Source organism: Actinophytocola gossypii (assembly GCF_025165815.1).
Lineage (GTDB): Bacteria > Actinomycetota > Actinomycetes > Mycobacteriales > Pseudonocardiaceae > Actinophytocola > Actinophytocola gossypii.
In genome coordinates this window covers 1-57671 of the sequence record NZ_JAFFZE010000023.1, presented here as the reverse complement: position 1 = coordinate 57671, position 57671 = coordinate 1, and the positions used below count along the sequence as shown (strand labels likewise).

At 71.6% G+C, this 57671-nt stretch carries 58 protein-coding genes (1 of these 58 running past the window's edge); 47 read left to right on the top strand and 11 right to left on the bottom strand.

What is annotated here, in order from left to right:
- Window positions 1–58, bottom strand: partial view of a LacI family DNA-binding transcriptional regulator gene (locus JT362_RS28460; protein WP_260194915.1) — the 5' portion only. Its footprint begins 947 nt before the window's first position; only the first 58 of its 1005 coding nucleotides appear in the window; the start codon lies at window positions 56–58; its stop codon lies beyond the left edge, outside the window.
- Window positions 59–260: 202 nt separating this feature from the next.
- On the opposite strand from JT362_RS28460, the gene JT362_RS28455 reads away from it, so the two are divergent.
- The 4 genes from JT362_RS28455 (at window position 261) to JT362_RS28440 (ending at window position 4106) form a co-directional block, all read left to right on the top strand.
- Entirely contained in the window at window positions 261–1673 is a 1413-nt protein-coding gene (locus JT362_RS28455; RefSeq protein WP_260194914.1) for an L-fucose/L-arabinose isomerase family protein, read from the top strand.
- A complete protein-coding gene (locus JT362_RS28450; RefSeq protein WP_260194913.1) occupies window positions 1666–3192 on the top strand; it encodes an FGGY-family carbohydrate kinase in 1527 nt (508 codons plus the stop codon). The genes JT362_RS28455 and JT362_RS28450 overlap by 8 nt, the downstream gene beginning before the upstream one ends.
- A gap of 81 nt (window positions 3193–3273) precedes the next feature.
- Window positions 3274–3693, top strand: coding sequence for a peptidase inhibitor family I36 protein (locus JT362_RS28445; protein ID WP_260194912.1), 420 nt, complete (start codon window positions 3274–3276; stop codon window positions 3691–3693).
- A complete protein-coding gene (locus JT362_RS28440) occupies window positions 3693–4106 on the top strand; it encodes a peptidase inhibitor family I36 protein (protein ID WP_260194911.1) in 414 nt (137 codons plus the stop codon). Before JT362_RS28445 ends, JT362_RS28440 begins: the two co-directional genes overlap by 1 nt.
- A 51-nt stretch (window positions 4107–4157) precedes the next feature.
- Here JT362_RS28440 and JT362_RS28435 read toward each other — a convergent pair whose 3' ends face one another.
- Complete coding sequence (locus JT362_RS28435; RefSeq protein ID WP_260194910.1) at window positions 4158–6959, bottom strand: AfsR/SARP family transcriptional regulator; 2802 nt, start codon at window positions 6957–6959, stop codon at window positions 4158–4160.
- Window positions 6960–7017: 58 nt separating this feature from the next.
- On the opposite strand from JT362_RS28435, the gene JT362_RS28430 reads away from it, so the two are divergent.
- The 6 genes from JT362_RS28430 to JT362_RS28405 all read left to right on the top strand — a co-directional run bounded on the left by JT362_RS28430 (window position 7018) and on the right by JT362_RS28405 (window position 12020).
- Entirely contained in the window at window positions 7018–7290 is a 273-nt protein-coding gene (locus JT362_RS28430) for a DUF4342 domain-containing protein (protein WP_260194909.1), read from the top strand.
- A 54-nt stretch (window positions 7291–7344) separates the two neighbouring features.
- Window positions 7345–9291 carry a beta-propeller domain-containing protein gene (locus JT362_RS28425; protein ID WP_260194908.1) on the top strand — a complete coding sequence of 649 codons (1947 nt, stop codon included), beginning with the start codon at window positions 7345–7347 and terminating at the stop codon, window positions 9289–9291.
- A gap of 176 nt (window positions 9292–9467) precedes the next feature.
- Window positions 9468–9689, top strand: coding sequence for a hypothetical protein (locus JT362_RS28420; RefSeq protein WP_260194907.1), 222 nt, complete (start codon window positions 9468–9470; stop codon window positions 9687–9689).
- A complete protein-coding gene (locus JT362_RS28415) occupies window positions 9602–9919 on the top strand; it encodes an FtsX-like permease family protein (protein ID WP_311202763.1) in 318 nt (105 codons plus the stop codon). Before JT362_RS28420 ends, JT362_RS28415 begins: the two co-directional genes overlap by 88 nt.
- A 43-nt stretch (window positions 9920–9962) precedes the next feature.
- Window positions 9963–11444: an MFS transporter gene (locus tag JT362_RS28410; protein WP_260194905.1), complete on the top strand. Its 1482-nt coding sequence runs from the start codon at window positions 9963–9965 to the stop codon at window positions 11442–11444.
- Between the two features lie 57 nt (window positions 11445–11501).
- Window positions 11502–12020 carry a hypothetical protein gene (locus tag JT362_RS28405; RefSeq protein WP_260194904.1) on the top strand — a complete coding sequence of 173 codons (519 nt, stop codon included), beginning with the start codon at window positions 11502–11504 and terminating at the stop codon, window positions 12018–12020.
- A 51-nt stretch (window positions 12021–12071) separates the two neighbouring features.
- On the opposite strand, the gene JT362_RS28400 is transcribed toward JT362_RS28405, so the two are convergent.
- Window positions 12072–12446 (bottom strand): FKBP-type peptidyl-prolyl cis-trans isomerase, encoded by a 375-nt coding sequence (locus tag JT362_RS28400; protein WP_260194903.1) that lies wholly within the window; start codon window positions 12444–12446, stop codon window positions 12072–12074.
- 147 nt (window positions 12447–12593) lie between these two features.
- Here JT362_RS28400 and JT362_RS28395 point away from each other — a divergent pair, with 147 nt between their 5' ends.
- The 8 genes from JT362_RS28395 (at window position 12594) to JT362_RS28360 (ending at window position 20582) form a co-directional block, all read left to right on the top strand.
- Window positions 12594–13748, top strand: a complete 1155-nt coding sequence (locus JT362_RS28395; RefSeq protein WP_260194902.1) for an aminotransferase-like domain-containing protein — start codon at window positions 12594–12596, stop codon at window positions 13746–13748.
- A 121-nt stretch (window positions 13749–13869) separates the two neighbouring features.
- A complete protein-coding gene (locus JT362_RS28390) occupies window positions 13870–14379 on the top strand; it encodes a DUF4365 domain-containing protein (protein ID WP_260194901.1) in 510 nt (169 codons plus the stop codon).
- Complete coding sequence (locus tag JT362_RS28385) at window positions 14376–15437, top strand: hypothetical protein (RefSeq protein WP_260194900.1); 1062 nt, start codon at window positions 14376–14378, stop codon at window positions 15435–15437. The genes JT362_RS28390 and JT362_RS28385 overlap by 4 nt, the downstream gene beginning before the upstream one ends.
- Window positions 15438–15452: 15 nt before the next feature.
- Complete coding sequence (locus JT362_RS28380) at window positions 15453–16079, top strand: hypothetical protein (RefSeq protein WP_260194899.1); 627 nt, start codon at window positions 15453–15455, stop codon at window positions 16077–16079.
- Window positions 16076–19213: a helicase HerA domain-containing protein gene (locus JT362_RS28375; RefSeq protein WP_260194898.1), complete on the top strand. Its 3138-nt coding sequence runs from the start codon at window positions 16076–16078 to the stop codon at window positions 19211–19213. The genes JT362_RS28380 and JT362_RS28375 overlap by 4 nt, the downstream gene beginning before the upstream one ends.
- Before the next feature lie 68 nt (window positions 19214–19281).
- A complete protein-coding gene (locus JT362_RS28370; protein ID WP_260194897.1) occupies window positions 19282–19866 on the top strand; it encodes a DoxX family protein in 585 nt (194 codons plus the stop codon).
- A gap of 43 nt (window positions 19867–19909) precedes the next feature.
- Complete coding sequence (locus tag JT362_RS28365; RefSeq protein WP_260194896.1) at window positions 19910–20185, top strand: type II toxin-antitoxin system Phd/YefM family antitoxin; 276 nt, start codon at window positions 19910–19912, stop codon at window positions 20183–20185.
- The gene (locus JT362_RS28360) at window positions 20178–20582 is read left to right on the top strand and encodes a type II toxin-antitoxin system VapC family toxin (RefSeq protein ID WP_260194895.1); all 405 of its coding nucleotides are present in this window, start codon (window positions 20178–20180) and stop codon (window positions 20580–20582) included. Before JT362_RS28365 ends, JT362_RS28360 begins: the two co-directional genes overlap by 8 nt.
- Before the next feature lie 18 nt (window positions 20583–20600).
- Here JT362_RS28360 and JT362_RS28355 read toward each other — a convergent pair whose 3' ends face one another.
- The gene (locus JT362_RS28355) at window positions 20601–21278 is read right to left on the bottom strand and encodes an MBL fold metallo-hydrolase (protein ID WP_260194894.1); all 678 of its coding nucleotides are present in this window, start codon (window positions 21276–21278) and stop codon (window positions 20601–20603) included.
- A gap of 47 nt (window positions 21279–21325) precedes the next feature.
- Between JT362_RS28355 and JT362_RS28350 the strand changes: the two genes are divergently transcribed.
- The gene (locus JT362_RS28350; RefSeq protein ID WP_260194893.1) at window positions 21326–21877 is read left to right on the top strand and encodes a DUF1349 domain-containing protein; all 552 of its coding nucleotides are present in this window, start codon (window positions 21326–21328) and stop codon (window positions 21875–21877) included.
- On the opposite strand, the gene JT362_RS28345 is transcribed toward JT362_RS28350, so the two are convergent.
- A complete protein-coding gene (locus JT362_RS28345) occupies window positions 21860–22618 on the bottom strand; it encodes a maleylpyruvate isomerase family mycothiol-dependent enzyme (RefSeq protein ID WP_260194892.1) in 759 nt (252 codons plus the stop codon). The genes JT362_RS28350 and JT362_RS28345 overlap by 18 nt on opposite strands.
- A 247-nt stretch (window positions 22619–22865) precedes the next feature.
- Between JT362_RS28345 and uvrA the strand changes: the two genes are divergently transcribed.
- Window positions 22866–25724, top strand: a complete 2859-nt coding sequence (gene uvrA, locus JT362_RS28340; RefSeq protein ID WP_260194891.1) for an excinuclease ABC subunit UvrA — start codon at window positions 22866–22868, stop codon at window positions 25722–25724.
- Here the strand turns inward: uvrA and JT362_RS28335 are convergent.
- Window positions 25721–26593 carry an oxidoreductase gene (locus JT362_RS28335; protein ID WP_260194890.1) on the bottom strand — a complete coding sequence of 291 codons (873 nt, stop codon included), beginning with the start codon at window positions 26591–26593 and terminating at the stop codon, window positions 25721–25723. The genes uvrA and JT362_RS28335 overlap by 4 nt on opposite strands.
- A 34-nt stretch (window positions 26594–26627) precedes the next feature.
- On the opposite strand from JT362_RS28335, the gene JT362_RS28330 reads away from it, so the two are divergent.
- A complete protein-coding gene (locus JT362_RS28330; protein ID WP_260194889.1) occupies window positions 26628–27065 on the top strand; it encodes an SRPBCC family protein in 438 nt (145 codons plus the stop codon).
- 17 nt (window positions 27066–27082) lie between these two features.
- Here the strand turns inward: JT362_RS28330 and JT362_RS28325 are convergent, their stop codons facing one another.
- Window positions 27083–27484: a winged helix-turn-helix transcriptional regulator gene (locus JT362_RS28325; RefSeq protein ID WP_260194888.1), complete on the bottom strand. Its 402-nt coding sequence runs from the start codon at window positions 27482–27484 to the stop codon at window positions 27083–27085.
- Between the two features lie 105 nt (window positions 27485–27589).
- Here JT362_RS28325 and JT362_RS28320 point away from each other — a divergent pair, with 105 nt between their 5' ends.
- Together JT362_RS28320 and JT362_RS28315 are read left to right on the top strand one after the other, a co-directional pair.
- Window positions 27590–27832, top strand: a complete 243-nt coding sequence (locus JT362_RS28320) for a hypothetical protein (protein ID WP_260194887.1) — start codon at window positions 27590–27592, stop codon at window positions 27830–27832.
- 56 nt (window positions 27833–27888) lie between these two features.
- Window positions 27889–28569 (top strand): SDR family NAD(P)-dependent oxidoreductase, encoded by a 681-nt coding sequence (locus JT362_RS28315; protein ID WP_260194886.1) that lies wholly within the window; start codon window positions 27889–27891, stop codon window positions 28567–28569.
- Window positions 28570–28752: 183 nt separating this feature from the next.
- On the opposite strand, the gene JT362_RS28310 is transcribed toward JT362_RS28315, so the two are convergent.
- Complete coding sequence (locus tag JT362_RS28310) at window positions 28753–29319, bottom strand: TetR/AcrR family transcriptional regulator (protein WP_260194885.1); 567 nt, start codon at window positions 29317–29319, stop codon at window positions 28753–28755.
- A 66-nt stretch (window positions 29320–29385) separates the two neighbouring features.
- Between JT362_RS28310 and JT362_RS28305 the strand changes: the two genes are divergently transcribed.
- Window positions 29386–29841: a pyridoxamine 5'-phosphate oxidase family protein gene (locus tag JT362_RS28305; RefSeq protein ID WP_260194884.1), complete on the top strand. Its 456-nt coding sequence runs from the start codon at window positions 29386–29388 to the stop codon at window positions 29839–29841.
- Window positions 29842–30393: 552 nt separating this feature from the next.
- Here the strand turns inward: JT362_RS28305 and JT362_RS28300 are convergent.
- Window positions 30394–31773 carry a cation:dicarboxylate symporter family transporter gene (locus JT362_RS28300; RefSeq protein ID WP_260194883.1) on the bottom strand — a complete coding sequence of 460 codons (1380 nt, stop codon included), beginning with the start codon at window positions 31771–31773 and terminating at the stop codon, window positions 30394–30396.
- 170 nt (window positions 31774–31943) lie between these two features.
- Between JT362_RS28300 and JT362_RS28295 the strand changes: the two genes are divergently transcribed.
- The 10 genes from JT362_RS28295 (at window position 31944) to JT362_RS28250 (ending at window position 43122) form a co-directional block, all read left to right on the top strand.
- Window positions 31944–33605: an ATP-binding protein gene (locus JT362_RS28295; protein ID WP_260194882.1), complete on the top strand. Its 1662-nt coding sequence runs from the start codon at window positions 31944–31946 to the stop codon at window positions 33603–33605.
- Window positions 33606–33680: 75 nt separating this feature from the next.
- Window positions 33681–34355: a response regulator gene (locus JT362_RS28290; protein WP_260194881.1), complete on the top strand. Its 675-nt coding sequence runs from the start codon at window positions 33681–33683 to the stop codon at window positions 34353–34355.
- A 220-nt stretch (window positions 34356–34575) separates the two neighbouring features.
- Window positions 34576–35190: a translation initiation factor IF-3 gene (gene infC, locus JT362_RS28285; protein WP_260195090.1), complete on the top strand. Its 615-nt coding sequence runs from the start codon at window positions 34576–34578 to the stop codon at window positions 35188–35190.
- 82 nt (window positions 35191–35272) lie between these two features.
- The gene (gene rpmI, locus JT362_RS28280) at window positions 35273–35467 is read left to right on the top strand and encodes a 50S ribosomal protein L35 (protein ID WP_260194880.1); all 195 of its coding nucleotides are present in this window, start codon (window positions 35273–35275) and stop codon (window positions 35465–35467) included.
- A gap of 60 nt (window positions 35468–35527) precedes the next feature.
- Entirely contained in the window at window positions 35528–35902 is a 375-nt protein-coding gene (rplT, locus tag JT362_RS28275) for a 50S ribosomal protein L20 (RefSeq protein ID WP_260194879.1), read from the top strand.
- A gap of 8 nt (window positions 35903–35910) precedes the next feature.
- Window positions 35911–36705, top strand: a complete 795-nt coding sequence (locus tag JT362_RS28270; RefSeq protein WP_260194878.1) for a TrmH family RNA methyltransferase — start codon at window positions 35911–35913, stop codon at window positions 36703–36705.
- Window positions 36706–36851: 146 nt separating this feature from the next.
- Entirely contained in the window at window positions 36852–37922 is a 1071-nt protein-coding gene (gene pheS / locus JT362_RS28265) for a phenylalanine--tRNA ligase subunit alpha (RefSeq protein ID WP_260194877.1), read from the top strand.
- Between the two features lie 32 nt (window positions 37923–37954).
- Window positions 37955–40474, top strand: coding sequence for a phenylalanine--tRNA ligase subunit beta (gene pheT / locus JT362_RS28260; RefSeq protein ID WP_260194876.1), 2520 nt, complete (start codon window positions 37955–37957; stop codon window positions 40472–40474).
- A 360-nt stretch (window positions 40475–40834) separates the two neighbouring features.
- Entirely contained in the window at window positions 40835–42433 is a 1599-nt protein-coding gene (locus JT362_RS28255) for an alpha/beta hydrolase (protein ID WP_375546573.1), read from the top strand.
- Between the two features lie 104 nt (window positions 42434–42537).
- A complete protein-coding gene (locus JT362_RS28250; RefSeq protein ID WP_260194874.1) occupies window positions 42538–43122 on the top strand; it encodes a hypothetical protein in 585 nt (194 codons plus the stop codon).
- Window position 43123: 1 nt separating this feature from the next.
- On the opposite strand, the gene JT362_RS28245 is transcribed toward JT362_RS28250, so the two are convergent.
- On the bottom strand, window positions 43124–43864 hold the full coding sequence (locus JT362_RS28245) for an SDR family NAD(P)-dependent oxidoreductase (protein WP_260194873.1): 741 nt from the start codon (window positions 43862–43864) through the stop codon (window positions 43124–43126).
- Window positions 43865–43933: 69 nt separating this feature from the next.
- Here JT362_RS28245 and JT362_RS28240 point away from each other — a divergent pair, with 69 nt between their 5' ends.
- The 12 genes from JT362_RS28240 (at window position 43934) to JT362_RS28185 (ending at window position 55719) form a co-directional block, all read left to right on the top strand.
- Window positions 43934–44515, top strand: a complete 582-nt coding sequence (locus JT362_RS28240; protein WP_260194872.1) for a TetR/AcrR family transcriptional regulator — start codon at window positions 43934–43936, stop codon at window positions 44513–44515.
- Window positions 44516–44547: 32 nt separating this feature from the next.
- On the top strand, window positions 44548–45576 hold the full coding sequence (gene argC, locus JT362_RS28235) for an N-acetyl-gamma-glutamyl-phosphate reductase (RefSeq protein WP_260194870.1): 1029 nt from the start codon (window positions 44548–44550) through the stop codon (window positions 45574–45576).
- On the top strand, window positions 45573–46724 hold the full coding sequence (gene argJ, locus JT362_RS28230; RefSeq protein ID WP_260194868.1) for a bifunctional glutamate N-acetyltransferase/amino-acid acetyltransferase ArgJ: 1152 nt from the start codon (window positions 45573–45575) through the stop codon (window positions 46722–46724). The genes argC and argJ overlap by 4 nt, the downstream gene beginning before the upstream one ends.
- Window positions 46721–47620 (top strand): acetylglutamate kinase, encoded by a 900-nt coding sequence (argB, locus tag JT362_RS28225; protein WP_260194866.1) that lies wholly within the window; start codon window positions 46721–46723, stop codon window positions 47618–47620. Before argJ ends, argB begins: the two co-directional genes overlap by 4 nt.
- Window positions 47617–48810, top strand: a complete 1194-nt coding sequence (locus tag JT362_RS28220; protein ID WP_260194864.1) for an acetylornithine transaminase — start codon at window positions 47617–47619, stop codon at window positions 48808–48810. The genes argB and JT362_RS28220 overlap by 4 nt, the downstream gene beginning before the upstream one ends.
- Entirely contained in the window at window positions 48811–49731 is a 921-nt protein-coding gene (gene argF, locus JT362_RS28215) for an ornithine carbamoyltransferase (protein WP_260194862.1), read from the top strand.
- A gap of 5 nt (window positions 49732–49736) precedes the next feature.
- Complete coding sequence (locus tag JT362_RS28210; protein ID WP_260195089.1) at window positions 49737–50246, top strand: arginine repressor; 510 nt, start codon at window positions 49737–49739, stop codon at window positions 50244–50246.
- Complete coding sequence (locus tag JT362_RS28205; RefSeq protein ID WP_260194861.1) at window positions 50243–51445, top strand: argininosuccinate synthase; 1203 nt, start codon at window positions 50243–50245, stop codon at window positions 51443–51445. Before JT362_RS28210 ends, JT362_RS28205 begins: the two co-directional genes overlap by 4 nt.
- Window positions 51438–52847, top strand: a complete 1410-nt coding sequence (gene argH / locus JT362_RS28200; RefSeq protein WP_260194860.1) for an argininosuccinate lyase — start codon at window positions 51438–51440, stop codon at window positions 52845–52847. Before JT362_RS28205 ends, argH begins: the two co-directional genes overlap by 8 nt.
- 36 nt (window positions 52848–52883) lie before the next feature.
- Window positions 52884–53456 carry a winged helix-turn-helix domain-containing protein gene (locus tag JT362_RS28195; protein ID WP_260194859.1) on the top strand — a complete coding sequence of 191 codons (573 nt, stop codon included), beginning with the start codon at window positions 52884–52886 and terminating at the stop codon, window positions 53454–53456.
- Between the two features lie 358 nt (window positions 53457–53814).
- The gene (locus JT362_RS28190; RefSeq protein ID WP_260194858.1) at window positions 53815–55056 is read left to right on the top strand and encodes an MFS transporter; all 1242 of its coding nucleotides are present in this window, start codon (window positions 53815–53817) and stop codon (window positions 55054–55056) included.
- A 9-nt stretch (window positions 55057–55065) separates the two neighbouring features.
- Window positions 55066–55719 (top strand): DNA-3-methyladenine glycosylase, encoded by a 654-nt coding sequence (locus JT362_RS28185; RefSeq protein WP_260194857.1) that lies wholly within the window; start codon window positions 55066–55068, stop codon window positions 55717–55719.
- Here JT362_RS28185 and JT362_RS28180 read toward each other — a convergent pair.
- Window positions 55716–55985, bottom strand: a complete 270-nt coding sequence (locus JT362_RS28180) for a PASTA domain-containing protein (protein ID WP_260194856.1) — start codon at window positions 55983–55985, stop codon at window positions 55716–55718. The two genes, JT362_RS28185 and JT362_RS28180, sit on opposite strands and share 4 nt — an antisense overlap.
- A gap of 86 nt (window positions 55986–56071) precedes the next feature.
- On the opposite strand from JT362_RS28180, the gene tyrS reads away from it, so the two are divergent.
- The gene (gene tyrS, locus JT362_RS28175) at window positions 56072–57346 is read left to right on the top strand and encodes a tyrosine--tRNA ligase (protein ID WP_260194855.1); all 1275 of its coding nucleotides are present in this window, start codon (window positions 56072–56074) and stop codon (window positions 57344–57346) included.
- The last annotated feature ends 325 nt before the right edge of the window (window positions 57347–57671 follow it).

The following is a 57671-nucleotide window of genomic DNA, read 5'->3' as shown; positions in this document are numbered from 1 at the left end:
TGGACACCGTCGCCGTTGACACCCCGGCGAGGGACGCGACGTCGCTGATCGTTGCCACCTGGCCTCGCTTTCCTGCTGTGGGCTAGAGACCCTACCGGGGCCTATTGACACCGCCCGCAACACAAGAATAGCTTCTGAGAAAACGATTACTCCACCGTGGGAGTGGAACGAAGGAGCGGGCGCCGTCTGGACGCGACGAGGGAAGACGGCGGCTGAGCGGATGAGCGAAGCGACAGGTCGAACACACAGGAGGATGACGCGTGGCTCGCATCGGCGTGATCAACATCTCGGACGGTCGCGACTACGTCCACGGCGGCATCGCCGACTTCATCCGCACCAACGAGGACAAGCTCGTCGCGAGCCTGGAGGCCGCCGGGCACGAGGTGGTCCGGGCGGGCGAGGCCGTCTCGACGAACACCCTCGCCACCTCCCTGGCCAGGCAGGTCCAGGCCGCCGACGTCGACCTCACCGTCCTGCACTACTGCGTCTGGGCGTTCCCGCACTTCACCATGCTCGCCGCCGGGCAGCTCACCGGCCCGCTGCTGCTGCTCGCCAACATCGACCCGGTCCAGCCGGGCATGGTCGGCATGCTCGCCGCCGGCGGCGCCCTCGACCAGATCGGGCGCCGGCACACCCGGCTGTGGGGCGATCCCGAGGACGCCGAGCTGATCGGGAAGATCGGCGTGCGCGCCACCGCGGCCGGCGCGGTCGCCCGCCTGCGTGGCCAGACGTTCGGCCGGATCGGCGGCCGCCCGATGGGCATGAACACCGCCGTCGCCAACACCGACCAGTGGCAGCGGCAGTTCGGCGTCGACGTCGAGGAGATCGACCAGTGGGAGATCGTCCGCCGCGCCGAGGCCGCCGACCGGGGGGAGAAGGCCAAGGCCCGCCAGTGGCTCGAACAGCACGCCACCGTGCACTACGACGGCGACAAGCTCACCGAGGAGCTGCTGGAACGCCAGATCGGCTCCTACCTGGCCATGCGTGAGCTGATCGACGAGTGGAACCTCGACTTCACCGGCATCAAGGGCCAGCCGGAGCTCACCCAGCACTTCGCCACCATGGACGTCGCCGAGGCGTTCCTCAACGACCCCTACGACTGGAACGGCCCCAAGGAGCCGCACGTCTGCGCCACCGAGGCCGACATGGACGGCGCGCTGACCATGCAGCTGCTCAAGCACGTGGCGAACACGCCGGTGCTGTTCGCCGACGTCCGGCACTACCACGGCGACCGCGACATCTGGGACCTGTGCAACTCCGGCCAGCACGCCACCTGGTACGCCGCCCGCAGCGACGACCCGGCCGAGAACCTCGCCAAGGTCCACCTCTACCCGGAGGTGTTCTTCTTCCCCGCCGGCGGCGCCTCCGTACAGCACATCGCGGCCCCCGGTCAGATGACCCTCGCCCGGCTGACCCGCGACGACGGCCGCTACCGGCTCCAGCTGATGCTCGGCGAGTTCGAGAACTACGACGAGGCCACCACCAAGGCACTGACGGACATGTCCACCCCGGAGTGGCCGCACGCATTCGCCCGGCTGGACGCGCCGGCCGAGGTGTTCCTGTCCCGCTTCGGCGCCAACCACATCCACGCGGTGCCCGGCGACCGGCGCGCCGAGCTGCGGGCGGTCTGCGACCTGCTCGACGTCACCCTGGACGAGTTCACCCGTGGCTGACCTGTACCTGGGCGTCGACATCGGCACGTCCAGCTCGAAAGGCGTACTGGTCACCGGATCGGGTGAAATCCTGGCCAGGGCGAGCCGCGAACACCGCACCGCCACCCCGCACCCCGGCTGGGTCGAGCACGACGCCGAGACCGTGTGGTGGGCCGACTTCCTCGCCATCACCCGCGAACTGGTCGCCGCGGCCGACGCCCGGCCGGCCGGGCTCGCGGTCAGCGGGATCGGCCCGTGCCTGCTGCCCGCGGACGGGGCGGGCCGGCCGCTGCGCCCGGCGATCCTGTACGGCGTCGACACCCGCGCCGGCACCGAGATCGCCGAGCTGACCGAGGAGCTGGGTGCCGAGGAGATCCTGCGCCGCGGCGGCACCCCGCTCTCCAGCCAGGCGGTCGGTCCGAAGCTCCGTTGGCTGGCCCGGCACGAGCCGGACGTCTACGCGCGCACCGAGAAGCTGCTCATGGCCAGCTCGTACCTCGTGCACCGGCTCACCGGTCGCTACGTGCTCGACCACCACTCGGCCAGCCAGTGCGACCCGATGTACGACCAGCACCGCCTCGACTGGGCGACCGACTGGGCGCGGACCGTCGCGCCCGGCCTGACCCTGCCCGACCTGGCCTGGCCCACCGAGGTCGCCGGCACCGTCACCGCCGAGGCCGCCGCCGAGACCGGGCTGCCGGCGGGCCTCCCGGTCACCGCCGGCACCGTCGACGCCTGGGCCGAGGCCACCAGCGTCGGCGTGCGCGAACCCGGCGACGTGATGGTCATGTACGGCACCACGATGTTCCTGATCCAGGTCATCGAGGAGCCCCGCCCGCACCCCGGCCTGTGGACCACCAGCGGCGTGTTCCCCGGCACCCGCTCGCTCGCCGCCGGCATGGCCACCTCGGGCGCGGTCACCGACTGGCTGCGCCGGCTCGTCGGCGGCGACTTCACCACCCTGGTCGCGGAGGCGGCGGCGGTGCCGCCCGGCAGCCGGGGCCTGCTGCTCCTGCCCTACTTCGCCGGGGAGCGCACCCCGATCTTCGACCCGGACGCCCGCGGCGTCATCGCCGGACTCACCCTCGAACACGGGCGCGCGGAGCTGTACCGGGCGGCCCTGGAGGGCATCGCGTACGGCGTGCGGCACAACCTCGAGGCGATGCGGGAGGCAGGCGGCCGGGCGCGACGGCTGGTCGCGGTCGGCGGCGGCACCCAGGGCGGACTGTGGACCCGGATCGTCACCGACGTCACCGGCGAGGAACAGCAGGTGCCGACCGAGACCGTCGGCGCCTGTCTTGGCGACGCGCTGCTCGCCGCGGTCGCCACCGGTGCGGACGTCGACATCGACGCCTGGAACCCGCCCGACCACACCGTCGCCCCCGAGTCCGGCGGCTACGACGCGTTCTACCAGCGGTACCGCGAGCTGTACCCGGCGACCGAGGACGTCGCCCACTTCCTCGCCGGCGAGCAGCACGCCGCGGACCGCGCCACCCGACCGGGCCGGGTCGATCAGGACGAGCACCGGCTCCCGGGTTAGGTCGGACTTAGCCCGGATGTAGCCGCCTCGAGCACTCTTCTCCGCAGCGGGACCACAGCCCGCGCGAAAGGGGAGAAGAGAATGCGAATCCGATCCAGGGTCGCCGTCGCGGCGCCGCTGCTCGCGGTGGCCGTGTCGGGGCTCGCGACCGGGACCGCGACGGCCGACGTCCGCGCCGCCTCGAACTACGACGGCGTGTGCCAGGACGGCGAGCTGTGCCTGTACTACAACACCAACCGGGACGGCTCGTCCTACGCCGACTTCTACTACGGCGTGATGGACTTCGCCACGTCGCGGTTCATCGCGCCCGGCCGGGGCGAGGGCCAGCCGGTGAAGAACAACGCCGCGTCGGCCTGCAACAAGGACGACCGGCTGACCGCCAGGATCTACTTCAACTCCGGCTGGGAGGGCGTCTACGACGAGATCCCGCCGAACACCTGCGAGCGCCTGGCCGACACCTACAACGAGAACGCCTCGTTCTCCTGGGTGGGTGAGGTCTGATGGCGAAGCGCCGGATCGTGGCCGTCGCGGCGATGATCGCGACGGCCCTGGTCGGACTGTTCGCGACGCCGGCGGCGGCAGCGCGGCATCCCATGATGGGACCGTACGACGGCATCTGCGACAACTACGAGATCTGCCTGTACTACAACAGCAACTGGCAGGGCTCGGTCGCCGACTTCGCCAGCAGCGTCCCGGACTTCGCCGGGAAGGTGTTCAAGGGTCCCGGCGCGGGCAAGGGCCAGGGGGTGAAGAACAACGCGGCATCGGCCTGCAACTACAACCCGAACTACGTCGCGGTCGTGTACTTCAACTCCTGGTACTCGGGCCGGGCGGACGTCATCCCGCCGGGTGAGTGCGAGAACCTGCTGATCACCTACAACGAGAACGCGTCGGTCAAGTGGGCCCCGCTCTGACTGGCCGGGGGAGGGGAACCCGGCCGGTGGCGTGCCCCGCCACCGGCCGGCTCACCCGGAGCCCGGGCCCGCGACCGAGCGCCACAGCGTCCGCGCCCGGTCCAGGTCGCCCAGTAGTTCCCAGCACCGCGCCTCGTCCATCCGCGACCCGTGCCGGCTGAAGATCTCCGCCGCCTGCTCCAGGTCCGGCACCGCCCGCGCGCGGTCATCCCGCCCGAGGTGGATCTCGCCCGACTTCATCAGGGTGTAGGCCACACAGCGGTCGTCGCCGAGGGAGGCGAAGATGTCCTCGGCCCGCCGCAGGTTGGTGAGCGCGATCCCCGGCTCGTGCAGTGCGCACATCTCCCGCAGCACGACCGCCTCGCGGTGCGCGTCGCCGAGGTGACGGCTCAGCGTCAACGCCTCGGTGAACCAGTGCCGGGCCTGCTCGACCTCGTCCCGGGCCTGGTACATCGCGCCGATCGCGCTCATCAGCTGCGCCTCGGTGTGCCGGTCGCCCGCCGCGGTCACCAGCTCCAGCGCCTGCTTCGCCCGGTCGAGCGCCTGTTCGTGCTGGTCGAGCACCCGGTGGATGGTGCCCAGCCCGGCGGTCGCCAGGCCCTCGCCGAGCTTGTCGCCGACCTCGCGGAACAGCTCGGCCGAACGTTCCATGTTCGCCGTCGCCGGGGTGAAGTCGTCGCGGTAGATCTGCACCTGGGCGAGCCCGCGCAGCAGCACCGCCTCGCCCAGCCGGTCACCCGCCCGGCGGACCGCGGCCAGCGCGGTCTGGTGCCCGTGCTGCCAGTCCTCGTACCGGCTGTGGTGGTCGTAGTACGGCACCGCCACCGTCGCCAGCTCCCACGCCAGCTCGGCCAGCCCCCACTCCGCCGCCAGCCGCACCCCGTCCAGCAACGCGACCCGCTCGGCGGCGAACCAGGTCACCGGGTCCGCCTCGGCCCGGCGCGCCACCCCGGCCGGTGCCGCCCGCCGCGGCGCCGTCCCGGGCGGCGGCCGGAACAGGCTGGGCGGCAACGCGTCCGCGGCCCGCGTGGTCAGGTCCAGCCAGGTGGCCAGCAGCCGGGTGACCGCGTCGCGGCGCTCGGCCAGCGGGATCGCCTCCGCGCCCTCGGCGGCGTACGCGCGCAACAGGTCGTGCAGCCGGTAACGGGGCTGGCCGCTGGCGTCCGTGGTGACCAGGCGGGCGAGGTTGGCGTCGACCAGCGTGTCCAGCAGCTCGTCGGCCGGACGGTCGAGCAGCGGATCGAGCACCCAGCCGGGCACCGTCCACGGGCCGAGCGTGCCGAACAGGCGCAGCGCGCGCAGCGACTCCTCGTCGAGCAGCCGCACGCTCAGGTCGAAGCTGGCGCGCACACCCAGCTCCCCGAGCCGCAGCTCGGACAGCCGCCGCGACTCGTCCTCCAGCCGCTCGCGCAGCACCCGCAGCGACCACGCCGGCCGGCCGAGCAGCTTGCCGGCGGCGATCCGGATAGCCAGCGGCAGGTGTCCGCACGCCCGCAGGATCGCGGCCGCGTCATCCGGCTCCCGCTCGACCCGGCCGGCGCCGACGATCCGGGTGAACAGGTCCAGCGCCTCGCCGTGGTCGAGCACGTCCAGCTCGGTGTGCCGGGCGCCGGGCAGGTCGGTGAGCACGCTCCGGCTGGTGACGATCGCGGCGCAGGACCCGGTCGGCGGCTGGAGCCAGCCGACCTGCTCGGCGCTGGCGGCGTCGTCGAGCACCAGCAGCATCCGCCGGTCGGTGACCAGCGACCGGTACAGCGCGGCCCTGGCGTGCAGGCCGTCCGGCACGGCGGCGCCGGTCACGCCGAGCGCGTGCAGCACCTCGGCCAGCAGCACCGCCGGGGCGCGCGGCTCCGGGGACGTGCCGGTCAGGTCGAGGTAGAGCTGCCCGTCCGGGAAGTCCGGAGCGGCGCGGCGGGCGGCGTGCAGGGCCAGGGTCGACTTGCCGATCCCCGGCCCGCCGGAGATCACCCACACCGGGGGCGGCGCGGTGGGGTAGCGGTCGGCGAGCGCCGCCGCGATGGCGTCCAGCTGGGCCTGACGGCCGGTGAAGTCCGGCACGTCGGCTGGCAGCTGGCAGATCGGCGGGACCACCACGGCCGGCGGCGCCACGTCGAGCGCCAGCGTGGGGTCGTCGGCGAGGATCCGCCGGTGCAGGTCCCGCAGGTCGGCGCCCGGTTCGACGCCCAGCTCGTCGACGAGCACCTGGCGGACGCGCTGGTAGCTGCCGAGCGCCTCGGCCTGCCGGCCGCTGCGGAACTGGGCGAGCATCAGGTGCGCCCACGCCCGCTCGCGCAGCGGGTGCTCCTCGACGTGCCGGCGCAGCTCGCCGATCAGCGTGGTGTGCCGGCCGCGGTCGAGGTCGGCCGCGACCCGGGTGTCGAGCGCGGTCAGCCGCTTCTCGGTCAGCCGCTCCGCCTCCGCGGTGACCGTCGCCGACGCCGGCACGTCGCCGAACGCCGGGCCCCGCCAGAGCGCGAGCGCCTCCGCGAGGTGCTCGGCCGAGGACTCCGGGCGGCTGTCCCGGTGGGCTGCGTGCCCCTGGTCGGCGAGCAGCTCGAACCGTTGAGCGTCGGTGTCCTCCGCGCCGACCACCAGCCGGTAGCCGGGGGCGACCGTGGTCAGCACGTCCTCGCCGAGCAGGCGGCGCAGGCGCAGCACGTAGCCGTGCACCTGGGTGGTGGCGGTCTTCGGCGGCGTCTCGCCCCACAGCTCGTCGACGATGGTCTCGGTGGGTACGGTCTGGTTCGCGCGGACCAGCAGGGTGGCGAGCAGCAGCCGCACCTTGGCCGCCCCGACGGTGACCCACGCGGTGCCGTCGAACACCTGCAGCGGCCCGAGCAGCCGGAATCTCACGGTTCGCCTCCCCGACTCAACGGCCCGTGCCGGCTCATACCGTACTACCGTCGACGGGGTGACCAGGGAAGCTGAGGGCGTCGGCGCCGAGGCGCTGACCGACAAGATCGACCAGCTGATCCGCGAGGGCAACGTGCGCCGCGTCGTCGTCCGCGACGGCAACGGCCGCACGGTGCTGAACCTGCCGGTGGTGGTGGGGCTGGCGGCCGCGGCGATGATGCCGGCGATCGCGCTCGCCGCCGCCGCGATCGGGCTGGTCGGCGGCTGGTCGGTCGACGTGGAGCGCGCCGAGGAACCGGCCGACCCGGCCGAGGGGTCCACACAGGACTGATTATTCCTCGGCCCGCCGCGCAACCGAACCGGCCGGAGCGTCCGTCCTGGGTCCATGAGGACGGACTTACCGAGATGGCCGAGGCTCGCGGTGGCCGCCGCGGCGGTGGTGGGACTTGGTGCCGGTGTCGCCGGCACGGCGGTGGTGATCGGGCTGGGCGACGAGGACGACGACCCGCCGAGCACGCGGACCTACGACGGGCCGGTCGAGCTGATCGCCTACGACGACTGTGACTCCGCGCTCGCCGAACTGAAGGCGGCGGCCCTGCCGCACGTCGGCCCGTACGGGCTGCTCGGCGAGGCGTACCCCGACGGCGCCGTGGTCGCCGAGGACGGGGCGGTGGCCGCCGACGGCCGGGCGGCGGCGGCCGAGGCGGCACCGGGTGCCGCACCGAACGCCGCACCGGGCGCGGCACCGGGCGCGGCGTCGGGCGCGCAGGAGCGTGCCGTGCCGGAGCACTCCGGTACCAACGTGCACGAGTCCGGTGTGGACGAACCGGACCTGGTGAAGACCGACGGCCGCCGCGTCGTCACGGTCACCGGCGACACCCTGACCGTGGTCGACGTCGCCTCCCGGGAGCCGACCGCCAGCCTCACCCTGCCGACCGGTGGTCACGCCGGCCAGCTGCTGCTCGACGGCGACCGGGCCCTGGTGATGACCACCGGGTACCCGCACGCGTTCCCCGCCGAGCCGGCACCCGGCCGGAGCCCCGCCGGCGGCACCCGGCTCGTGCTCGTCGACCTCACCGGCGACGGCGAGGTGCTCGGCGACCTTCAGGTCAGCGGCTCCTACCTCGACGCCCGGCAGGTCGGCCCGGTGGCCCGGGTCGTGGTCCGCTCGATGCCGCGGCTGCCGTTCGACCACTCCGGCCCCGTGCTCGGCGCCGAGGAACGCCACCGCGGCGTGGTCGAGAACTCCTCGATCGACGACTGGCTGCCCCGGTACACCCTGGACACCGGCGACTCGACCAGCTCCGGCCGCCTCGTGGAGTGCGGCGCGGTCAGCCACCCGCACCGCTACACCGGCGCGTCGATGCTGACCATCCTCACCGTCGACCTGCGCGAGGAGCTGACCATCGGCGACCCGGTCTCGATCGCCGCCGACGGGGACACGGTGTACGGCACGGGCACCAGCCTGTACGTCGCCGACGACCACTACGCGGGCGGCATCTCGGAAAAGCACCCGATGCCCGAGGACGCGCAGCGGACCGAGGTGTACCAGTTCGACATCTCGAAGCCCGGCAAGCCGGTGCACGTGGCGTCCGGCGGGGTGGAGGGCTCGCTGCTGAACCAGTACGCGCTGTCCGAGCACGAGGGACACCTGCGGATCGCGACGACCGTCGGGTTCGCGCCGGACACCCGCAGCATGGTCAGCGTGCTGACCCGGCGCGGCGACGAGCTCGCGCTGGTCGGCCGGGTCGACGGCCTCGGCGCGGGGGAGCGGATCTACTCGGTGCGGTACCTGGGCGACGTGGCGTACGTGGTCACCTTCCGGGAGACCGACCCGCTGTACACAGTGGACCTGTCGGATCCCGCGCGGCCCCTGGTCACCGGCGAGCTGAAGATCACCGGGTACTCGGCCTACCTGCATCCCGTGGGGGACAACAGTTTGCTGGGCGTCGGGCAGGAGGCGACCACCGACGGGGCGACCACCGGACTGCAGGTGTCGCTGTTCGACACGTCCTCGCCCGAGGCGGCGCGGGTCGGCACGTTCCACGTCCCCGGCGGGTACTCCGAGGTGGAGCACGACCCGCACGCGTTCCTGTACTGGCCGGCCGAGAATCTGGTGGTGCTGCCGGTCACCGGAACGTCCGACGCCGGCGCCCTGGTGCTGCGGATCTCCGGCGACCGGCTGACGGAGGCCGGCACGGTCGAGCACGGCGACGGCACGTTCCGGCGGGCACTGGTGATCGGCGAGGAGCTGTGGACGGTGAGCGACGGCACCGTCGTGGTCAGCACCCTGGCCGACCTGGACCTGCTGGCCACCGTCCAGCTGGGGTAGGGGCAGCCCCAACCCGCCGGCGGGGGCGCGCACCATGCCGATCTTCCTGCCACGGTCGTAGCGTCGTCGATCAGACGTTGATCACGCGACGGGCACCGTGGAAGGACCGCCATGACCAGCCAGCCGAACGCGACCCGGGGGGCGGCCGACGCCCTCCGGCCACCGGCACCCTCTACATGCAGGCGATCGAGAACTCGGCCACGGCGGCGTCGGGCATCGTGAAGACGGTGGAGCAGCGGAGCGTCGAGACGCTCAACCTCGTCGTCGTCGGCATGATCTCGGTGTTCGCCGCGGTGATGCTGTCAACACGCTGGTCGCGGCGATCACCCACCGCCGGGCCGAGTTCGGCCGGCAGCGGCTCGCCGGGGCGACCCCGGCGCAGGTGTTCCGCCCGGTGAGCGTGGAGGGCGTGCTGCTGGTGCTGGTCGGCATCCTGTTCGGCTCGCTGGCCTCGGTGGCCGCGATCGTGCCGTACAGCTTCGCGAGGACCGGATCCGCGGTGCCGGACGAGAGCGCGCTGATCTACCTGGTCATCGTGTCGATCGCCGCGGTCCTGACCATGGCGACCTGCCTCGGCGCGACCCGCCGGACCATCAGGACCCCCGCGATCCGGGCGGTCGGACCCTGACCAGGAGTGGTACTGGCGTGCCGACATGGGTAGACATCAGGTCGTGGCTGTCCGATCATCGCGCGAGACGTCCGAGGAGTACCCGCCCGGCGAGGATCCCCGCCGCTGGCGCGCGCTGGTGGTGACCCTCGCCGGCGGGTTCATGATGCTGCTGGACGTCAGCATCGTCACGGTCGCGGTGCCGGCCATCCAGGAAGGACTCGGCGCGTCGGCCGCCGGCGTGCAGTGGGTGGTGTCCGGCTACCCGCTGACCTTCGGGCTCGCCCTGGTGGCCGGCGGACGGCTCGGCGACGCGTTCGGGCGGCGGCGGATGTACCTCGTCGCGCTGTCCGGGTTCGTGCTGGCCAGCGTGTTCGCCGGGCTCGCCCCGACACTGACCCTGCTGATCGTGGCGCGCCTGCTGCAGGGGCTGGTCGCCGGCCTGGTCACCCCGCAGAACGGCGGCCTGATCCAGGACCTGTTCCGCGGGCCGGAGCGCGGTCGGGCGTTCGGGCTGCTCGGCGCCACGATCGGGGTGTCGACCGCGGCCGGACCGGTGATCGGCGGGCTGATCCTCGACCTGTTCGGCGAGCCGGACGGGTGGCGGTGGGTCTTCCTGGTGAACCTGCCGTTCGGCCTGCTGACGGTGGTGCTCGCGGTGCTGCTGGTGCCGCCGACGCCGAGGCGGTCGGTCCGGTCGGACATCGACGGGGTCGGGATGGTGCTGCTCGGGCTGGCCGTGCTGGCGCTGATGTTCCCGGTGGTCCAGTCGGAGGCGGGCGGGATCGGGCGGTTCTGGTGGCTGTTCGTCGTGGCGGTGCCGCTGGGGTACGCGTTCCTGCGCTGGGAGCGACGGCGGGTGGCCGGCGGGCGGGTGCCGCTCGTGGACATGCGGCTGTTCACCACACCCGGGTACCGCTCCGGGGCGACGCTGGCGGCGGTGTACTTCTGCGGGTTCTCCGGCATCTGGCTGGTGTTCGCGGTGTTCTTCCAGACCGGGCTCGGGTTCTCGCCGCTGGAGTCGGGGCTCGCGGTGACGCCGTTCGCGCTGGGTTCGGCGGTGTCGTCGTGGCGCGCGGGCCGGCTGGTGGAACGGTGGGGCAGGCGGCTGACGATCGCCGGCCTGGCCACGGTCGCGACCGGCCTGGCCGCCACCGGCGTCGTCGGACTGCTGGTCGAGCCGGCGTGGGTGCCGCTGGCGATGGTGGTGCCGATGCTCGTCGCGGGGGTCGGCGGGGGAGCGGTGATCTCACCGAACACGACGATCACCCTGTCCCGCGTGCCGACGACCATGTCCGGGGTCGCGAGCGGGGTGCTGCAGACCGGGCAGCGGATGGGCGCCGCGGTCGGCTCGGCGGCCCTGGCGGCGATCTTCTACGCGACGATCGGCGTGTCCGGCCGGTACCCGTTGGGGCTGGCGGTCGCGCTGTTCGGGGCGGTCGTGCTGATCCTGGTCGCGCTCGTGCTCGCGGTGGTGGAGAACCGTGTGAACGCTGGGAATAAATCGTTGGAAAATTACCCAACGCACCCTATTGCGTCCGGTTAGTCATCACTACAGTCCGGTCCCGGAAGCGTTCCTACCTGCTGAGGGACGGGTGATCGAATGCGCAAACTCATCGTCAAGGGCCTCGTGCTGGCCGCGTCCGCCGCGACCGCGCTGCTCGTCGGCACCGCGTCGGCCCAGGCCTCCGCACCCGCCGGCGAGCACGACTCGGTCGAGGTCATGGTGACCAAGCTGAGCCACTCCGACGCGACGTCGCGGTTGCGGTCGTCGGGGATCACGTGGTCGTCGAGCGGGAACTGCAGCGACCGCAACGTGCCGACCTGCACGTCGTTCGAACAGGTCAACCTGGCCACGATCCAGGGCATCCAGACGCTCAGGTCGGCCACCGGCTGTGCGATCAACGTGACCGGCGGCACCGAGACCGGGCACGCCGAGGGCACGTACAGCCACTGGAACGGCTACAAGCTGGACACGAGCCTGTCGAGCTGCCTGAACGGGTACATCGAGGGCACGTTCACCTACATCGGCGGCAGCAAGTGGCAGTCGGGCTCGGGCAACGTCTACTACAAGGAAGGCAACCACTGGGACATCACGTACTACAACTGCGGTGGTTGCTGAACACCTGGTCGAGGTGCCCCCGGCTGCTCGGTTGCCGGGGGCACCCGCACGTCAGCGGACGCCGAGCAGGTCCACCACGAACACCAGCGTCTCGTTCGGCTTGATCGCGCCGGGGGCGCCGCGCTCGCCGTAGCCGAGGTGCGGCGGGATCACCAGCCGCCGCCGGCCGCCGACCTTCATACCGACCACGCCGCGGTCCCAGCCGGTGATGACCCGGCCGCCGCCGAGCGGGAACGCGAACGGGGTGCCGCGGTTCCAGGAGGCGTCGAACTCCTCGCCGGTGGAGTGCGCGACGCCGACGTAGTGCACACTCACCTGCTGGCCGGGCTGGGCCTCGCTCCCGTCACCCACCGTGATGTCCTCGACGACCAGGTCGGCCGGCGGGGGACCGTCGATCGGGTCGACGTCGGGCTTTTCCAGAGCCATGATCCTCCTTCGTCGGTTGTACCGGCCCCATCCAACCAGGCACGCGTAGGATGACGTCGGCTCCTCGACCAGTGGGCCCTCCGTTGCATCCCGTAGGCGACACGACCGCCCCGATGCGATCCCCGTTCCCCCGTTCGAGGAGCCGACGTGCGCCCCACCATCGAGAGTTCCCCCGTGCGTGACCTGCTCGCGCTCACCGACCACCCCGACATGATCTCCTTCGCCGGCGGCCTGCCCGCGCCCGAACTGTTCGATGTCGAGGGTTGGCGAGCCGCGTTCGACCGCGCCCTGTCCCGGCCCGGCGTGCTCCAGTACGCGCCCACCGAGGGCGACCCCGCACTGCGCGCCCTGATCGCCGACCGCGAGACCCGCCGCGGCCTGCCGACCCGCGCGGACGACCTGCTGATCACCACCGGTTCGCAGCAGGCCCTGACCCTGGTCGCGACTACCCTGCTCGGTCCCGGCGCGGTCGTCGCCGTCGAGGAGCCGACCTATCTGGCGGCCCTCCAGTGCTTCCGCATGAGCGGCGCCCGCGTGGTCCCGGTCCCCGGCGACGACCAGGGCATCCTCCCGGAAGCCCTGGAGGACGTGATCGACCGCCACCAGCCCACGTTGCTCTACCTGGTCCCGACGTTCGCCAACCCCACCGGCCGCACCCTCCCCGCCACCCGCCGCCGCGCACTCGCTCGACTGGCCGAAACCCACTCCCTCTGGCTCGTCGAGGACGACCCCTACGGTGAACTCCGCTATCGAGGCACCCCCGTCCCCCCGCTGGCGGCGTCCGGCGACCGCGTGATCAGCCTGGGCAGCCTCTCCAAGATCTGCGCCCCCGGCCTACGCCTGGGCTGGCTACGTGCCCCCGCGACGCTCCTGCCGTCCCTGGCCGTCACCAAGCAGGCCGCCGACCTGCACACGAGCACCGTCGACCAGGCCGCCGCCGCGACCTACCTGGCCACCACCGACCTCGACGCCCACATCGCGCGACTCCGAACCGAGTACCGCACCCGCCGGGACGCCATGATCGCCGCCCTGCCCGCCGCGACACCAGCCGGCACCACCTGGATGGACCCCGACGGCGGCATGTTCATCTGGCTACGCCTCCCCGGCGAGACGGACACGTCCGCAACGCTCCGCACCGCCCTGCGCGAGCAGGTCGCCTTCGTCCCCGGTGCCCCCTTCTACGCCACCACCCCGGACCCGTCGACCCTCCGCCTGTCGTTCACCACCAACCCACCGGCGCGGATCACCACCGGCATGCACCGCCTCGCGGCCGCACTGTCGTCATCCGTGCCGAATCAATGATCACCAGAATTTTCCCGCGCACCTGAAACGACTGGGCCATCCGGGTAGACGTTACTGACAACGGCTTCGCCGCGGACGTAGGTTCGAACGCGGCCCGTTCCGACCGCGCCGTGGAGGACGTGTGCTGGATGTCCGTAGCCAACAGGGAAAGTTCGGCCAGGACTACATTCGCGCGCTGGCGTCGGCGGCCGGCCTGCTGGTCCACCAATACGATCCCGACCGCGTCGGAATAGACCTCGGATTCCGTTTTCCCGGACGTCCAGGCGGATTGGCCTCGCCGGCACTGGAAGTCCAGGTGAAGACCTGGCCGGCACCCGAACGGACCGGCGCGGAATGGTCCTACGACGGGCTCACCGAGCAACAGTTCAACTGGCTCGCCGGCCCCGATTACACGGTGCCGCGCTACCTGTTCCTGCTGCCCGTCCCGCCCCGCGCGGCCGAGTACGCGGGGTTCGAGTCCGGCGGCATGACGCTGCGACACCTCGCCTACTACCGCTCGCTCGAGGACGAGACGCCGATCGACGACCCCAGCCCGACCCGCCCGCGCCCGGTCAGCGTGCCCGTCGGCAACGTGCTGACCGTCCGCTCCCTGCTGAGCCTGCTCGATCCGGCCCCCGTGGGGGCGGGGTGAACGTCCAGCTCGCCGTCGCCGACATCTCGACCTACCTCGAACACACCGGCTGGCGCCGGCACCCCGATCCGTGGCGCGGCGCCGCCGTCTGGACGCACAAGGACGCCTACGACGTACTCGTCCCCGCCCGCGACGGCATGGGCGACGGCGACCTGCGCGTGACCGAGATCGTGGACATGCTCGCCACCGTCGAGCAGCGCTCGCCCGAGGAGATCGCACGCGACATCAGCTCGCCGCTCGCCGACCAGCACTGGTACCGCACGCACACCCGCGGCGTGCCCAGCGGCTTCACCACCCTCAAGGCCGGCCTGAACGCCCTGCGCAGTGTGGAGATCGTGCTCGGCTCGGCCGCCCGCGCGGCGGTCGACGGCCCGCACTTCTCGTTCGCCGGCCGGGTGCCCGCGGCCGTCGGCACCCTCGTCGACCGCGTCGAGCTCGGCCCGACCCGCGCCGGCAGCTACGTCTTCCCGGTCCGCGTCCCCCTCGGTGAGGACCCGGAGCTCACCCGCCGCGTCTCGTCGCAGTTGCTGGACGCGACCGTCGCCGTCCGCGAGGCGGTGGACGCCGGCGACCCGGCCGCGTTCGACGCCACAGTCACGGCCGGGGTGTCCGCCGAACTGTGCGAGGGCATGCGTGGCCTCGCCGGTGCGAGTGGCCGGGAGCCGTTCGAGATCGGTTTCCGCTGGGCCCGCGGCCTGCCGACCGAGCTGCCCGCCGCGGTCGTCGACTTCCCCGAGGACGCGGGCGAACTCATCGAGACGGCGGCCGACCGCCTGCGCCGCCACGGCCCGTCCGGCGAGGTCACCGTCACCGGCCTGGTCGAGGTCCTGCACGACCAGCCGAGACGCAACGACCGCTGGCGCATCCGGGTCCGCGGCGAGGTCGCCGGCACGAAGGGCAACCGCCGCGTGCTGTGGGTCCGCCTGCCCGGCCAGGACACCTATCACGCCGCGATCACCGCTCACCAGTCGCAACAACGGGTCCGCGCCCGCGGCGCCCTGTCCGACAAGGGCACCCGAGCGGAACTCGTGGCGGACGACTTCGAAGTGCTCGGCTGAGGAGAAGGAGCTGGAATGCCGGAGAAGAAGCTCACTGTGAAGCAGCGAGCCGTGTTGATCACTCTGATGGCCGAGGCACGCGCCCTGTCCAATACCGAGATGAAGGAGCTGCACGGGCTCGTACTCGATGGCGAGGAGCGCCGGGACCTCGTTCGCAGGAAATATGTGCTGAGCGAGCGTTCCGCCGGCAACAAGCCGTATGTGAACGAGCTGACCGACGACGGCTGGCGCTGGTGCGCCGAGGAGTTGTCCGCCGGACGGCCGCGCACGGCTCGCGAGGAGTCGCTCGGCAAAGCGCTGTACGCGGTGCTGGCCGGGCTCCGCCGCCTGCTCGACCACTCCAAGCAGGAACTCGCCGACCTGTTCCCCATCGAGACGTCGGCGTCCCTCGAAGACCGTGTTCGCGCGACCTACCACCAGCTCGCCAAGGAGGCGGGCGACTACGTCCGCCTGGTCGATCTGCGCCGCGGTCTCGACGGCACGCCCAGGGACGAGGTCGACGCTGTGCTCCGCAAGCTCAACGACACCGGCCAGGTGGTGCTGGTGTCCGAGGACTCTCAGGGATCGCTGAGCGAGGAGGAACGGAACGCCGCACTCCGCGTCGGCAACCAGGACAACCACCACCTGGCGATCGAGCCATGAGTGAACTCCAGCAACGTGCGTTGTCGGCGCTGCGGTTCAACTGGGCGTGGACTCCGGACGACGTGTGGGGTGCTTCCCGCTACCACGTCGAGGGCATGCACGCCGAGGTGGAGCGAGAGGTGCTGGCCAGTCTCCGAGACGCACGGGCGAGCAGCCGAGGTAGTCCGATCGGCCTCGCGCTGCGGGGACAGCGCGGCTCCGGAAAGACACATCTGCTCGGGTGGGTGCGGCGGCAGGTGCAGCGCGAAGGTGGCTACTTCTTCCTCGTCGACCTCGACCAGTCCGCCGAGTTCTGGACCAGCGTCCAACTGTCACTGCGGCGAGACCTGTTTCGGACCAACGAGGAAGGGGACACCCAGCTGACGCTCTTGCTGCGCCGGCTGGTCGAACGCATCGGACTTCCGGCGCGCCAGGCCGCGGGGATCCTCGGCGAAGATCTACCGTCCAAAAAGGACCTCGATGCGTTGATCATGGCGCTGCGCACCGTCGATCCGCAGGTGGCGTTGGAATGCCGGGACACCGTGCGCGCCCTGGTTCTCTACGCCTCGACGGACCTCACCCTGAGCAACATCGGCGAGCAGTTCCTGAACTCGCTCGGCGAGTCCGAGCAAGGCGAGCGGGCCGACTGGGGGATTCGGCCGGGACCGAGGTCGGCCCGGCTGATCGTTCGCGACGTCTCCTGGCTCATGGCGATGACCGGTCCGGCGGTGATCGCGGTCGATCAACTCGACACGTTCGCCGTCCGGCCTACCCACGCCGACGACGGCCAGCAGCTCTATCTCTCGCTGACCCAGGTCGCCGACGGGCTGATGGCGTTGCGCGAGAACACGCGCAGAACGGCGACCTTGGTCTCCTGCATCCCGGCGACCTGGGTGTTGCTCAAGGAGAGGACTATCGCCACCGCCGCCGATCGGTTTCGGGAAGCGCGACACCTGACCCGGATCCCCACCGGCGAGGTCGCCCGCGAACTGGTCGCGCGACGCCTGGCCGAGCCGTATGCCGAGGTCGGGTTCACCCCGCCATACCCGACGTGGCCGGTCGCCGAGCAGTCGTTCGTCGGCATCGACAACCAGTACACCCCGCGTGCGCTGCTGCAGCGGATCGACGCGCACGTTCGACATTGCCTGCTGACCGGTCGAGTATCCGAACTGCCCAGCCTGGACGAGCCGCAGCCGACGGAGGAAACCGTCGTCGTGACGCACGATCTGGCGCCACTCGATCGCCAGTTCGCCGAGCTCAAGCAGCACGCCGACGTGAAGCCCGCGCTTGATCCAGCGGAGGAGGACCGGGTGATGCCGAAGCTGCTCGCCGCCGCGCTCACCGCGTGGATGGTCGAGCACGGAGACAGCGGGGTCGAGTGGAAGCTGGACCCGCCCTTCGGCGGCAAACGCCCCCTGCACGCCAGGCTCCGCCGCACCCTCGACGAGGAGACCGAGGACGAGGCACACTGGTCATTCCGCGCCATAGCCCACGGCAACGCCATCGCGGCCCAGGCAAGACTCCGCGACGCGCGGATCGAGTCCGCGCTGCGCCCGGACCACACACGCGAGCTGGTCGTCCTGCGCAACGCCCCCTGGCCGTCGGGAAAGGTGACCGCCAAGAAGCTCGCCGAGTTCAAGGAGAGCGGCGGCCGCGACCTCCCCGTCACCGACGACGACCTCCGCACCTTCCGAGCCCTGGAGACCCTGCTCCGCGAGAAGCCGGCCGGCCTCGAGGCCTGGCTGGTCGCGCGCAAGCCGGCCAGCCGCACGGAACTCCTCGACAACGTCCTCGGCAAACAGGTCGAACCCGAACCCGAGAACCCGTCCTGGGCCGAACCGGAACGCCCCGCTCCCATCTGGACCCCACCGGTCGAGGCAGTTCCCGAGGTCGACCCCCACCTGGTCACCCTCGGCGAAACCATGGCCGACGATTCACCCGTCCAGGTGTCACTCGAATCCCTCCGCAAGCACACCGCGATCTTCGCCGGCACCGGCTCCGGCAAGACGGTCCTGATCCGGCGCCTCGTCGAGGAATGCGCCCTGCGCGGCGTCTCGGCGATCGTGCTGGACCCGAACAACGACCTGGCCCGCCTGGGTGACCCCTGGCCGTCCCCACCACTCGGCTGGCGTCCCGGCGACGCCCAACTCGCCGCGGAGTACCTGGCCGGCACCGAGGTCGTCGTATGGACTCCCGCCCGCCAGTCCGGCCGCCCGCTGAGCTTCCAGCCCCTGCCCGACTTCGCCGCCGTCCGCGACGACCCCGACGAGTTCGGCCAGGCCGTCGAAGCCGCCGCCACCAGCCTCGAACCAAGGGCGAACATCACCGGCTCGACCAACAAGGCGAGGTGGAGCCGAGCCGTCCTGCGCGAAGCACTCCGCTACTACGCACGCCGCGGCCAGCGAAGCCTCGAAGGCCTCATCGCGGTACTGGCCGACCTCCCCGAGGGCGTCAGCACCCTCGACGACGCGCAGAAGCTGGCAGCGGAACTGGCGAAGTCACTGCGCGCCGCCAAGGTCAACGACACCCTGTTCGGCGGCGTGGGGGAGGCCGTTGACCCGGGCGTGCTGCTCACCCCGTCCCCCGGCCGCAAGGCAAGGATCTCCGTGATCAACTTCGTCGGCCTGCCCTCGGACGAGCAGCGGCAGGGTTTCGTCAACCAGCTGCAACTCGAACTGTTCTCTTGGATCAAGAACAACCCGGCGGGCGACCGCCCCCTTGGCGGCCTGCTGGTCATGGACGAGGCGCAGACCATCGCGCCGTCCGGCGTCATGACCCCGAGCACGCAGAGCACGCTGATGCTGGTGGCCCAGGCGAGGAAGTACGGACTGGGCCTGGTCTTCGCCACCCAGGCACCGAAGGGACTCCACAACCGCATCCCCGGCAACGCCGCGACCCTGGTGATCGGCCGCCTGCACGCGCCGGCGCAGCTGGCCGCCGCCCGCGAGATGGCTCAGGCCAAGGGCGGCGCCCTGGACCACGTCGGCGGCCTCAAGGCCGGTCAGTTCTATGCCGCCACCGAGACGTCGAGGTTCCACCGTCTACGCACCCCGAACTGCCTGAGCCACCACCCCGCGAGCGCGCTCACCCCCGAGGAGGTGATCCGCCGCGCACGGAGCGAGGTGTGGCCCTCCGAGGACCCGGATGCCCCCTGACCAGCGGTCTGCGTGAAACCCGGCGAACTGGGTATGTAGGTGTCATCACCGAGGAGGAGGTTGACACCATGATCTTGCGTCGCATCGCCCGACCGATGCTGGCGGCCATCTTCGTGTCCGGGGGCATCCAGTCGTTGCGCAACCCGAAGCAGCCGACGCAGGCCGTGGAGCCTTTCCTGGACAAGACGGTCGGCCAGGTGCGCGACAAGGTTCCCGAGCAGGTGCCCACCGACGCGGAGTCCCTGGTCAAACTGGACGCCGCGATCAAGGTGGGTGCCGGTCTCGCGCTGGCCCTGGGCAAGTTCCCCAGGCTTTCGGCCGCGCTCCTCGCCGGCAGCCTCATCCCGACCACGGCCGCGGCGCACCGGTTCTGGGAGTCCGAGGACCCGGGGGAGCGCGCCCAGCAGCAGATCCACTTCTTCAAGAACGTCAGCCTGCTCGGCGGCCTGCTCATCGCCGCCGCCGACACCCACGGCAAGCCGTCCCTGAACTGGCAGGCCCACCACGCCGCCCGCATCGCAGGCGCCAAACTCCACCGCACCACCGACGACGTCCAGGGCACCCTCGCCCACGCCGCCGGCGCCGTCCAGGGCGCCGTCCAGTCCGCCGCAGGCACCGCCCAGGGCAAGGCGAAGTCCCTCCTGCCGAGGTAGGCAGCTCGTAGCTCGTCGTGCTACAGCAGGCTACGCTGCGACCGTGAAGGTCATCAGCCAGCGCGAGTTTCGGAACAACTCCGCCGCGGTCATGGACGCGGTGGAAGCCGGCGAGACGTATCACGTGACCCGCAACGGAGTCCCGATCGCCGAACTCCGTCCGCTGTCTCGTCGGCGAAAGCTCAGCGCGGAGGAACTGGTCGACAAGCGCAGGAACCTTCCGCGCGTCGACCATGCTTCTCTGCGCCGGGAGGCGGACGAACTGTTCGGGCCCGACCGCGTGGATGACGTGGACCCGTGGAAGCGCCAGCATGGTTGATCGGCACGAGTCCGGAATTCTGGACACCTGCACGTATCTCGACCTCGGAGAGCTGGACGCCGCGTGTTTGCCGGCGATTCCTGAACTCACGGCGATCACCATGGCCGAGTTGCACCGGGGAGTGGCGATGGCCAGAAACGCGGTCATGCGGGCCGCGCGGACCGAGGTTCTGGGTGCCGCCATCGTCGACTTCGATCCGCTGCCCTTCGACAGCGATGCGGCCACCCGCTACGGCTCGCTCGTCGCGCTGACGATCAGCGTCGGGAGGAGTCCGCGCCCCCGGCGGCTGGATCTCATGATCGCCGCCATCGCGTCGTCCAGAAACCTGCCGCTCTACACCCGGAACATCGACGACTTCGTCGGGCTTGACGACCTTGTCACCGTGATAGCCGTCTAGGTCGCCCGAGACCTTCGCTCACCAGCCCCGTTCGCGCCACTCCGCGAGCTTTGGGCGTTCCGCGCCGAGGGTGGAGTCGTCGCCGTGGCCCGGGTAGAACCAGGTGTCGTCGGGAAGGGTGTCGAAGATGCGGGACTTCACGTCGTTGAACAGGGACGTGAAGTCCTCCGGCGACGTCGTCCTCCCCACGCCGCCGGGGAACAGCGAGTCCCCGGTGAACAGGTGCGGGTGGCCGGACGGGTCGCGGTACACCAGCGCGATCGAGCCGGGTGTGTGCCCGCGCAGGTGGATGACCTCCAGCTCCACGTCACCCACCGGGATCCGGTCACCGTGCGTCACGTAGCGGTCCGGCGGCACCGGTAGCGGGCCGGCGTCCGCCTCGTGGGCGATGGTGTCCGCGCCGTACGCACCCGCGACGGCACCCAGCGCGCCCCAGTGGTCCTGGTGCTGGTGCGTCGTCACGATCGTGCGCAGGGTGGGGCGGTTGTCGTCGTGGCCGACGAGGTCCGACAGGCGTTCCGGGTCGTTCGCGGCGTCGATCAGCAGGGCCTCCCGCGTGGACCTGCACACCAGCATGTACGCGTTGTTGTCCATCGGCCCGACGGAGATCTTGGTGATGGTCAGCGCCGGCAGTTCCCGGCGCGCCGCGGCGCCGCCCGGCTCGACGTGACCGCTGTAGTCCTCGACAACATCCACGCCGCGACCCTAGCGCGCCCGACCGCCCACCTGACAGCATGGCGCGCATGATCACGGGCTGGCGCTGGCTCAACGAACCGACCACCTGGTCCCTCGACGACCGGGCGCTCACCGTCACCGCCGACCCCGACACCGACTTCTGGCGCACCACCCACTACGGCTTCGTCCGCGACACCGGGCACGTCTACGGCACCCTCGTCGACGGCGACCTCGTCCTGCGCGCCACCTTCGCCGGCGCCTACCGCGACCAGTACGACCAGGCCGGCATCGCCCTGCGGGTCGACGAAACCAACTGGATCAAGAGCGGCGTCGAGCTCGTCGACGGGCAGCAGCAGCTCTCGGCCGTCGTGACCAGGGAGTTCTCCGACTGGTCCGTGGTGCCCGTGTCGGCACCGCGCAGCGTGACGATCGAGGCCACACGTTCGGGTGACACGGTCACGATCAGGTACGGACTGGACGGCGCCGAACCGACCACCACGCTCCGGCTCGCCTACCTGCCGCCCGGCCGGTCCGTGCTCGCCGGCGTGATGGCCGCCGCCCCGGACGGGAGCGGCTTCACCACCACGTTCACCGACGTCACGCTAACCCCAGGCGGGTAGTACCGGCACGTCGCCGGTCAGCTCCGCACCGTCGCCCCGCCCGGTCAGCCAGGCGATCACCGGCACCGCCGCGCCCGACACCTCGTGCACCTCGGTCCCGCCGACCAGATCCCAGGTTGCCTCCCGACCGTCGGGGAACGTCACCCGAAGGTGTACGGATGGCCCTTCCGGGCGGTCCAGGTGCCGGGAGACCGCCAACGCCACGGCCGTCTCCAGCAGCTCGTCGGAAATGTCGGCGAACGAGAACCCCACGTCCAGGTCGACCCCGTGCACCCACAGCTCGAACAGGCGCATCGACGGGATGTTCGACGCCGGGAACGGCGCCGGCAGCCGCGCGACCACGGTCGCCGACCACTGGGAGTCCGTCAGCCGCTCGCCGGCCACCGCGAACCGGTCACCGGCCGCGCGCAGATCCTCGTGCAGGACCTGCGCCAGCCGCCCGGCACCCTCCTCGATGTCCGCGTCGCGGTCGGCGTTGCTCGCGTACATCGGGTGCTCGACCCCGGTCCGCGCCCACGTGAGCAGGTTCACCAAACCGTCCGCGTTGCGCGCGAGATGGGTGACCACGTGCGCCCGCGTCCACCCGGGCAGCAGGCTCGGCGCCCGCATCCCGGCGTCGTCCAGGCCGGTGACCAGGCGATCCAGTCTCTCGGTCGCCTCTCGCACGTCGGCCAGCCGCCGCCGAGCCCGCTCCGCCGCCGACCGTTCGGCCCGCCGCTGTTCGGGAACACTGTCGTGCACGACGGACGCGTCGTTTGAGATGCTGGAGCCAGTCACACCGCCACCCCCGAGCGTCGGTTGTCGGGATCTGCACCAGACCTGGTCACATCCAGCCTAGGCGAGCCCCACCGACCCGGGACAGCCACCTGTCGCCGACGACCGTCGCCGGAAACTGTCGGTGCCCCGACCTAGCATGGGCCCGGCCAGGTGGACCAGTGTCTGACCTGCACCTGGCCGACCAGAGACAGCATCTTGTGAAGGGACTGCCGTGGCTGACCGCCTCGTCGTTCGCGGCGCGCGTGAGCACAACCTGCGCGGCGTGAACATCGACCTGCCCCGGAACAGCATGATCGTGTTCACCGGGCTGTCGGGGTCAGGCAAGTCCAGCCTGGCCTTCGACACGATCTTCGCCGAGGGCCAGCGGCGATACGTGGAGTCGCTGTCGGCGTACGCCAGGCAGTTCCTCGGCCAGATGGACAAGCCGGACGTCGACTTCATCGAGGGCCTCTCGCCCGCGGTGTCCATCGACCAGAAGTCGACCAGCCGCAACCCCCGGTCCACGGTCGGCACCATCACCGAGGTCTACGACTACCTGCGCCTCCTCTTCGCGCGCGCCGGCAAGCCGCACTGCCCGCGCTGCGGCGAGCCGATCAGCCGGCAGACCCCGCAGCAGATCGTCGACCAGGTCCTGGCCATGGAGAGCGGCAGCCGCTTCCAGGTGCTGGCGCCGGTGGTGCGCGGCCGCAAGGGCGAGTACGTCGACCTGTTCTCCCAGCTCCAGTCGCAGGGCTACTCCCGAGCGAGGGTCGACGGCCAGGTCCACACGCTCGCCGAGCCGCCGAAGCTCAAGAAGCAGGAGAAGCACGACATCGCCGTCGTGATCGACCGCCTCACCGTCAAGGCGTCCGCCAAGCGCCGGCTCACCGACTCCGTCGAGACCGCGCTGCGGCTGGCCGACGGGCTGGTCGAGCTGGAGTTCGTCGACCTGCCGGAGAACGACCCGCACCGCATCCGCGGCTTCTCCGAACACCTCGCCTGCCCCAACGGCCACGCGCTCACCATCGAGGACCTCGAGCCGCGCTCGTTCTCGTTCAACTCGCCCTACGGCGCCTGCCCGGTGTGCACGGGTATCGGCGTGCGCCAGGAGGTCGACCCCGAGCTGGTCGTCCCGGACGACGAGCTGAGCCTGGCCGACGGCGCGATCGCCCCGTGGGCGGGCGGGCAGACGGCCGAGTACTTCACCCGCCTGCTGACCTCGCTGGCCGAGTCCGTCGGGTTCCGGATGGACGTGCCGTGGCGCAGGCTGCCGGCCAAGGCGCAGAAGGCGGTGCTGCACGGCACCCCCGACCAGGTGCACGTCCGCTACCGCAACCGCTACGGCCGCGAGCGTTCGTACTACGCCAACTTCGAGGGCGTCATCCCGTTCCTGGAACGGCGCCAGGAGCAGACCGAGTCCGAGTACATGCGGGACAAGTACGAGGGCTACATGCGGGAGGTGCCCTGTCCCGCGTGCCAGGGCACCCGGCTCAAGCCCGAGATCCTCGCGGTCACCCTCGAACACCGCGAGCACGGCGCGCGCTCGATCGCCGAGGTGTCTGCGCTGTCGATCGCGGAGTGCGCCGACTTCCTCGACGGCCTGCGGCTGGGCAAGCGCGAGACGATGATCGCCGGCGCGGTGCTCAAGGAGATCCAGGCCCGGCTGCGCTTCCTGCTCGACGTCGGCCTCGACTACCTGTCACTCGACCGGGCGTCCGGCACCCTTTCGGGTGGTGAGGCACAGCGCATCCGCCTGGCCACCCAGATCGGCTCCGGGCTGGTCGGCGTGCTGTACGTGCTCGACGAACCGTCGATCGGCCTGCACCAGCGGGACAACCACCGGCTGATCGAGACCCTCACCCGGCTGCGCGACCTCGGCAACACGCTGATCGTCGTCGAGCACGACGAGGACACCATCCGCGCCTCCGACTGGGTGGTCGACATCGGCCCGGGCGCGGGGGAGCACGGCGGGCACATCGTCCACAGCGGACCGTTCCAGAAACTGTTGCGGAACAAGGATTCGCTGACCGGCGCGTACCTGTCCAGGCGGATGGAGATCCCCACCCCGGCGATGCGGCGCGTGGCCGACCGGAAGCGGCAGCTGACCGTGGTCGGGGCGCGCGAGCACAACCTGCGCGGGATCGACGTGTCGTTCCCGCTCGGGTGCCTGGTGTCGGTCACCGGCGTGTCCGGCTCCGGCAAGTCAACGCTGGTCAACGACATCCTGGCGACCGTGCTGGCGAACAAGCTGAACGGCGCTCGGCAGGTGCCCGGCCGGCACACCAGGGTGAAGGGCCTCGACCTGGTCGACAAGCTGGTCCGGGTCGACCAGTCGCCGATCGGCCGCACTCCGCGGTCCAACCCGGCGACGTACACGGGTGTGTTCGACCACGTGCGGAAGCTGTTCGCGGCCACCACCGAGGCGAAGGTGCGCGGATACCAGCCGGGCCGGTTCTCGTTCAACGTCAAGGGCGGCCGGTGCGAGGCGTGCGCGGGCGACGGCACGATCAAGATCGAGATGAACTTCCTGCCGGACGTGTACGTGCCGTGCGAGGTCTGCAAGGGCGCCCGGTACAACCGGGAGACGCTGGAGGTGCACTACAAGGGGAAGACGATCTCCGAGGTCCTCGACATGCCGATCGAGGAGGCGGAGCGGTTCTTCGAGCCGATCCGGGCGATCCACCGCCACCTGAAGACCCTGGTGGACGTCGGCCTCGGCTACGTTCGGCTCGGCCAGCCCGCGCCGACCCTGTCCGGCGGCGAGGCGCAGCGGGTGAAGCTGGCGTCGGAGCTGCAGAAGCGGTCGACCGGCAAGACCGTGTACGTCCTCGACGAGCCGACCACCGGCCTGCACTTCGAGGACATCCGCAAGCTGATCGGCGTGATCAACGGCCTGGTGGACAAGGGGAACACGGTCATCGTCATCGAGCACAACCTCGACGTGATCAAGACCTCGGACTGGATCGTCGACATGGGCCCCGAGGGCGGTTCCGGCGGCGGCATGGTGATCGCCGAGGGCACTCCCGAGGACGTCGCCGACGTCGAGGAGAGCTACACGGGTCAGTTCCTGCGCCCGGTGCTCGCGGACTAAGCGGTCTCCACCCCGGTCAGCCGCTCCGAGCGGTCCCAGAGCATCGCCGCCACCCGAGGGTCCCGCGCGGCGCGCGCGGAGCCGACGATCTTCGGCGCGCCGCGGATCTCCATCGGGCCGCCCGGGCCGACGTAGGTACCGCCGGGCAGGTTCGGCATGGTCGCGGCGTAGAGGCTCGGCTGGGCGGCCAGCTCCGCCGACTGGCCGACGGCCCGCCCGGCCAGCACCATCAGGTGGCCGAACAGCGACTCGCTGTGCGAGTGGAGGTTCGTGTTCGCGTAGCCCGGGTGGGCGGCGTAGGCCCGCACCGCCGACCCGGACGCCGTCAGCCGCCGGTTCAGCTCGTACGTGAACAGCAGGTTCGCCAACTTCGACTGCCCGTACGCCGGCCACCGCAGATAACGCCGGCGCTCCCAGTTCAGGTCGTCCATCACGATTCGCCCGATCCGGTGCGTCACGCTCGAGACCGTCACCACCCGGTCCCGGATCCGGTCCAACAGAAGCCCGGTCAACGCGAAGTGCCCCAGATGGTTCGTCCCGAACTGCAGCTCGAACCCGTCGACCGTGCGCCGATGCGGCACCGCCATGACTCCCGCGTTGTTGACCAGCACGTCGATCGCGTCGTCCGGAAGGGTGTCCGCGAACGCGCGCACCGAGGCCAGATCAGCCAGATCGAGCCGCCGCACCTCGACGTCACCCGGTGGGGACACGGCCTCGCCCTTGGCGACGTCCCGGCACGCGAGCACCACCCGGGCGCCCCTGGCCGCGAGCACCCGAGCCGTCACCAGCCCGATGCCGCTGCTGGCCCCGGTCACCACGACGGTGCGCCCGGCCTGGTCCGGAATGTCACGGGCGGTCCACTGTGCCATGGCTCGCACCCTAGCCGCCGGCATACTCGACGTCGTGACCCTGAACGACTACCGGTTCCACGCCGTGTGGTCCCTACCGGCGGCGGCGAGCCGGGTGTTCGAGGCGCTCGTCGACCTCACCAGCTGGCCACTGTGGTGGCGTGATGTGCGTGCCGTGCACCGCGTCGACGACGACACCGCCGAGCTGGTCTGCCGGTCGACGCTGCCGTACGCCCTCATCTTCCGCCTGCACCGGGCCGTCCAGGACGAGCGTTCCGGCCGCCTACGCGTGGACATGACCGGCGACCTGGAGGGCCACACGGAGGCCGTCGTGACCGGGACCGGCGTTGCCCACCTCGTGATCGACCAGCAGGTCGTGGTCACCAAGCCGCTGCTGCGCGCGTTCGCGCCGGTGGCGCGGCCGCTGCTGCTGGCCAACCACGCCCTCATGATGCGACGCGGCCAACGCGGCCTACGCACGTACCTGAATTGACACCAACCCACTGGACATCATGGTGTGGTGGCCGCGTTGGTCCGGTGTTCGCGGATCTGGCCGTGGTGGTCGGCGACCCAGGTGATCAGGGATGTGACGATCTGGTGCAGGCTCCGGCCCAGGGGCGTGAGTGCGTACTCCACCCGTGGTGGCACCTCGGCGTGGGCGGTCCGGGTCACCAGGCCGTCCTGCTGGAGTTGGCGCACGGTGAGGGTGAGCATCCGCTGGGAGATGCCGGGGACTTCGCGCTGTAGGTCGGTGTAGCGCAGGGGACCGGTGTCCAGCACGGCGATCACGAGCATGCTCCACTTGTCGCCGATCCGGTCCAGGATCTGCCGGACGAACCCCATCTGCTCAGCGGGGATGGCGGCACACGGCCCCCGGCGAGCGGCGGCATCGGGTCGGTCTGCTGTGTCCATGGCGCACCTTTCCCTCCGGAACGAACATCGATGTGCCTTTTGTGCGGACTTCCATACTGGTCCATCATGGCGCTACGCACAAAAAGTAGGAATTGGAGATGCTCCATGAAAGTGGAGAGCCAGGCCGCCGGAAACGCGGTCTTCCAGCCGGCCCGGTCGATCTTCGGCCCCGACGACCTGCTCGGCTCGGCCGACGAGATCGGTATGGAGCGTAGGAAGACCCGGCGCGTGCTCACCGAAGGCCGTTTCGGGCAGCAGGGCTGGGCCCGCCGCACCGTTCTCGTCGCCGCCAACGACGCGGCGCTCCGCGGCCCGGACGGCTGCGCCGTTCCCGCCGCCCTCACCTGATCCGCCCGCCCGCCGGGCATCCGTCCCGGCGGTCACGACACGGAAGAGATCCGACTGTGCCTACTCTCGCCATCATCGGCGCCGGCCCCGGCATGGGCCTGGCCATCGCCCGCACCTTCGGCGGCCGGGGCTTCGACGTCGCCCTGATCGCCCGCACCGAGGAGAAGCTGGAAACACTGGTCGACCAGCTCGGCCGGGACGGCATCAAGGCCGCCGTCTTCCCCGCCGACGTCCTCGACCGCACCGCGCTGACCGATGCCCTGGGCGCTGCGCGGGCCCACTTCGGCGGCATCGACGTACTGGAGTACTCGCCGGCCCCGCACTCCCCGGTGCCTGGCTTCGCCATGGCCGCGCCATCGGAGGTCACCGTGGAGAACCTGCAACCGCAGGTCGAGTACAGCTTCTACGGCGCCGTCGCCGCGGCCCGGGCGGTACTGCCCGCCATGCGGGAGGCCGGCGCCGGGACCCTGCTGTTCACCACCGGCGGCGGATCCGTTGACCCGGTGCCGATGCTCGGCAACGTCAACGCCGCCCAAGGGGCTCTGCGCAACTGGGTGCTCAACCTCAACAAGGAGCTGACCGGCAGCGGCGTGTACGCCGCCCACGTGGTGATCAACGTCTGGATCGGCGGGGGCGGCCCGGCGGGCGCCCCGACGGCCACGCCCGAGCAGATCGCTCCCCTGTACTGGGACCTGCACGAACACCGCGAGCGCTCCGAGGCCGTCTTCAACGCCTGACCGGGACATCGCTGTCCGGGTCCCTGTCTTTCAGCGACCCCTTCGGGCAGAACGACGTCGACCTGCCGAGATGCGAGACCTCCACCGGTGATCGGAACCCCGTGCGCCAGCCAGGTCGTTTTGCCTTTGCCGGTCGCAGCGGGTGCCCGACGTAGTGCGCTCGCCCGATCGACGTACCTCGGCTCAGCGCCACGCCGTCAGCACCGCGCGCAGATCGGCGCGTAGCCGGACGGCCAGCCGGCCGCGGGGTCGCAGCGCCCAGTCCAGCTGCGCACCGTGCACCATCGCGGCGACGATGCGAGCGGCACGGGCAACGGGCGGGGAGTCCGGGAGCACGGCCTCGGCCAGGAGCGACGCCAGCACCTTCTGCACACGCTCGCGAAGAACCCCGAGGCCGTCGCGCAGTTCCGGGTCGGTCAGATCGACACCGAGCTGGGCGAGATGGTTCGCCGTGGTGCCCGGATCGTCGATCCCCTCGGCGGTGACCAGGGCCGCGGCGATCACCGCGTCGATCGGGTCCTCGTGCGCGGCGGCCGCCGCGCGCATCCGCTGCTCGACCCCCGCCGCCGCGCTGGTCATCATCGCGACCAACAGTCCCCGCTTCGACCCGAACCGACCGGACACGGTGCCGACCGCCACGCCCGCCTCGGCCGCCACCTGCGCCAGCGTGAACCCGGCGCCGTGCCGGCCGATGACGTGCCCGCAGGCGTCCATCAACTCCTCGTCCGAGATCTTGCGCGGTCTACCCACAGGGTTATTGAACCACGAATCGGAAACCGAGGTAGTATCCGAACCGCCGTTCAGAAAGGGGAGCACATGTTCACATGGAGGGACGTCGAGGCCCAGTGCCCGGAGTTCGCCGACCGGGTACGCGCCGTCTTCGCGGCCGGCACCAACAAGACGATCGCCACACTGCGCGCCGACGGCTCACCCCGCATCAGCGCGACCGAACTCGAGTTCAACGCCGGCAGCGTGACCCTCGGAATGATGGGCGCTTCGCTGAAACTGCGCGATGTCCGCCGCGACCCGAGGGTGGCGATCCACAGCCCGACCCTCGAGCCACCAGAAGACGGCGAGTGGCCAGGCGACGCCAAGCTGGCCGGCCGGCTGGTCGCGGTTGGTGCGCCGCCGGACCACCCAGACCCGGACGCCGGCTTCTTCGAGGTCGACCTGACGGAGGTGGCCCTCACCTACCTCGGCGACACGAGGGACCACCTGGTCATCGAGTCGTGGCACCCGAACCGCGGACACCGCCGCCGCACTCGAACCTAGCCGGCGGCTTACCGGACACCGCCGCCGCACTCGAACCTAGCCGGGCTCGCTGGCCATCGTCGCCGGACTTGAACCTAGCCGGCGGCTTACCGGACACCGCCGCCGCACTCGAACCTAGCCGGGCTCGCTGGCCATCGTCGCCGGACTTGAACCTGGCTGGCGGCTTGTCGGACACGGAGGCCCGCACCCGAACCTGGCCGGCGACCGGCGAAGCTTCCCGGACGGGGCTCCGCGGAGTTCACCCACGTGGCCGAGTTCACCCGCGTGAGGCTGTGGACCTCCGTCTTGCCTGCGGAACACACCACGTTCGTGTAAATCCGACCGCTGGTATGGCCTCCGGCCCCCGGCTTCCAATCTACCGGCAGGGGCCGACAGTTCTGGCGGTGCGACGGCGGGGCTGTGGACAACCCGCCGCCGCACCGGGTCTGGTTTCGGGGCTGGCCCTATGCCCGAGCGCCGCCACCACCGGGTGCGCCACCGTTTCCGAACGGCGCCGGCGCTTTCGGGCGGCCCCGGCGTTTTTCGGACGGCGCACCCCGCAAGTCACCTCCGCTACGCCTCCGCACGTCCTGCCGGGACGGGCGGGGCGGCTTCGGTTTCGGCCGGCTGGTCGGGGGCACCGTGATGGTCTTCGTCGAGCATGGTGCGTTCGTCGAAGGGGGACTGGCCGGAGAGGACGCGGGCGGCCTGTTCGCGGTCGAACTCGCGGGTCCAGGTTCCGACCAGGACCGTCGCCACGGAGTTGCCGGCGAAGTTGGTCAGTGCACGCGCCTCGGACATGAACCGGTCGATGCCGACGATCAGGCCCACGCCGTCGACCAGCTCCGGACGGTGGGTGGACAGGCCACCCGCCAACGTCGCCAGGCCCGCTCCCGTCACCCCGGCCGCGCCCTTGGACGCGATCACCATGAACAACAACAGTGACACCTGCTCACCCACCGACAGCGGCGCGTTCATCGCCTCCGCCACGAACAGGGTCGCCATCGTCAGGTAGATGGCCGTGCCGTCGAGGTTGAACGAGTACCCCGTGGGCACCGTGATGCCCACGACCGGCTTGCTGACCCCGAGGTGTTCCATCTTCGCGATCAGGCGCGGCAGGGCCACCTCCGAGGACGACGTCGACAGGATCAGCAGGAACTCCCGCCCCAGGTACCGCAGCAGCGACAGCAGGTTCACCCGCGCCACCAGCCACAGCAACGCGCTCAGCACCCCGAACACGAACAGCAGGCACGTCAGGTAGAACCCGATCATGATCACCGCGAGGCTCTTCAGTGCGTCCACGCCGGTCTCGCCCACCACCGCCGCGATCGCGCCGAACGCGCCGACCGGCGCCACCCACATGATCATCGCCAGGATCCGGAACACCAGCCGCTGCAGGTGGCCGATGCCGCGCAGGATCGGCTCGCCCTTGCCGCGCAGTGCCTGCAGCGCGAACCCGGCCAACAACGCCACCACCAGGGTCTGCAGCACGTCACCCTCGGTGAACGCCGACACCAACGTGGTCGGAATGATCCCCAGCAGGAAGTCGACGGTGCTCTCGCTCTCCGCGACCTGCCCCTGGCCCTCCTCACGCACCGACTCGGTGAGCTGCAACCCGTCGCCCGGATGGAGGATGTTCCCCACGACCAGGCCGATGACCAGCGCGACCGTCGACATCACCAGGAAGTAGCCGATCGCGAGCGTGCCGACCCGGCCCACCTTCGCGGCCTTCGCCACCGAGCCCACGCCGAGCACGATCGTGCAGAAGATGATCGGACTGATCATCATCTTGATCAGGTTGACGAAGGCGGTGCCGAGCGGTTTCAGCTCGACACCCACACTCGGCCAGACCAGCCCGACCAGGATGCCGAGCGCGACCGCGGCGATGACCGCGATGTAGAGCAGATGGGTGCGGTCCCGTTTGCGGGCTGGCGGCGCTGCGGTGTCCGACACGTGGACCTCCTGATCGACGAAACGCGTGTCGGATTGTGCGAACCCGCAGGTGCCTGGTCACCCTTCTGTTCATTACTGAACCTTCTGTTCATTGCGTAACCAGCGTGGGCGACCTCGGTCGCGAACGGGCCGGCTGCCGGGATCACCGTGAACCAGGCCACACTGTTCGCATGACGCGGACCGTGCGAAGCGGCCGGCTCGGGCGGTGGAGCCTGGCCGGCCAGCTGCTGGTGCTGCAGGTGATCATCGTCGGGTTGCTCGTGATCGCCGGCGCCGCGCTGTCCTACCTGGACATCGCCGACCGCGCCGAGGAGTCCACCCGGAACGAGGTCGTCTCGGTCGCGCTGACGATCGCCGACTCGCCCGTCGTGACCGACGCGGTCCGCACCGACGACCCCAGCGCACTGCTGCAACCGTTCGCCGAGCGCGTCCGGCACGACACCGGCGTCGACTTCATCACGATCATGGACCCCACCGGCCGCCGCTACACCCACCCCAACCCCGAGCGGATCGGCGGCCAGTTCCTCGGCCACACCGAGCAGGCCCTGGCCGGCAACACCTTCACCGAGACCTACACCGGCACGCTCGGCCCGTCGGTCCGCGCGGTCGTCCCGGTGTACGGCACGGGCGAGAACGTCGTCGCCCTGGTCAGCGTGGGGATCACCCTCGACTCGATCGCCGGCCAGGTCCGCGAGCGGCTCGTGCCGCTGGGCATCGTCGCCGGGACCGCGCTGGTCGTCGCCATGACCGGCACCTTCCTGGTGAACCGCCGGGTGGCGCGGCAGACCCACGGCCTCGGCCCGGCCGAGCTGAGCCGGCGGATCGAGTACCACGAGGCGATCCTGCACACCGTCCGCGAGGGCCTGCTGCTGCTCGACCAGGACGGCCGGGTCACCCTGATCAACGACGGTGCCCGCACACTGCTCGACCTCACCGGTGACGTCGAGGGCAGGCTGATCGACGAGCTCGGCCTGCCGCCGGACGTGGTCGCCAGCCTCTCCCCGGACGGCACGAGCGTCGACGAGATCCGGCTGACCGAGCGGCGCGTGCTCGTGGTGAACTCCGCGCCGGTCCGGTCGGGCAGCGGCGACCTGGGCACCGTGGTCACCCTGCGCGACCACACCGACCTGCAGGCACTCACCGGCGAGCTGAACTCGGTACGCGGGTTCGCCGAGTCGCTGCGCTCGCAGGCCCACGAGGCGGCGAACCGGCTGCACACCGTGGTGTCGCTGGTCGAGCTCGGACGCACCGAGGAGGCCGTCGAGTTCGCCACCGCCGAACTCGCGCTCGCCCAGCAGCTGACCGACCGGGTCGTCGGCGCGGTCTCCGAGCCGGTGCTCGCCGCGCTGCTGCTCGGCAAGGCCGCCGAGGCCAACGAACGCGGCGCGGAGCTCGTGATCACCCCGGAGACCGAGATCGACGACGCGGTACTCGGCGGAGACCAGGCCACCGCCCGCGACGTGGTCACCATCCTCGGCAACCTGATCGACAACGGGCTCGACGCCGCCCTCGACGGCACCGGCACACCGAGGGTGTTCGTCACCGCACGCACCGAGGACGGCGAACTGGTCCTGCGCGTCGCCGACACCGGCGGCGGCCTGGCCGCCGAGTCGGTGCAGGAGGCGTTCGCCCGCGGCTGGTCGACCAAGGGCACCGCCGCCGACGGGACAGCGGCCCGCGGTCTCGGCCTCGCGCTGGTGCGGCAGGCCGTCCGGCGCAACCGGGGCATCATCGAGGTGGGCGACGACTCCGCCGGCGGCGCGGTGTTCACCGTGCACCTGCCCAGCGCCAAGGAGCGCGAGCCGACCGGCCCGAGGAACGGCGGCGGATGAGACACGGCTCAGTGGACCAGCCGCAAGTACGTGACCAGGCCAAACCGGCAGAAAGAAGCTCAGGGAGGCGGACCAGTGATCAACGTGCTGGTCGTCGAGGACGACCCGGTGGCCGCCGACGCGCACCGGCTCTACGTCAGCCGGGTGCCGGGGTTCGCCGTGGTCGGCGTCGTGCACTCGGCGGGGGAGGCCCAGCGGGCGCTGGCCGCCGGCGGCGAGGTCGACCTGCTGCTGCTCGACCAGTACCTGCCCGACGGCACCGGGCTCGACCTGTGCCGCACGCTGCGCGCCGGTGGCCTGCTGGTCGACGTGATCATGGTGACCTCGGCGCGGGACCTCGCGGTGGTGCGCGCCGCGGTCTCGATCGGGGTGGTGCAGTACCTGCTCAAGCCGTTCACGTTCGCCACCCTGCGGGAGAAGCTGGAACGCTACGCCCGGTTCCGGCGGAGCGTCGACCGGTCGGAGGCCGCCGACCAGACCGACGTGGACCACCTGTTCGCCACCCTGCGCGGCACCGACACCGCGCTGCCCAAGGGGATGAGCGGACCGACGCTGGACGCCGTCGCCGCCGTGCTCCGGGACGCGGAGGACGGGCTGTCCGCCGGCGCCGCGGGCGACGTGCTCGGCATGTCCCGGGTCACCGCCCGGCGATACCTGGAGTACCTGGCCGACAACGGGCTCGCGGTGCGCCAGCCGAGGTACGGCCAGGTCGGGCGGCCCGAGCTGCGGTACCAGTGGACGCCAACGTAACCGCACCAGGGCGATCTGCTAACCTGTCCGGTGCGACCAGCCTCGTCCAGCACGAGGCCGCAAAGTGGAGCCCCGCTCCCACCCGAGTCACTTCGGTGTCCGGGTTCCGGTCGCCGCTGGTGGTGTCGGCGGGTACGGCACCTCCTGGCGGCGTGTCGGGTCGGAAGCGGGCCCCGTGCACCACCGGTGCGCGGGGTTCGTGCGGTTTGTGGGGCAATACATCAGCGAGCGTCGTTGTTGCACAGACTGGCATACGACACCGGCCCGAGGAGGCCCCATCAGCTCCGACACACGTATCAACGACCGCATCCGTGTCCCGGAGGTCCGGCTGGTCGGACCGAGCGGCGAGCAGGTAGGTATCGTGCGCATCGAGGACGCACTGCGCCTGGCTCAGGAAGCGGACCTGGACCTCGTGGAGGTCGCCCCGCAGGCACGCCCGCCGGTCTGCAGGCTCATGGACTACGGCAAGTTCAAGTACGAGAGCGCGCAGAAGGCGCGGGAGTCCCGCCGTAACCAGCAGCTCACCGTGATCAAGGAGCAGAAGCTCCGCCCGAAGATCGACAAGCACGACTACGAGACCAAGAGGGGCCACGTCATCCGGTTCCTCGAACACGGGAACAAGGTCAAGGTGACGATCATGTTCCGCGGCCGGGAGCAGTCCCGGCCCGAACTCGGCTTCCGGCTGCTGCAGCGGCTGGCCGACGACGTCGCCGACCTCGGCTTCGTCGAGGCCGCGCCGAAGCAGGACGGCCGAAACATGATCATGGTGTTGGCGCCCCACAAGTCGCAGAAGACGCGGCCCATCAAGTCGAGCGCGGGCACCGACACGAACTGACCGGCGCGGAGCGCGCACGGCACGGTAGACCGGGGTGAGCACGCGGCACCCCGGTGATGGATAGTGCGAGGAAGTAGTAGGCATGCCCAAGAACAAGACCCACTCCGGCGCGTCCAAGCGCATCCGGGTCACCGGCAAGGGGAAGCTGCGTCGGCAGAAGACCGGCCTGCGGCACAAGCTGGAGAAGAAGCCCAGCACGCTCACCCGGCGCCTGTCCGGCACCACCGAGGTGGCCGCCGCGGACGTCCGCCGCGTGAAGAAGCTGCTCGGCCGCTGAGCCGCCCCGTTCCTTGACCACCGGGCCCTCGCGGCCCCAGAGATCGACAGGATTTGAACCGTGGCACGCGTCAAGCGGGCGGTCAACGCCCACAAGAAGCGCCGCACGACCCTTGAGCTGGCCAGCGGCTACCGCGGCCAGCGCTCGCGGCTGTACCGCAAGGCGAAGGAGCAGATGCTCCACTCGCTCAACTACGCCTACCGGGACCGGCGCGCCCGCAAGGGTGACTTCCGCCAGCTGTGGATCACCCGCATCAACGCCGCGGCTCGCCAGAACGGCCTGAGCTACAACCGGTTCATCCAGGGCCTCAAGGCCGCCGGTGTCGAGGTCGACCGCAAGATCCTCGCCGAGCTCGCCGTCAACGACGCGGCCGCGTTCGCCGCGCTGGTCGAGGTGGCCAAGGAGAACGCCGGCACGCAGGGCAAGGCTTCCTGAACACGTCCGTGTCACGACCCGGGGACGGTCCTTTCACCGAGAGGACTCCCCGGGTCGTCGCCGCTCGGGCCCTGACCCGCCGCGCCGGCCGCGACAAGGCGGGCCGGTTCCTGGTCGAGGGCGCGCAGGCCGTGCGCGAGGCGCTCGCGCACGGTCGCGTGCACGAGCTGTTCGCCGCCGTCCCGCTGCCCGACGACCTGGCCGCGCTGGCCGCCGACGCCGGCGTGCGGGTGTCGCCGGTGACCGAGCGCGCGGCCGCCGGACTCTCCGAGACGGTGACCCCCCAGGGCCTGGTCGCGGTGTGCGACCTGGTGGCGGTCCCGCTCGCCGAGGCGCTGCGCGGCACGCCGCGGCTGGTCGCCGTGCTGGTGGGCGTCGCCGACCCGGGCAACGCCGGCACGGTGATCCGGGTGGCCGACGCCGCGGGCGCCGACGCGGTGATCCTGGCCGGGCACACCGTCGACCCGCACAACGGCAAGTGCGTGCGCGCCTCCACCGGCAGCCTGTTCCACCTGCCGATCGCCCGGTCCGCGTCGGTTCCGGACGTCCTCGCCGCCTGCCGCGCCGCCGGCCTCGAACTGGTCGGCGCCGACGGGCACGCCACCGCCGACCTGGACCAGGCGTCGCCGACCGGACCGGCCGCGTGGGTGTTCGGCAGCGAGGCACACGGCCTGTCCGACGACGTGCGCGCGGCGCTCGACCGCTCCCTGCGCGTGCCGATCTACGGCTCGGCGGAGAGCCTCAACCTGGCGACCGCGGCGGCGGTCTGCCTGTACGCGACGGCCTGGCGGCAGCGCGCCTGACCGGTCCGGCCGCCCCGTGGCGGCCTTGGCCGGCGCTGCGTGCGAACCGCTTGGTCGGATCACCTAGGATCACGGGTGCTCGGGGTGTGTTTCGTTGTCCCGGGCGACCCCGACTGGCCACCGTCTCCGGGAGCTGTTCACCGACCATGTCCGCAGCCAACGACTCCTACGATCCCAAGCAGGTCGCGGCCCTCGCGCCGGAGACCCTGCAGGCCGCCGTGGAGCAGGCGCGCAAGGAGTTCACGACCGCCGCGGACCTCGACGCCCTGGCCGCCGCCAAACCCGCGCACCTCGGTGACAAGGCACCGCTGATGGTCGCCCGCCGCGAGATCGGGGCGCTGCCGCCGCAGGCGCGCTCGGACGCCGGCAAGCGGGTCAACGAGGCACAGAAGACCGTCCGGGACGCCTTCGACGAGCGCCGCGCCGAGCTGGTCGCCGAGCGGGACGCGCGGGTCCTGCGCGAGGAGGGCGTGGACGTCACCCTGCCGTGGGACCGGGTGCCGCGCGGCGCCCGGCACCCGATCACCACGATCTCCGAGCGGATCGCGGACGTGTTCGTCGGCATGGGCTACGAGATCGCCGAGGGCCCCGAGCTCGAGACCGAGTGGTTCAACTTCGACGCGCTCAACTTCAAGAAGGACCACCCCGCGCGCACGATGCAGGACACCTTCTACGTCGCGCCCGCCGACTCCGGCCTGGTGCTGCGCACCCACACCTCGCCCGTGCAGATCCGGGCGCTGCTCGAGCGCGACCTGCCGGTCTACGTCGTCTGCCCCGGCCGCACCTTCCGAACCGACGAGCTCGACGCCACCCACACCCCGGTGTTCCACCAGGTCGAGGGGCTGGCCGTGGACAAGGGCCTGACCATGGCCCACCTCAAGGGCACCCTGGACGCGTTCGCCCGCGCCATGTTCGGCGACAAGGCGAAGATCCGGCTCCGGCCGTCGTACTTCCCGTTCACCGAGCCGTCCGCCGAGCCGGACGTGTGGTTCGAGGAGAAGAAGGGCGGCCCCGGCTGGGTCGAGTGGGGCGGCTGCGGCATGGTCAACCCGAACGTGCTGCGTGCGTGCGGAATCGATCCCGACGTCTACTCGGGCTTCGCGTTCGGCATGGGCATCGAGCGGACCCTGCAGTTCCGCAACGGCATCCCGGACATGCGGGACATGGTGGAGGGCGACGCCCGGTTCACCATGCCGTTCGGCACCGAGGCCTTCTAGAACAGTTTCAGCGGTAACCGAAAGGAACACCCGTGCGGGTTCCCGTCAGTTGGCTCACCGAGCACCTGGAGACGGACGAGACGTACTCGGCCGAGCAGATCGCCGACGCGTTCGTCCGGGTCGGGCTCGAGGTCGAGGAGGTCACCCCGCTCGGCCCGGTGACCGGCCCGGTCGTGGTCGGCCGGGTGGCCGAGATCGAGGAGCTGACCGAGTTCAAGAAGCCGATCCGGTACTGCACGGTCGAGGTCTACGAGGCCGACGACCACGCCGAGATGGTCGCGGACGGCTCCGACGAGCCGCGCACCCGCGGCATCGTGTGCGGGGCCACGAACTTCGTCGAGGGCGACCTCGTGGCCGTCGCGCTGCCCGGCGCGGTGCTGCCGGGCGGGTTCGCGATCTCCGCGCGCAAGACCTACGGCCGGATCAGCGACGGCATGATCTGCTCGGCCCGCGAACTGGGCCTCGGCGACGAGCACTCCGGCATCCTCGTGCTGCCCAGCGGCGAGGCGGCCGCCGGTGACGACGCGATCGAGCTGCTCGGCCTGGACGAGACGATCATCGAGCTGTCGATCACGCCCGACCGAGGGTACGCGTTCTCCATCCGCGGCCTGGCCCGCGAGCTGGCCTGCGCGCTCGACGTGACCGGCCGGGACGCCGCCGCGGTCGACGTGCCGGAGGCCGAGGGCGACGCCTACCCGGTGCGGATCGAGGACGGCGAGGGCTGCGAGCGGTTCGTGGCGCGCCGGGTCACCGGCGTCGACCCGACCGCGCCGACCCCGTGGTGGGTGCGGCGCAGGCTGATGCTCGCCGGCATCCGGTCGATCTCGCTGACCGTCGACGTCACCAACTACGTGATGCTCGAGACCGGGCAGCCGATGCACGCGTTCGACACCTCGACCCTGCGCGGCGACATCGTCGTCCGGCGCGCGAAGGCGGGGGAGACGCTCACCACGCTCGACGACGTGGAGCGCACCCTCGACGACGACGACATCGTGGTGGCCGACGACTCCGGCCCGATCTCGCTGGCCGGCGTGATGGGCGGCGCGTCCACCGAGGTGCGCCCGGACAGCACGGACATCCTGCTGGAAGCCGCGATCTGGGACCCGCCGTCGATCGCGCGGGCGGTGCGCCGGCACAAGCTGCCGAGCGAGGCGGCCAAGCGGTTCGAGCGGTCGGTCGACCCGCAGCTGCCGCCGCACGCGCTGGAGCGCGCGGCGCGGCTGCTGCGCGACAACGCGGACGGCAACATCCAACCGGGCCGCACCGACGAGGGTGGTGCCCGCCCGCTCGCGCCGGTCACGATGCCGATGAGCCTGCCCGACAAGGTCGCCGGCACCGAGTACGAGCGTGGCGCGACCGCACGCAGGCTGGCGCAGATCGGCTGCGCGATCGAGGTCGGCTCGACCGACGACGGCAAGCCGAGCGTGACCGTGGTGCCGCCGAGCTGGCGCCCGGACCTCGTGGAGCCCGCGGACCTGGTCGAGGAGGTGCTGCGCCTCGAGGGCTACGACACGATCCCGTCGGAGCTGCCGGCCGCGCGTCCCGGCAAAGGGACGACCGCGGCGCAGCGGCGCAAGCGGACCGTGGGCCGGGCGCTGGCCGAGGCCGGGTACGTCGAGGTGCTGCCGTTCCCGTTCGTGTCGCCGTCGGTGTGGGACGCGTTCGGCCTGGCCGAGGACGACTCCCGCCGCCGGACGGTGACCGTGCTCAACCCGCTGGAGGCCGACCGGAGCGAGCTGTCGACGACGTTGCTGCCGCCGCTCCTGGACACCCTGGTGCGGAACGTGTCCCGCGGCATGCGAGACGTGGCGCTGTTCCACATCGGACAGGTAGTGCTGCCGATGGCGGAGCAGGTGCCGGTGCCGTCGGTGGGCGTGGCGGACCGCCCGAGCGAGGCGGACCTGGCGAGCCTGCAGGCCGCGCTGCCCACCCAGCCGACCCATGTCGCCGTCGTCCTGGCCGGCAACCGGCAGCGCGCCGGCTGGTGGGGTCCCGGCGAACCCGCCTCCTGGGCGGATGCCGTGCAGGCCGCCAGGATCGTCGCCGAGGCGTCCGGAGTCGAGCTGACCGTGCGCGCGGCCGAGCTGGCGCCGTGGCACCCGGGCCGGTGCGCGCGCCTGCTGGACGGTGACGTGCCGCTCGGGTACGCGGGCGAGCTGCACCCCAAGGTCGTGGACGCCCTCGGCCTGCCGAAGCGAACGTGCGCGATGGAACTCAAGCTGGACGGCCTGCCGCTGGTGGAACGTCGTCCCGCGCCGTCCCCGTCGCCGTACCCGCCGGTGCTGCTGGACGTGGCGCTGGTCGTGGACGCCGACGTGCCGGTGGACGAGGTCGCGACCACCCTGCGCGGTGGCGGCGGCGACCTGCTCGAGGACCTGCACCTGTTCGACGTGTTCACCGGCGAGCAGGTGGGCGAGGGCAAGCGGTCGCTGGCCTACGCGCTGCGTTTCCGCGCCCAGGACCGCACGCTGACCCTCGACGAGGCCACCACCGCCCGCGACGCCGCCGTCGCCGCCGCCACCGAACGCCACGGAGCGACTCTTCGCGCCTGACAGCCGGTGGGCAAGGACGCACGCTGAGCGCGGTGGAGGACGCCCTTCCCACGCACTCGCTGGCCGGCTCGGTGTGTCCGCGGTTCCCTCATGCCGCGGTGCGGTTGGCGTGGAGCCAGCCGAGGCTCGGCGTTCACTCGACGCGCTCGGCCTCCCGCGAGGAGTGCACCAGCACCGTCCCCGCATCGCTTCGAAGCGGGCGAACGGTTACGGATCAACGCCGACAAAACGGCGTGGTGACGTGACGCTCGCGTGCCGTGCTGTCACGATCCGGTGAAACGGCTTTCGGGGTATTTCCACGAACCGCCCCGGAAGGCAGGCTTCCGGTGAAGTCGGCGGGACGACGAGAAATGGGGCGTAGTGAACAGAGTGGTCGCCGCGACGGCGGCAGCGTGTGCGGTGCTGGGTGGCCTGGTCATGGCCCCGACGGCGGGTGCGGCGGCACCGGAAAAGCCGAGGTTTCCCGAATTCGTACCGGAACCCGTCCAATGGGGTGAATGCGACGATCCCCGACTGGTGGCAGCGGGTGCGGAATGTGGCTTTGTGTCCGTTCCGCTCGACTATCGCCACCCGAATGGGGAGAAAATTCAGCTAGCCGTGTCGCGGGTGCTGCACAAAACCCCGGACCGGCAGGCGCAGGGCCCGATGCTGGTGAACCCGGGCGGCCCCGGCGGTTCCGGCCTCGTCTACGCGGCCTTCGGCGGCCTGGTCCCGGACGGCGCGGGCGACGCCTACGACTGGATCGGGTTCGACCCGCGCGGCGTCGGCGCCAGCGAACCGTCGCTGAGCTGCGTGCCCGACCACGACGGCTACGACCGCCCGTTCTACGTGCCGGTCAAGCGCGAGTACGAGCGCGCCTGGCTGCGGCGCAGCGAGAACTACGCCGACGCCTGCGAGGCCGACGGCGGCAGCCTGCTCGACCACATGACCACCGTCGAGTCCGCGCTCGACGTGGAGAGCATCCGCAAGGCCCTCGGCGCCGAGCGGATCAACTACTACGGCTTCTCCTACGGCACCTACCTCGGTCAGGTCTACGCCACGATGTTCCCGGACCGGCTCGATCGCGTGGTCTTCGACGGCAACGTCGACCCGACCCGTGTCTGGTACCGGTCCAACCTCGACCAGGACCTCGGCTTCGACCACAACATCGAGGTCTACTTCGACTGGGTCGCCGAGCACGACGGCGTCTACCACCTCGGCACCACCGGCCGGGAGGTCGAGCGGCGGTACTACACCGAGCTGGCCGGACTGGTGCGGGAACCGGCAGGCGGGATCATCGGCCCCGACGAGTGGGCCGACATCTTCCTGCAGGCCGCCTACTACGTGTACGGCTGGGAGGACGTCGCCACCGCCTTCGCCGGCTGGGTGCACGACCGGGACTGGGAACCGCTGCGCGACCTCTACGGCACGCCACCGTTCGACGACAACACGCACGCCGTCTACCTGGCCGTCGTGTGCACGGACGCGCCGTGGACCAGCAGCTACCCCCGCTACAAGTTCGACAACTGGGTGACCCACTTCCGGGCGCCGTTCGCGACCTGGGGCAACGCCTGGTTCAACGCACCGTGCCTGACCTGGCCCGCGCGGTCGCACCGGCCGGTCGACGTCGACGGCAGCGGCGTGGACAGCGCGCTGCTGATCAACGAAACCCACGACGCCGCGACGCCGTACGAGGGCGCGCTCGAGGTGCGCGAACGCTTCCCGAACGCCGTGCTCGTCGAAGGCGTGAACGGAACCACCCATTCGGGTTCACTGTCCGGCGTGGAGTGCACCGACAGCATCATCGTCGAGTACCTGAGGACCGGCACCCTGCCCGCCAGGCAGCCCGGCAACCGGTCCGACGTGCGCTGCGACCCGGTGCCCGAACCCGCGCCCGCCGGCGCGGCCGACCGGCGGACCGAGTCCGCCGGTCCCGCCGACCTGCGCCGGGAACTCGCCGAGACCGCGCTGCCTCGGTGACCGCTGGGGCCGGGCGTCCACGCATCGGACGCCCGGCCCATCAGTGTCTGGTCCACCTCTGGTCCATGCCCCGGTTCCATGCTGAGGGCCAGGAGGAACCAGACATGAACGACACCGTGCCCCCGCTGGCGGGTCTCACCCCCGTCTTCACCCTCACCGTGCTGGAGTGCCGCCTGCCCGATGACGAGGCCGCGTTCCGCGCGCTGCGCCAGTTCCTGCGCGACACCCTCGGCGACCCCGGCCGCTCGCGCGCCGTCCGCCTGCCGGGGGAGCGGCTGCTGACCACCCCCGCCGACGAGGTCGACGGCCTGGGTCCGCTCGCCGACGTCGGCCCGGACGCGCTGTACGTCCTGGTCCGCGAACGCTGGCAGCACTCGCGCTGGAGCGCCGACCTGCACGACCTGATCCACGAGCTGACCCTCGCCGTGCGCCGCCGCCGGCTGGTCGCCGTGCACAGCCCGGTGTCCGGCCAGCTGCTGCGCCGGTGGACCCGCTCCGGGGCGCCGTACCGGTTCCTGCCCGAGCCGGTGCTCGCCGAGACCTTCCCCGAGAACCGGGACGGCATCGCCGCGACGCCGGTCTGGTCGCGGCTCGTCTCGCCGGCCCGGCTGGGGTTCGAGGCCTACCTCGCCGAGACCGTCGACGCCCTCGACCGGCTCGGCAAGGCCCTGGACGCGCGCGGGGGCTGAGTCAGGCCAGGTAGCCGCCGTCGATGGTCAGCACGGAGCCGGTGACGAAGGACGCGGCGGGGCTGGCGAGGAAGACGATCCCCGCCGCCACCTCCTCGGGAGTGCCGAACCGGTTCATCGCGTTGGTCGCGCGCTGCTCGTCGGCGAACGCGCCGTCCGGCGGGTTCATGTCCGTCGCCACCGCGCCGGCCTGCACGACGTTCACGGTGATCCCGCGCGGTGCCAGGTCCCGCGCCGCGCCCTGGCTGTAGCCGACGATCGCGGCCTTGGACGCGGCGTAGTCGGCCACCCCGACGAAGCCGGCGCGGGTGGACAGCGTCGAGCCGACCGTGACGATCCGGCCGCCCTCGCCGAGCACCCCGGACGCGGCGCGGATGGCGGCGACGACACCACCGGTGTTGACCGCGAGCTGCCGGTCGAAGGCCGCCGTGTCGACCGCCGTGTCGACCGCGCCGTTGACGGACACCGCCGCGTTGTTCACCAGGATGTCCAGTCGGCCGAAGTCGGCCACCACGGTGCCCACCAGGTCCTCCACCTGCCGCTGGTCGCCCTGGTCGGCGCGCAGCGCGGCGGCGCGGACGCCGGTGTCCGTGAGCTCCCGGACCACCTCGGACGCGCGGTCCGCCGATCTGGCGTAGCTGATCACGACGTCGGCGCCGGCCGCGGCCAACGCGCGGGCGGCGGCCGCTCCGATCCCCCGCGAACCCCCGGTCACCAGCGCGACCTTTCCGAACAGCACCATGTCTCCTCCATTCTGTACCGATCGATACTGAAAGGTACGGTATCGATCGGTACAGAAGGAGGGGTGGCCATGGTCGGTCGGCCACGCGGGTTCGATCCGGAGGAGCGGCTGGAGCGGGCGCTGGAGGTGTTCTGGCGGCACGGCTACGAGGGCGCGGCGCTGGCGGACCTGACCGCCGCGATGGGGCTCAACCGCCCGAGCCTGTACGCCGCGTACGGCAACAAGGAGTCGTTGTTCCGCAAGGCGGTCGACCGCTACCTGGCGGGGCCCGCGCGGCACATCGGCGGCGCCCCGGACGAGGCGACCGGGCGCGCTGCGGCGGAGCGGCTGCTGCGCGGGGCGGTCGAGGTCGTCGTCGCGCGCGACCACCGGGGCTGCCTCGTCACCCAGGGCGCACTGGCCACCGGCGAGCAGGGCGAACCGGCCCGGGCCGAGCTCGCCGCCCGGCGCCGCGCGGGCCTGGAGCGACTGCGGGAGCGGCTCGAACGCGCGCAGGCCGACGGTGACCTCGCCCGGGACGTCGACGCCGCCGACCTGGCCCGGTTCGTCACGACCGTGTCCTACGGGCTCTCCGTCCAGGCCACCGACGGCGCCACCCGCGAGGAACTGCACGCGGTGGTCGACCTGGCCATGCGCGCCTGGCCGGTTTGATTGACCTTGCATGGTCATGCATAATCATTCGCGTGACGGTACGAATCGCGGTCGGCGGTGCCAGCGGGTACGCCGGGGGAGAGCTCCTCCGGCTGCTGCTCGCGCACCCCGAGGTGGAGATCGGCGCGCTGACGGCCGGGAGCAGTGCCGGCACCCGGCTCGGTGAACACCAGCCGCACCTGGTGCCGCTGGCCAACCGGACGCTCGCCGAGACCACCGCGGACACCCTCGCCGGGCACGACGTCGTCTTCCTCGCCCTGCCGCACGGGCACTCCGCCGCCATCGCCGCGCGCCTCCCGTCCGACACGCTCGTGATCGACTGCGGCGCCGACCACCGGCTGACCGACCCGGCGGCGTGGCGGCGCTGGTACGGCGGCGAGCACGCCGGCCACTGGCCCTACGGCCTCCCCGAGCTGCCCGGCGCCCGCGCCGCCCTCACCGGCGCCACCCGCGTCGCCGTCCCCGGCTGCTACCCGACCGGCGCCACCCTGGCCATCGCGCCCGCGCTCGCCGCCGGGCTCGTCGAGCCGGACGTCGTCGTCGTGTCGGTCACCGGCACCTCGGGCGCGGGCAAGGCGCTCAAGCCGCACCTGCTCGGCTCGGAGGTCATGGGCTCGGCCACCGCCTACGGGGTCGGCGGCACCCACCGGCACACCCCGGAGATCGCCCAGAACCTCGCCGCCGTCGCGGACCGCCCGGTGCGGGTGTCGTTCACACCGGTGCTCGCACCGATGCCGCGCGGGATCCTCACCACCGCCTCCGCGCCCCTGACGCCCGGCGCGGACGCCGAGGCCGTGGCGGCCGCGTACGGCAAGGCCTACGACGACGAGCCGTTCGTGCACCTGCTCGACGGCAACGGCTGGCCCGCCACCGCCGCCACGCTCGGCTCGAACGCCGTGCACCTCCGGGCGACCGTGGACGCCGACGCCGGCCGGCTGGTGGCCGTGGCCGCGCTCGACAACCTGACCAAGGGCACCGCGGGCGCCGCCGTCCAGTCGATGAACATCGCACTCGGGATGCCGGAGACCACCGGCCTGTCGACAGTGGGGGTAGCGCCGTGACCATCAACCAGCCCAAGGGCTTCCGGGCCGCCGGGGTCGCCGCCGGGATCAAGCCCAGCGGTGCCAAGGACGTCACGCTCGTGGTCAACGACGGCCCCCTCGACCTCGCAGCGGGGGTGTTCACCCGCAACACCGTCAAGGCCGCGCCCGTGCTGTGGTCCCGGCAGGTCCTCGCCACCGGCCGCGCGAAGGCGGTGGTGCTCAACTCCGGTGGCGCCAACGCCTGCACCGGCCCGGAGGGCTTCCAGGACACCCACGCCACCGCCGAGCACGTCGCCGCCACGCTCGGCCTCGGCGCGGTCGACGTCGCCGTCTGCTCCACCGGCCTGATCGGCGCCCGGCTCCCCATGGACCGGATCCGGGCGGGCATCGACGCCGCCGCAGCGACCCTGGCCACCACCCCGGAGGCCGGCCTGGACGCCGCCACCGCCGTGATGACCACCGACACCGTGCCCAAGCAGGCCGCCGTGGCCCGCGACGGCTGGACCGTCGCCGGGTTCGCCAAGGGCGCCGGCATGTGCGCGCCCAACATGGCCACCATGCTCGCCGTCCTCACCACCGACGCGGTCCTCGACGACGTCGACACGCCCCTGCGCGCGGCCGTCGAGACCACGTTCAACCGGCTCGACGTCGACGGCGGCACCTCCACCAACGACACCGTGCTGCTGCTGTGCTCCGGCGCGTCCGGCGTGACGCCCACGCCCGAGGAGTTCGCCGAGGCGCTGCGCGAGCTGTGCGCCGACCTCGCCGCCCAACTGCAGGCCGACGCCGAGGGCGCCACCAAGCACGTCACGGTCACCGTGCGCGGCGCCGCCACCGACACCGGGGCGCTGGCCGCCGCCCGCCAGGTCGCCGGCGACAACCTCTGCAAGACCGCGTTCTTCGGCTCCGACCCCAACTGGGGCCGGATCGCCATGGCCGTCGGCAACGCGCCGGTCGACTTCGACCCCGCCGACCTGGACATCACGCTCAACGGCGTCCCGGTGTGCCGCGCGGGCGCCGCCGCCGAGGACCGGAGCAAGGCCGACCTTTCCGGCCGGGACGTCCTCGTCGAGATCGACCTGCACGCCGGCCCGGGGGAGGGCACGGTGCTCACCACCGACCTGTCCCACGGCTACGTCGAAGAGAACAGCGCGTACTCGACATGACCTCCGCCGAGGCACAGGAGAAGGCGGCCGTCCTCATCGAGGCCCTGCCGTGGCTGCAACGGTTCCACGGCGCCACGATCGTGGTGAAGTACGGCGGCAACGCGATGGTCGACGAGCGGCTCAAGGCCGCGTTCGCGCAGGACATGGTGTTCCTCAAGCTCGCCGGCATCCACCCGGTCGTGGTGCACGGCGGCGGCCCGCAGATCACCGCGATGCTCGACCGCCTCGGCATTCCCGGCGCGTTCCGGGCCGGCCTGCGGGTGACCACCCCGGAGACCATGGACGTGGTCCGGATGGTGCTCACCGGACAGGTCAGCCGCGAGCTGGTGGCGTTGATCAACGCGCACGGCCCGTACGCGGTCGCGATCTCCGGCGAGGACGCGAACCTGCTCACCGCCCGCCGCCGGACGGCCACGGTGGACGGTGCGGAAGTGGACCTCGGGCTCGTCGGCGAGGTCGTCGCGGTCGACCCGGAGGCGGTGCTCGACATCGTCACCGCCGGCCGGATCCCGGTCGTGTCCACAGTGGCCCCCGACGCGGACGGCCTGGCGCACAACGTGAACGCCGACACCGCGGCCGCCGCGATCGCCGTCGCCCTGCGTGCCGAGAAGCTCGTGATGCTCACCGACGTCGAGGGCCTCTACGCCAACTGGCCCGACCGGGACTCGCTGGTCGACGTCGTGCACGCCGACGAGCTCGAGCGCATGCTGCCCGGTCTCGCCAGCGGGATGATCCCCAAGATGGAGGCGTGCCTGACCGCCGTGCGCGGCGGGGTCCCGCGCGCGCACGTGATCGACGGGCGGCTCGCCCACTCGGTGCTGCTCGAGGTGTTCACCGGCAAGGGTGTCGGCACGATGGTCCTGCCAGAGGTCCTGCCAGAGGAGGAGGTTCAGTGATCGGCTCCAACGCGGACGGCCGGGCACGCTGGCGTTCGTCCATGATGGACAACTACGGCACCCCGCGGCTCACCCTCGTACGCGGCGACGGCGCGTACGTGTGGGACGCCGACGGCAACCGCTACCTCGACCTCGTCGGCGGCATCGCGGTCAACGCCCTCGGCCACGCCCACCCCGCGGTCGTCGCGGCGGTCACCGAGCAGGTCGCCACCCTCGGCCACACCTCGAACCTGTACGTCAACCCGGTCACCGTCGAGCTCGCCGAGGCGTTGCTGGACGTCGCCGGGCTGACCGGCCAGGCGAAGGTGCTGTTCTGCAACTCCGGCGCGGAGGCCGTCGAGGCCGCGGTGAAGCTCACCCGGCTGACCGGCCGCTCCGGCATCGTCGCCTGCGAGGGCGCCTTCCACGGCCGCACCATGGGCGCCCTCACCGTCACCGGGCAGCCGGGCAAGCGCACCCCGTTCGAGCCGCTGCTGCCGGACGTCACCCACGTCCCGTTCGGCGACGTGGACGCCCTGCGGGACGCCGTCGACCAGGACACCGCGGCCGTCTTCGTCGAGCCCGTGCTCGGCGAGGGCGGCGTGCGGCCCGCGCCGGCGGACTACCTGCGGGCCGCCCGGGAGATCACCCAGCGGGCCGGCGCGCTGCTCGTGGTCGACGAGGTGCAGACCGGCCTCGGCCGGCTCGGCAGCTGGTTCGCCTTCCAGCAGGCCGGTATCACCCCCGACGTGGTCACCCTGGCCAAGGGCCTCGGCGGCGGCCTCCCGCTCGGCGCGTGCATCGGCGTCGGCGCGGCCGGCGACCTGCTCGGGCCGGGCCAGCACGGCACCACCTTCGGCGGCAACCCGGTCACCAGCGCCGCCGGCCTGGCGACCCTGCGCACGATCGCCGCCGACGGCCTGTGCGAGCAGGCGGCCACCGTCGGCAAGGAACTCGCCGCCGGCGTGGAAGCGCTGAACCACCCGCTGGTCGCCGAGGTCCGCGGCACCGGCCTGCTGCTCGGTATCGCGCTCACCCGCCCGGTCTCCGCCTCGGTCGCCGAGCACGCCGAACACGCCGGCTACCTGGTCAACCCCGTCCAGCCGGACACCATCCGCCTGGCCCCACCGCTGATCGTCGACACCGAGCAGGTGCGCGGGTTCCTCGCCGCCCTGCCGGCCGCGCTCGACGCCGGAAGCGAGGAGTCCTAGATGGTCCGCCACTTCCTGCGGGACGACGACCTCACCCCGGCCGAGCAGGCCGCGGTCCTCGACCTCGCCGCCGTGATGAAGGCCGACCGGCTCACCTCCCGCGCGCTCGCCGGGAAGTCCGTCGCCGCGATCTTCGAGAAGAACTCCACCCGCACCCGGCTGTCGTTCGAGGTCGGCATCGCCCAGCTCGGCGGCCAGCCGATCGTGGTCGACGGGCGCACCATGCAGCTCGGCCGCGAGGAGACCATCGAGGACACCTCCCGCGTGCTGTCCCGGTACGTCGACGCGGTCGTGTGGCGCACCTACGCGCAGGCCAGGATGACCGCGATGGCCTCGGTGTCGCGGATCCCGGTGGTCAACGCGCTGACCGACGAGTTCCACCCCTGCCAGGTGCTCGCCGACCTGCAGACGATCCGCGAGCGGCACGGCAGGCTCGCCGGCGTCACGCTGACCTACCTCGGCGACGGCGCGAACAACATGGCCCACTCGCTGCTGCTCGGCGGCGCCACCGCCGGCATGCACGTGCGGATCGCCGGCCCGCAGGGCTTCCACCCACACGGCGAGGTGCTGCTCGACGCCAAGCACCGCGCCCAGGAGACCGGCGCCACGGTCACCCTGCTGAGCGACCCGCACGCCGCCGTCGATGGCGCCGACGTGCTGGTCACCGACGCCTGGACGTCGATGGGCCAGGAGAACGACGGCAAGGACCGGGTGTCCCCGTTCCGCCCGTTCCAGGTCAACGCCGAACTGCTGGCCCGCGCCGCGCCCGGCGCGATCGTGCTGCACTGCCTGCCAGCGCACCGCGGCGCCGAGATCACCGACGAGGTCCTCGACGGCCCGGCCAGCGCGGTGTGGGACGAGGCCGAGAACCGCCTGCACGCGCAGAAGGCCCTGCTCGCCTGGCTGATGGAGCAGGCGTGACCACCGTGAACCCCACCCGGGTCGCCAGGCAGGCCAGGATCACCGAGCTGGTCACCTCGATGGGCATCCGCAGCCAGACCGAACTGGCGAAGCTGCTCGCCGCCGAGGGGATCGAGGTCACCCAGGCCACCCTGTCCAGGGACCTCGACGAGCTCGGCGCGGTCAAGCTGCGCGGCGTGGACGGCGGTGCCGCCGTCTACGTCATCCCCGAGGACGGCAGCCCGGTCCGCGGCGTCCAGGGCGGCACCCAGCGCCTGGGCCGGCTGCTGGCCGAGCTGCTGGTGTCCGCGGACTGCTCGGCCAACCTGACCGTCCTGCGAACCCCGCCCGGTGCCGCGCAGTTCCTGGCCAGCGCGATCGACCGGGCAGCCCTGCACGAGGTCGTCGGCACCATCGCCGGTGACGACACCGTGATGGTCATCGCCAGGGAACCGTTGTCCGGCAAGGACTTGGCCGAGCGCTTCACCGCGCTCGCCGCCCGAACCGACGTTGAAGAAGGAGAGAAAGCACCATGACTGAACGGATCGTCCTCGCCTACTCGGGCGGTCTGGACACGTCCGTGGCGATCGGTTGGATCGCCGAGGAGACCGGCGCCGAGGTCGTCGCCGTGGCGGTCGACGTCGGCCAGGGCGGCGAGGACCTCGACACCATCCGCAAGCGCGCTCTGGACTGCGGTGCCGTGGAGGCCGTGGTCACCGACGCCCGTGACGAGTTCGCCGACCAGTACTGCCTGCCCGCGCTGCAGGCCAACGCGCTCTACATGGAGCGCTACCCGCTGGTGTCCGCGCTGTCCCGCCCGGTGATCGTCAAGCACCTGGTGGACGCCGCCAAGTACCACGGCGCCACCACCGTCTCGCACGGCTGCACCGGCAAGGGCAACGACCAGGTGCGGTTCGAGGTCGGCATCGGCGCGCTCGCGCCCGACCTCAAGGTCGTCGCCCCGGTGCGTGACTTCGCCTGGACCCGCGAGAAGGCCATCGCCTGGGCGCACGACCGGAACCTGCCGATCGACCAGACCAAGTCCTCGCCGTACTCGGTGGACCAGAACGTGTGGGGGCGCGCGGTGGAGACCGGCTTCCTCGAGGACATCTGGAACGCGCCGATCGAGGACGTCTACTCCTACACCGACAACCCCGCCGACCCGCGCGACGCCGACGAGGTGACGATCACCTTCGACAAGGGCGTACCGGTCGCGATCGACGGCGAGACGGTGACCGTGTTGCAGGCGATCCAGCAGCTCAACCGCCGCGCCGGCGCGCAGGGCATCGGCCGGCTGGACATGGTCGAGGACCGGCTCGTCGGCATCAAGAGCCGCGAGGTCTACGAGGCCCCCGGCGCGATCGCGCTGATCACCGCGCACCAGGAGCTGGAGAACGTCACCGTCGAGCGCGACCTGGCGAGGTTCAAGCGGCAGGTCGAGCAGCGCTGGGCCGAGCTGGTCTACGACGGCCTGTGGTTCTCCCCGCTCAAGGACGCGCTGGACACGTTCGTCGCCAAGACCCAGGAGCACGTCTCCGGCGACATCCGGATGACCCTGCACGGCGGGCGTGCGGTGGTGACCGGCCGGCGCAGCGAGCAGTCCCTGTACGACTTCAACCTGGCCACCTACGACGAGGGCGACACGTTCGACCAGTCGCTGGCCAAGGGCTTCGTGCAGCTGTGGGGCCTGCCGTCGAAGATCGCCGCCAAGCGCGACCAGCACCATCATGGCTGAGCCGGTGCAGCTGTGGGGCGGCCGCTTCGCCACGGGTCCCGCCGAGGCGATGGCGGCGCTGTCCGCGTCGACCCACTTCGACTGGCGGCTCGCGCCCTACGACATCGCCGGTTCGAAGGCCCACGCCAGGGTGCTGCACCAGGCCAAACTCCTGACCGACGACGAGCTGGCGGGCATGCTCGCCGCCCTGGACCGGCTGCTCGCCGACGTCGAGTCCGGCGCGTTCACCCCCACCGTCGCCGACGAGGACGTGCACACCGCGCTGGAACGCGGCCTGATGGAACGCGCCGGCACCGAACTCGGCGGCAAGCTCCGCGCCGGCCGGTCCCGCAACGACCAGGTGGTGACCCTGTTCCGGATGTGGCTCCGGGACGCCGCCGGCCGGGTCGCCCGCGGCACGGTCGGCGTGGTCGAGGCGCTGCTGCACCAGGTCGACCAGCACCCGAACGCGGTGATGCCGGGCCGCACGCACCTCCAGCACGCGCAGCCGGTCCTGCTCGCGCACCACCTGCTGGCACACGTCCAGTCGCTCCTGCGCGACGTCGACCGCCTGCGCGACTGGGACCGCAGAGCGGCGGTGTCCGCATACGGCTCGGGTGCGCTCGCCGGCTCGTCCCTGGGCCTCGACCCGGCGGCGGTCGCCGAGCAGCTCGGCTTCCCGGCGGCGGCCGAGAACTCCATCGACGGCGTCGCCGCCCGTGACTTCGCCGCCGAGCTGGCGTTCGCCATGGCGATGCTCGGGGTGAACCTGTCCAGGATCGCCGAGGAAGTGATCATCTGGACCACGGCCGAGTTCGGCTACGCGGTCCTCGACGACGCCTGGGCGACCGGCAGCTCGATCATGCCGCAGAAGAAGAACCCGGACGTGGCCGAGCTGACCAGGGGAAAGTCGGGCAGGTTGATCGGCAACCTGACCGGGTTGCTGGCCGTGCTCAAAGCCCAGCCGCTGGCGTACAACCGGGACCTGCAGGAGGACAAGGAGCCCCTGTTCGACTCGGTGGAGCAGCTGGAACTGCTGCTGCCGGCGATCGCGGGAATGGTCGGCACCCTCCGCTTCGACGAGTCCCGGATGGCGTCGATGGCACCGGCCGGGTTCACGCTGGCGACCGACATCGCCGAGTGGCTGGTGCGCCAGGGCGTGCCGTTCCGGGTGGCGCACGAGGCGGCGGGGGACTGCGTGCGCATCGCGGAGTCCCGCGGTGTCGGCCTGGAGGCGCTGACCGACACCGAGCTGTCCGGGGTGCACCCCGCGCTGTCGCCCGAGGTACGCGACGTGCTGACGGTCGAGGGCTCGATCGCCTCCCGGGACGCACTCGGCGGAACGGCGCCGACGCGCGTCGCCGAGCAGCGGACGAGGGTCGGTGAGGTACTGGCCGACGTGCGGAACTGGCTTGCACAGTAGTTGTGCATAGTTAATGTGCACAGTTATTGTGCACGCATGGCGGATCATCTTCAGCTGGACAGCCGCGCCGTACGGGTGCTCGCGCACCCGCTGCGTGCGCGGCTGCTCAGCGAGCTACGCGTCAACGGCGCGGCGACCGCGACCACGTTGGCCGCCCGGCTCGACACCAACACCGGTGCGACCAGCTACCACCTGCGCAAACTCGCCGAGGTCAACATGGTCGAGGAGACCGGCGAGGGCACCGGCAAGCAGCGTTTCTGGGCCGCCGCGCAACGCTCCCACGGCTGGCAGGACACCGACGTCGAGAACGACCCGGACGCGCTCGCCGCGGCGGGCTGGCTGCGCGCGCACTACTGGGCGTACATGAGCGAGAAGGTCGCCCGCTGGGAGGACGCCCGGGACCGCTGGCCGGTCGCGTGGCGCGACGCCGCGGGGATGAGCGACATGCTGCTCGAACTGTCGGTACCCCAGCTACGCGCGATGACGGACGAGATCAACGAGGTCGTCCTCCGCCACCAGAACGCCGCCCTGGCCGACCCAGACGAGACCGCCCGCCGGATCACGTTCCTGTACTACGCGCTGCCCACCGACCCCGAGGACGCCCCGTGACCAGGGCCGCCCGCTCCGCGGCTCCCCATCACGGGGCTCCCCGTCACGGGGCTCCCCGTCACGGGGCTCCCCGTCACGGGGCTCCCCGTCACGGGGCTCCCCGTCACGGGGCTCCCCGTCACGGGGCTCCCCGTCACAGGGCTCCCCATCATAGGGCTCCCCGTCACACGGCTCCCCATCACGCAGCTCCCGAACCCGCCGGCCGTACCCCCGCCGCACCCGGTGCGTTAGCAAACCCCGCTCGCCAGACCTCCCCGCACCGCCCTGGGGGACCCCTCTTCTCACCCTATCGCCCACCCCCGACAGTTCCCGAACGTTCATCCACAGGCTTCGCCGTCGACCCGCCCCGGCGGACCCCGTGACCGCCCGCCAGACCCGCCGCCGGTACCTCGTCCTGCTCGCCCTCCGCTGGTTCCCGGTCGGCCTCTGGGTACCGATCACCGTCCTGCTCCCACTCGACCGCGGCCTCACCCTCGCCGAAGCCGGCCTCGCCGCCTCCATCCAGGGCTTCGTCGTCCTGGCCCTCGAACTGCCCACCGGCGGCCTCTCCGACTCCTGGGGCCGCCGCCCGGTCCTGCTCGCCTCGGCCACCGTCGGCGCGGTGTCCGTCGCGCTGATGACCGTCGCCGACACGTTCGCCGTGTTCGCCGCCGTCTACCTGCTCCAGGGCGTCTACCGCGCACTCGACTCCGGCCCCCTCGAAGCCTGGTACGTCGACGCCGCCCTCGCCGAGGACCCGAACGCGAAACTCGAACGCGGACTCAGCGCCGGTGGCACCGTCCTCGGCGCCTCGGTCGGCGCCGGCGCCCTGGTCACCGGCGCCATCGTCGCCTGGGCCGAGATGCTGGGCATCCCGACCCTGGTACTGCCCGTGATCCTCGCGCTCATCGTCCAACTCGCCGGACTCGCCGCGATCGCGCTGCTGGTGCACGAACCACCGCACCCCGCGGGCCGACGCCGGTTCCTGGCGTCCGTGCGCGACGTTCCGCGCGTCGTGGCCGACGGCGTCCGCATCGTCCGCGGCTCCCGGATCCTCGTCTGCCTGCTGCTCGTCGAGCTCAGCTGGGGCTTCGGCATGGTCACCTTCGAGGCCCTGCTGCCGGTGCGGATGACCGAACTCCTCGGCGGTGAGGAGGCCGCCGCCGCGATCATGGGCCCCGCCGGCGCGGCGGCCTGGCTCGCCTCCGCCGCCGGTGCCGCGCTGGTCCCACTGCTCACCAGCCGACTCGGCGTGGCGGTCAGCGCCGCCCTGCTGCGCGTCGTGCACGGCGTCACGGTCGTCGGCATGGGCCTGCTCGCCGGCCCGGTCGGCGCACTGACCGGGTACCTCGCGACCTACCTGGTGCACGGCACCGCGAACCCACCACACATGACGCTCCTGCACCGCGAGGTCACCAGCACGCACCGGTCGACGGTGGTCTCGATGAACTCGATGGTCGCCCAGCCGGCCGGGTCGATCGGCGCGATCGTGCTGACCGCGCTGGCGACAGGCACCTCGGTGAGCACGGCCATCGTCGTCGGCGCCGTCGTGCTCGCGCTCGCCGCACCGCTGTACCTGCCGGCGGCCAGGGCGGAACGCCGCCGGCCCGCGGCCGTATAGGCTCCGCACGTGTCCGTTGCCGGTAACCCGTCCCTGTTCCGGCAACTCAGCCGTGCCGAGTTGGCCGTCGACCCGATCGACGCGGCCAAGCTGCTGCTCGGCTGCCACCTCGAGTCGACCAGCGACGCCGGCACCGTGCGGATCCGCCTCGTCGAGGTGGAGGCCTACCGAGGCGGGGACGACCCGGCCTCGCACTGCTACCGGGGCAAGACCTCACGCAACGAGGTCATGTTCGGCCCGGCCGGTCACCTGTACGTGTACTTCGTGTACGGCATGCACTTCTGCGCGAACGTGGTCTCGTTGACCGACGGCGTGCCCGGCGCGGTCCTGCTGCGCGGCGCCGAGGTCGTCGACGGCGTCGAGCTGGCCCGCTCCCGCCGCCCGGCCGCCCGTTCCGACGCCGAACTCGCCAAAGGCCCCGCCAGGCTGACCGGCGTGCTGGGCCTGGAACGCGGGCACAACGGCGTCGACCTGACCGACCCCGACTCGCCCGTGCGCTTGCTGGCCGGCGACCCGGTGCCGGAGTCCGCGATCCGCACGGGTCCGCGCGTCGGCGTGGCCGTGGCGATGGACGTGCCGTGGCGGTTCTGGGTGGACTCGCCGTCCGTGTCGACCTACCGCCGGGGCGGCAAGGCCTCCCGGCGCTCGACGACCTCCCGTTAGGGCTCGTCCCGCGCCGCCCTGCGCACGCGGAGGTCCGGCGGCGGCGTTCGCGGCTCACGCACGCCCGAGCCGTCCTCGGGGATCTCGACCCACACGGTCACCGGATCCCACCGGTCCAGAAGCGTGTGCGGCTGAGGGGACTGGCGCACCACGACGCCGTGCATGACCGGATGCGGCGCGTCCGGGTCGGGGCCCTGGAGCAACAGTCCGCGATCATGGCCGAGGAGCCACGCGTTGAGAGCCTGCATGCCCCGGAAGTCAGGCACGTCGATCCGCGTACGCAGCGTTCATCACCCGGTAGGCGACGATACTCGCGGGACGCGGTCCACGTCGATACGAGAGTATGGCGAGCGTGAGTGAGCACATCCTCGACGAGCTGACCTGGCGCGGACTCATCGCGCAGTCCACCGACCTCGACGCGCTGCGCCGCGACCTCGACGCCGGCCCGCTGACCCTCTACGCCGGGTTCGACCCGACCGCACCCAGCCTGCACGCCGGGAACCTCGTACCGCTGCTCATGCTGACCAGGTTCCAGCGCGCCGGGCACCGGCCGATCGTGCTCGCCGGCGGCGCCACCGGGATGGTCGGCGACCCGCGTGACCAGGGAGAGCGCACGCTGAACTCGCTCGACGTGGTGGCTGAGTGGGCCGCGCGGATCCGCGGCCAGCTCGAGCGCTTCGTCGAGTTCGACGGCTCACCGACCGGCGCGGTCGTGGTGAACAACCTGGACTGGACCGGCGGCATGTCCGTGCTGGAGTACCTGCGCGACGTCGGCAAGCACTTCTCGATCAACGTGATGCTCGCGCGGGAGACGGTCAAGCGCCGGCTCGAGGGCGACGGCATGTCCTACACCGAGTTCAGCTACCTGCTGCTCCAGTCGCACGACTACCTCCAGCTGCACCGCAAGTACGACTGCGCGTTGCAGGTCGGCGGGTCCGACCAGTGGGGCAACATCGTCGGCGGCGTCGAACTGGTGCGCCGGATCGACGGCGACGCCGTGCACGCGCTGACCGCGCCGCTGGTCACCGACGCGGAGGGCCGCAAGTTCGGCAAGTCCACCGGCGGCGGGAACATCTGGCTCGACCCCGCGCTGACCTCGCCGTACGCCTGGTACCAGTACTTCGTGAACGTCGGCGACGCCGACGTCGTCCGGTACCTGAGGCTGTTCACGTTCCTGCCCCGCGAGGAGATCGACGCGCTCGCCGAGCAGACCGCCGAGCGGCCGCACCTGCGCGCCGCCCAGCGCAGGCTGGCCGAGGAGTTCACCCGGCTGGTGCACGGGGAACACGAGACCAGGCAGGTCATCGCCGCCAGCCAGGCCCTGTTCGGGCGCGGCGAGCTGCGCGACCTGGACGAGCCGACGCTGACCGCCGCCATGGCCGAGGCGCCGACCGGCTCGGTGCGCCTGGCCGACGCCCCCACGATCGTGGACCTGCTGGTGTCCTCCGGCCTCACCCCGAGCAGGGGAGCGGCGCGGCGCGCGGTCAACGAGGGCGGGGCGTACGTCAACAACGTCAAGATCGGCGACGAGGACTGGCGGCCGGCCACCGGCGACCTCCTGCACGGCCGGTGGCTCGTCCTGCGTCGGGGCAAGCGATCGACCGCTGGCGTCGAAGTAGCCCCCTGACCTGCGCGGACACCCCTTAAGGGGGGGTGCCTGCAAGGGGGTTTTCCGGGGTGTGTAACTTTATCTCTGCCAGCGCGGAACGGGCCCGAAACACCGGGAACGGAGCCTGGCAGGGGGTCACGAACCAAGCTCTCACGCGAGTGATAGAGTGGGTGACCCAAGCCCTTGAAGCAGACTCATAGAGTGTGTGACGAGTGCGCGTGTGTTGTTTGAGAACTCAACAGTGTGCCGATGAATGCTAGTGAGCTTGTGCCTGGCCTTTTGGACAGGTTTTTGCTGGGATTTCTCTGATAAAGCATTATTGGAGAGTTTGATCCTGGCTCAG

What these genes read in the sequence shown, in the direction of transcription:
- JT362_RS28445 (WP_260194912.1), top strand. Translation starts at nt 3,274, where the DNA reads ATGCGAATCCGATCCAGGGTCGCCGTCGCGGCGCCGCTGCTCGCGGTG.
- JT362_RS28440 (WP_260194911.1), top strand. Translation starts at nt 3,693, where the DNA reads ATGGCGAAGCGCCGGATCGTGGCCGTCGCGGCGATGATCGCGACGGCC.
- JT362_RS28425 (WP_260194908.1), top strand. Translation starts at nt 7,345, where the DNA reads ATGAGGACGGACTTACCGAGATGGCCGAGGCTCGCGGTGGCCGCCGCG.
- JT362_RS28420 (WP_260194907.1), top strand. Translation starts at nt 9,468, where the DNA reads ATGCAGGCGATCGAGAACTCGGCCACGGCGGCGTCGGGCATCGTGAAG.
- JT362_RS28405 (WP_260194904.1), top strand. Translation starts at nt 11,502, where the DNA reads ATGCGCAAACTCATCGTCAAGGGCCTCGTGCTGGCCGCGTCCGCCGCG.
- JT362_RS28400 (WP_260194903.1), bottom strand. Translation starts at nt 12,446, where the DNA reads ATGGCTCTGGAAAAGCCCGACGTCGACCCGATCGACGGTCCCCCGCCG.
- JT362_RS28380 (WP_260194899.1), top strand. Translation starts at nt 15,453, where the DNA reads ATGCCGGAGAAGAAGCTCACTGTGAAGCAGCGAGCCGTGTTGATCACT.
- JT362_RS28375 (WP_260194898.1), top strand. Translation starts at nt 16,076, where the DNA reads ATGAGTGAACTCCAGCAACGTGCGTTGTCGGCGCTGCGGTTCAACTGG.
- JT362_RS28370 (WP_260194897.1), top strand. Translation starts at nt 19,282, where the DNA reads ATGATCTTGCGTCGCATCGCCCGACCGATGCTGGCGGCCATCTTCGTG.
- JT362_RS28360 (WP_260194895.1), top strand. Translation starts at nt 20,178, where the DNA reads ATGGTTGATCGGCACGAGTCCGGAATTCTGGACACCTGCACGTATCTC.
- JT362_RS28350 (WP_260194893.1), top strand. Translation starts at nt 21,326, where the DNA reads ATGATCACGGGCTGGCGCTGGCTCAACGAACCGACCACCTGGTCCCTC.
- JT362_RS28335 (WP_260194890.1), bottom strand. Translation starts at nt 26,593, where the DNA reads ATGGCACAGTGGACCGCCCGTGACATTCCGGACCAGGCCGGGCGCACC.
- JT362_RS28325 (WP_260194888.1), bottom strand. Translation starts at nt 27,484, where the DNA reads ATGGACACAGCAGACCGACCCGATGCCGCCGCTCGCCGGGGGCCGTGT.
- JT362_RS28320 (WP_260194887.1), top strand. Translation starts at nt 27,590, where the DNA reads ATGAAAGTGGAGAGCCAGGCCGCCGGAAACGCGGTCTTCCAGCCGGCC.
- JT362_RS28305 (WP_260194884.1), top strand. Translation starts at nt 29,386, where the DNA reads ATGTTCACATGGAGGGACGTCGAGGCCCAGTGCCCGGAGTTCGCCGAC.
- JT362_RS28295 (WP_260194882.1), top strand. Translation starts at nt 31,944, where the DNA reads ATGACGCGGACCGTGCGAAGCGGCCGGCTCGGGCGGTGGAGCCTGGCC.
- rpmI (WP_260194880.1), top strand. Translation starts at nt 35,273, where the DNA reads ATGCCCAAGAACAAGACCCACTCCGGCGCGTCCAAGCGCATCCGGGTC.
- pheS (WP_260194877.1), top strand. Translation starts at nt 36,852, where the DNA reads ATGTCCGCAGCCAACGACTCCTACGATCCCAAGCAGGTCGCGGCCCTC.
- JT362_RS28250 (WP_260194874.1), top strand. Translation starts at nt 42,538, where the DNA reads ATGAACGACACCGTGCCCCCGCTGGCGGGTCTCACCCCCGTCTTCACC.
- JT362_RS28245 (WP_260194873.1), bottom strand. Translation starts at nt 43,864, where the DNA reads ATGGTGCTGTTCGGAAAGGTCGCGCTGGTGACCGGGGGTTCGCGGGGG.
- JT362_RS28240 (WP_260194872.1), top strand. Translation starts at nt 43,934, where the DNA reads ATGGTCGGTCGGCCACGCGGGTTCGATCCGGAGGAGCGGCTGGAGCGG.
- argB (WP_260194866.1), top strand. Translation starts at nt 46,721, where the DNA reads ATGACCTCCGCCGAGGCACAGGAGAAGGCGGCCGTCCTCATCGAGGCC.
- argF (WP_260194862.1), top strand. Translation starts at nt 48,811, where the DNA reads ATGGTCCGCCACTTCCTGCGGGACGACGACCTCACCCCGGCCGAGCAG.
- JT362_RS28205 (WP_260194861.1), top strand. Translation starts at nt 50,243, where the DNA reads ATGACTGAACGGATCGTCCTCGCCTACTCGGGCGGTCTGGACACGTCC.
- argH (WP_260194860.1), top strand. Translation starts at nt 51,438, where the DNA reads ATGGCTGAGCCGGTGCAGCTGTGGGGCGGCCGCTTCGCCACGGGTCCC.
- JT362_RS28195 (WP_260194859.1), top strand. Translation starts at nt 52,884, where the DNA reads ATGGCGGATCATCTTCAGCTGGACAGCCGCGCCGTACGGGTGCTCGCG.